Below are 56218 nucleotides of genomic sequence, written 5' to 3'. Positions count from 1 at the left end.
CGAAGAGACGGCAAACCGTCTCGTTGAAAAACTTATCCCCCAGATCGAAGCATTGAAGATCGGCCCCTATACCGACGACAAGGCCGATATGGGCCCGCTCGTCACCAAGGAAGCGCAGACGCGCGTCAAGGGCCTGATCGACAGCGGCGTCGAACAGGGCGCGAAGCTTCTGGTCGATGGCCGCGACTTCAAGCTGCAGGGCTATGAAGACGGCTATTTCGTCGGCGGCTGCCTGTTTGACCACGTCACTCCTGATATGGACATCTACAAGACGGAAATCTTCGGACCGGTTCTCTCCGTCGTTCGCGCCAAGAACTACGAAGACGCGCTGGAACTGCCGATGAAACATGAATACGGCAACGGTGTCGCGATCTACACCCGCGACGGCGATGCCGCCCGCGACTTCGCAAGCCGCGTGAATATCGGCATGATCGGCATCAACGTTCCGATCCCGGTTCCGCTTGCCTATCACTCCTTCGGCGGCTGGAAGGCTTCGAGCTTCGGCGACCTCAACCAGCACGGCACGGATTCGATCAAGTTCTGGACGAAGACCAAGACGATCACCTCGCGCTGGCCGTCCGGTATCAAATCGGGTGCCGAATTCGTCATGCCGACGATGAAATAAGCCGACACGACCGAAATGCTAAAAAAGCCCCGCTGTTTTCACGGCGGGGCTTTTTTGATTAAAAAGATAACTAAAAAAATCAAGTTTTCTTCTGTCAAAATAATTCCACTTAAAGCTGTTATCGCGTAAGAGTGCCGTTGCGGCGTGGGGACGCTGCCAAACCGACGAATAACGGGGAAGCTTGCAAACTCAATCTGCCCGGAGAGGGGCATGCCATGAGGGATTATTTATGAGTGACATCTCTGTCCGTGCGGATCAGCGCGGGATCGAACGCGGCTCCTTCACCGGAAACGCGAAGGAATATTTCGGAATCTGGATCGTCAATATTCTTCTGACGATCATCACCATCGGCATCTATTCCGCCTGGGCGAAGGTGCGCCGCAAGCGTTACTTCAACGGCAATACCGTGCTTGCCGGCCGCGCCTTCGGTTATCACGCCACCGGCGGACAAATCTTCAAGGGCCGCCTGATCGCCTTTGCCTTCATCGTCATCTCGCAGCTTGTTGGCCTCATCCATCCGTTTCTGGTCTTCCTGCCGTTGATCCTGCTGATGATCTTCTTTCCCTGGCTGATCACACGCAGCATCCGTTTTAATGCGCGGGTGACGAGCTATCGCAATGTGCGTTTCGATTTCGTCGGCACCGCCGGCGGGGCTTTCGTTTCCATTCTGCTTGGCGGCCTGGTCGCGCTCTTTTCCTTCGGCATTCTGGCGCCTCTGGCCAGCCGTTGGGCGAACCGCTACATTTTCAGCAATCTGCGTTATGGTGATCGCCCTTTCACTGCCGATCCGAAGATTGGCGCGCTTTACCGGGTCTGGATCATTCCCGCCATCATGGTCGTGATCGGCAGCGTCGTGGTCGGCTTCTTCGGCATTGCTGCCTTTGCCGCCAACAGCGCGATGCTCGAAGATGAGACGACTGCCATGGTGACTGCGCTTGCCTCTCTCTATATCGGTCTTTTTGGCGCATTTCTCGTCTATGGCCTTGCCGGCGTGGTTTATCGCACCGGTGTTCGCAACGTCGTCATCTCGTCCATGTTGCTTGACGGAAAGCACGACCTGCACAGCGACCTTCACCGCGGCCGTTACCTCTGGATCGTCATCTCCAACCTGATCGTCACCGTTTTCACCTTCGGCCTGATGCGGCCTTGGGCGGCGGTGCGCGAGGCGCGTTACACCGTCGAGCGCACGGCAATCCGTTTCAACGGCGATGTGGGCGAGGTACTCTCCTCCATGGAGGCGACGGGTGCGGCCGTCAGCGCCGAATATATGGATATGGAAGGTTTCGAATTTGGTTTCTGATACCGGAGAAACCGTTTCGGGCGAGTGGCATGCCGCTCGCTCAAACCTTTCGAGCGCCGCCAGGTTAAAACTTGGCGGCACTGTCCTTCTCGTGCTCGACGCCGGGGACAACCATGTCAGAACCCAGGCCGAGATAAATACGGTTGAGATCAGCCATCGGGTCGGGGCCATTCCCCGGGAGCTGCACTTTCCTGACGGCTCGCTCTTTGAAACACGCGACAATGATGGCGTGGACCGGCTGCTCGGCCGGCACATCACGAAACGTTCCGGCTTCGTGCATTGGCTGGAACAATTTCGTCCACGGCTGGTCGGCATCGCGGCCGCGGCCGTTCTTCTCGCCTACGGCACCTACAAGCTTGCTCTTCCGGCCCTCGTGGAGGTGGCGGTTGCCGTCACGCCGCCAATCGTTCCGCAGGTCATGTCGGCCAGTACGCTGCAGGCCTTCGACAAGACGGTGTTTTCTCCGAGCGCCCTGCCGCAGCCGGAACAGGACGCGATCCGTTCAGAGTTCGCAAAGATCGCCGCCCACGCTGAAGGCTCGCCCGAGGACTACAAGCTGAATTTTCGCGAAGGCGGCTATATCGGCCCCAATGCTTTTGCGCTTCCGGACGGCACCATCGTTCTGACGGATGAACTGGTGGAGCTGGCCGGTGACGACAGGCAGATGATCATCGGGGTTCTTGCGCATGAAATCGGCCATGTCGAATATCAACACAGCCTGCGGCAGCTCTATCGCGCCGCCGGTGTCGCCGGTCTCGTCATGCTGATTGCCGGCGATGTCGGTTCGGCCATGGAAGATATTCTCACCCAGGGCGGCGGCCTTCTGGCTTTGTCGCATTCGCGCGACGCCGAACGGCAGGCCGACCAGCGCTCCGTGGAATTGATGCGCAAGGCCGGGTTGGATCCCACCGCGATAGAGCGTTTCTTTGCGCTTCTTGAGGAAAAACTCGGCGACAAGGGCGGCACCAGCATCGTGTCCACCCATCCCGGAACGCCGGAAAGGCGCAAGGCTATCCTCGACTACAATGCGTCTCTGGACGAAAAGCCGGCGGGAAATTGACCCGCCGGTAGCCTAACTCTCAACCGATCGCGGGCATTGGCAGCGACATCAATTGGTTGGGCCGTCGTTGAAACCGACTTCATCCACCAGCTCGGATGCCTGTTTGCGATGGGCGGCGATATCCGTCAGCGGCAGCTTGTCCGGATTAATGGGGCCGAAGCCCTTCACCACATCGGAAGGCTCCGCGCCGGGCAGGACCGGATATTCGAAGACCTGCTTGGCATAGATTTCCTGTGCTTCGCGCGATGCGAGGAATTCCATCAGCTTCAGCGCATTGTCCTTGTTGGGCGCGTATTTCGTCAGGGCCATGCCGGAAATATTCACATGCGTGCCGCGATCGCCCGCATTGGGGAAGATCACCCGCACCGATCCCGCCCATTCCTTTTCTTCCGGCTCGCGGTCGTTGGTCAGCATCAGGCCGACATAATAGGTATTGCCAAGCGCAATATCGCACTCGCCGGAAAAGATCGATTTTGCCTGGCTGCGGTCGGTTCCGTCAGGCTTGCGCGCCAGGTTGTTCTTCAGGCCCGTCAGCCATGTACGCGTATAATCCACACCATGATGGGCGATCATCGAGGCGATCAGCGCGATATTGTAGGAATGCTGGCCGTCGCGAATGCAGATCTTGCCCTTCCATTTCGGATCGGCAAGCTCCTCATAGGTGATGTCCTTCTGGGTCACCCGTTCCCTGGAAGCATAAACAACCCGGCCACGCGTCGTCAGGCCGAACCATTCGCCCTGCGGATCGCGCAGATTGGGCGGAATATCCTTCTCGATGACGGGATCGTTCAGCACCGGCTGCGTGACGCCGCCTTCCTTCGCCTCGACGAGACGGGCAATATCAACTGTCAGCAGAATATCGGCCGGCGAATTGACCCCCTCGGCCTGAATGCGCTCCACCAGTCCCTTATCGAGGAAAAGAACGTTGGCCTCTATGCCCGTTTCTTTCGTGAAGGCATCGAGCAACGGCTGGATCAGCTCCGGCTGTCGATAGGAATAGACGTTTACCTCACCATCCGCAAAAGCGGCGGGCGCGGTCAGAAACATCGTCAACCCGGAAAAAACGGCAGCGGAAAAACATGATTTCAAGCTTGCCATTACGAATGCCTCCATTACATTCAGATTCTTGACTTGTTTGTTCATGAATCATCGGGCCGGTCAACAAGGCCGTTCGAGAAATATCGGATGGATGCCAGTTTTTTCAGTTTCTGGAATTGTTCTAAACTGAAAAAGAGACTATATAACTCCACATTGAGAGTTAGGAGACCAGCATGCGTTTGACCAAACAGACCAACTATGCCGTTCGCATGTTGATGTATTGCGCCGCGAATGAAGGCAAGCTGAGCCGCATTCCGGAGATTGCGCGGGCTTACGGCGTCTCTGAGCTGTTCCTTTTCAAAATTCTGCAGCCGCTCAACAAGGCCGGGCTGGTGGAAACTGTGCGCGGCCGCAATGGCGGCGTGCGTCTTGGCAAGCCTGCAGAAAAGATCAGCCTGTTTGACGTGGTGAAGGTGACGGAAGACAGCTTCGCGATGGCGGAATGCTTCGAGGATGGCGCTGTCGAATGTCCGCTTGTGGACAGCTGCGGGCTGAACTCAGCACTTCGCAAGGCGCTCAATGCCTTCTTTGACGTTTTGACGGAATATTCGATCGACGATCTCGTCAAGGCACGGCCGCAGATCAACTTCCTGCTCGGGATCGATACGGAAATGCCGAAAGTTGCCGCTCCTCTGCCGGCTGCCTGATCGTCCCCTGCCTATCGGCAGTCGCCAAGCCCGTGTCCGCAGGCCACGGGCTTTTCTTTTATAAAATGCTCTTGAAATATAATATTTTTGGCCCCGCATGTTGACGTCGCAAGACGAAGCGGCGCATTTGGTCGCGAGCTTTTCTGAAGCAACCCATCAGCGTCGTAATGATCATCAAGCCTGAATTCCATACATTTGCGCTTACCGCGCTTGTCGGCAGCATGGGTGCGCTCATCGCCAGCCTCCTCAATATCCCGGCCCCCTTTCTTTCCGGCCCGGCACTCGCCGTGACGATCACGGGACTGGCCGGCGTGAGGCTCGGAATTCCCGCCTTCATCCGCAATGCCTGTTTCGTCATTGTCGGCATTTCGATGGGAACGAGCGTCACGCCTTCGGTCATCGATGCTGCAAAAACATGGCCCCTGAGCTTCGTCGTCGTGCTGGTCGCCGTCGTCATCATGCTCTATGTCGCCTACTGGATCCTGCATTACGGCTTCGGATACGACCGCACCACGGCGATGCTCGGCGCTTCGCCCGGGCACCTCAGCTACATCATCAGTCTTGGCGCGGAGACGAAAAGCGACCTTGCGACGGTCAGTATCGTGCAAAGCGTGCGGGTGCTGGCGCTCACCCTTTCCGTGCCGCTGATCGTCGAATATTTCGACCTCGTCAGCACGGAGCCGCTCATCGTCAACCCGCCGATGGGCCTTTTCACACTGGCGCTGACCATTGGCGCATCACTTGCCATGGGATGGCTCTTCCTGCGATGGAAATTTCCGGCAGCCCTGCTGCTCGGCGGTGTTGCCGTGTCCATCGGCACCCACATTACCGGCCTCACCGAGGGCGGTGTTCCGACCTGGCTCAGCCTGCCGGTCTATGTGCTGATCGGCTGTCTCATCGGAACGCGTTTTTCGAATGTATCCCTGATGGACGTTCGGAAAGGCTTTCTGGCGGGTTTCGTCGTCACCATCGCCGTGATGGTGATCGCCGGAAGCATTGCCTGGATGATTTCCGGCATTACCGGCGTTCCGCTCAATGCCGTGATGATCGCCTATTCGCCGGGCGGCCTTGAAACCATGGCCGCCATGGCGGTGATGATGCATGCCGATACCGCCTATGTCGGCTCACATCATGTTCTCCGGCTTCTGTTCCTATCCGTCCTCATGCCGCTCGTCATGGGCAAGGATGCACGCAAACAGGACGACAAAACCTGAGCGGGGCAAGCGCGCCTGCCATTCCCGCAAAAAAAGCTGGTGGCGTTGCAACCATTTGTTCTTCTGGCCGTTTCTGTTTCTCCGCAATTGCGACGGCAATTTTCGCGTGTTCGACAGGCTGACCCACCGGAGGAATTTTCATGAAACGCGTGATGATGTTGACAGGCGTCGGATTGGCGCTTGCACTTTATGGCTCCATCGCTCAGGCGCAGGTGGTCGTGTCGTCAAAGATCGATACGGAGGGCGGCGTTCTCGGCAACATCATCCTTGCCGTGCTGAACAAAAACAATATCCAGACGACGGATCGCATCCAGCTAGGCGCCACCCCGGTGGTGAGAAAAGCGATCACTGCGGGCGAGATCGACATCTATCCGGAATATACCGGCAATGCCGCCTTCTTTTTCTCCAAGGCGGACGACCCGCTCTGGAAGGATGCCGCAAAGGGTTATGAGGAAGCGAAAACGCTCGATTATGACGCCAACAAGATCGTCTGGCTGACGCCATCACCCGCGAATAACACCTGGGCGATTGCGCTTCGCAAGGATGTCGCCGACAAAAACAATCTGAAAACGCTTTCGGATTTCGGAAAGTACATCGCCGATGGCGGTGCGGTGGTTCTTGCCGCCTCCTCGGAATTCGTCAATTCCGCCGCTGCCCTGCCGGCATTTCAGACAACCTACGGCTTCACCATGAAGCCGGATCAGCTGATCACGCTATCCGGCGGCGATACCGCGGCCACCATCGCCGCTGCCGCCAATCAGACAAACAATGCCAATGCGGCCATGGTCTATGGCACCGATGGCGGCATCGCCCCATCCGGTCTGGTCGTTCTTGAAGACGACAAGCATGTGCAGCCCGTCTACCAGCCTGCACCGATCATCCGCGAAGAGGTGCTGAAAAAGTATCCCAATATCGAGGAATTGCTGAAACCCGTATTCGAAAAGCTGGATCTGGCGACCCTGCAGGACCTGAACGCCCGCGTGCAGGTGGGTGGCGAACAGGCCAAGGCGGTTGCGACCGACTTCCTGACGAAGAACGGTTTCCTCAAATAATAGTCTTTGGGAAGCGGGATGGTGCAACCCTATGCACGGTTTTTCCATCCCGCACGAACCTATGATCCGCGGGAGCGCAATTTGACGAAATGGCCTGATAAGGTGGGCGTGCTGATTTCGTGCCTGCTTCTCTACGCGCTTTTTGCATCTCCCTTCATGACATTCCGCGCCAACCGGATCATTCAGGGCGAAACGCGCACGATCTTCGAAGCCCTTCCGGTTCCTGCTGCTACCCTCCTCGCCGCCACCATTCTTGTCGCCGCCTTCATCGCCTTTTTTCGTTTTCCGGCACGCCTGAAACTCGCAGTTGCGCTGGTTGGCCTGGCAGTGCTGGCGATCTTCGTCGGGCAGGCGGCCTCGGCGCTGACGCCTGAAGGCAACAGTTTTGCCCGCGTTTCCCCCGCCAGCGGTTTCTGGCTGATGTTTGCAGGGCTTGCGCTGCTCACTACTGATTGCATTGCACGTCTCCAGCCGAAACCGACTATACGGATTCTGCTGTTGCTGGCGGCAATCGCGACGCTTGCGGCGGTTCTGACAAGCGGCTTCTGGGACGATCTCTCCATCATCAAGGAATATACCGGCCGGGCCGATATCTTCTGGACCGAGGCGCTACGGCATGTGGAGCTTGCCATTGGCTCGCTGGTTGCGGCAACCGTGGTCGGTATCCCGCTCGGCATTCTCTGTTATAAGGTCGAGCGGTTGCGCGCCGGTGTGCTGAACGTTCTCAACATCGTCCAGACCATTCCCTCCATTGCCCTTTTCGGTCTTCTGATTGCACCACTCGGATGGATCGCGGCCAATGTGCCCGGCGCGGCGAAGATCGGCATCGCCGGCATCGGCATGGCACCCGCCTTCGTGGCGCTGTTTCTCTATTCGCTGTTGCCGGTCGTTTCCAACACGGTTGTCGGTCTTTCCGGCGTCTCGCAGGCCGTGCGGGAGGCCGCGCGCGGGCTTGGCATGACACCTCTGCAAAGACTGCTGCGGGTGGAATTTCCGCTGGCCATGCCGGTCATTCTCACCGGTATCCGCATCGTTTTGGTGCAGAATATCGGGCTTGCGACCATCGCGGCATTGATCGGCGGCGGCGGATTTGGCGTTTTCGTGTTTCAGGGCATCGGACAGACGGCGATGGACCTCGTGCTGCTTGGCACCGTGCCGACCGTTCTCATCGGCTTTGCCGCTGCGATCGCGCTCGACGCCATCATCGACAGCAATCTCTTCAGCGCAGGCGGAAGGCAAAAGGCATGATCGAGATCGACACCATCACGAAACGATATGGCGATGCGGCCGTGGTCGATCGGGTATCGCTGACCGTGGCGCCACACACCGTTACCGTCATCGTCGGCACTTCCGGGTCGGGAAAAACCACGCTGCTGCGCATGATAAACCGGCTGGTGGAGCCGACATCCGGCACGATCCGTATCGACGGAGAGGATGTGAGCACTATTCCGGGCTACAAGCTGCGCCGTCAGATCGGCTACGCCATTCAGGGCCATGGGCTGTTTCCGCATCGCACCGTGGCGGAGAATATCGCGACCGTTCCGCAGCTGATCGGTTGGGACCGAAAGCGCATCGATGCGAAAATCGAGGCGCTGATGCATCTCTTCCAGCTCGACCCGGCGCTTTATGCCGACCGCTTTCCGCATGAGCTTTCGGGTGGGCAGCAGCAGCGCGTCGGCGTGGCACGCGCGCTTGCGGCAGAGCCGAACATTCTTCTGATGGACGAACCTTTCGGTGCGCTGGACCCGGTGATCCGCGCCAAGGCGCAGAACGATCTTCTCGATATCCAGAAAAAGCTCGGCGTCACCATCGTTCTCGTCACCCATGATATGGATGAGGCCTTCCATCTGGCGAACCGCATCGCCGTGATGGACAAGGGCCGTATCGTTCAGGATTGCCCGCCGGCCGAACTGGTGCTGAAACCGGCAACGGATTTCGTGCGCACCATGATCGGCGAAAACGAACGCGCGCTGAAACTGCTGTCCGTCCTGTCCGTTGCAGAGGTCGTGGAACCGGGAAGCGCTGAAGGCGAACCGCTGAACGAGCATACCAGCCAGCGCGATGCCCTGTCGGCCATGTTGTGGGCGGGCTGCGATGCCCTGCCGGTGCTGAAAGACGACGGCCAGCCGGCGGGCCGGGTGCGGCGCGATGTTCTCCTCCAGCGTGCTGCCGGAACCCCATGAAGAATGCCGCTTCGTTTTTCGCTCCCGGCCTTCTGATACTGGCGCTGATCGTCCTCCTCGCGGCGCCGCAGGTCTTCGCACCGGTTTTCCGCCCTCTCGTGCAGGCCAATGCGCCGGCGATCTACACCCAGGCCGACCTGTTTTCACTCACACTGTCGCATCTCGCCATTGTCGGGATTGCCACGGGGCTTGCCACGCTGGTGGCCGGAGCGCTCGCGGTTCTCGTCACCCGCCCCTTCGGAGCGGATTTTCTGCCGCTGTCACGCAGCATCGTCAACATAGGCCAGACCTTTCCGCCGGTCGCGGTTCTGGCGCTCGCGGTGCCGATGATCGGTTTCGGCGAGAAACCCACGCTCATCGCGCTGTTCCTCTATGCGCTGCTGCCGGTTTTCGAAAACACGCTGACGGGACTGACGACCCTGCCGGCGGCCGTGATGGATGCCGCCAGAGGCAGCGGCATGACCGGCTGGCAGCGGCTTGTCAAAGTGGAACTGCCGCTTGCCCTCCCGGCAATCCTTGCGGGCATCCGGCTTTCGGCAGTCATCAGCCTTTCAACCGCGACCATAGGCTCGACGGTCGCGGCCCGCACGCTCGGAGAAGTCATTATTGCGGGCCTGCAATCCAACAATCTCGCCTTTATCCTTCAGGGCGGGTTGATTGTTGCCGCACTCGCGATCCTGATTCACGCTGCCTTTTCTGCGCTGGAAAGGGCAGCAGCCCGCAAAACCGGGCACTGACACGAGGAGCCACTGCATTTTTATGTTCCCGACATCCGCCTCGCATGTTAGGGGCTGACCGTCGAAACAGAAACATTCGAGGTTCGGGTGACACAGGCAATCGTCGTGATGGGAGTGAGCGGCTCTGGCAAGTCCACGGTCGCAGAGGAACTGGCGGAAAAACTGGGCGTTGCCTTTATTGAGGGCGACAAGCTTCACCCTAAATCCAATGTCGACAAAATGTCGGAAGGCATTCCACTGACCGACGAGGACCGCTGGCCGTGGCTCGATCTCATCGGCGCGGAATTGCACAAGGGCCGTGAAAATAACGGTGTCGTCGTTTCCTGCTCGGCGCTCAAGAAAATCTATCGCGACCGGCTTCGCAAAGCCGCCGGTGGCTCGCTCGCTTTCGTCTATCTGGACGGCAGCCTGGAGCTTCTCAGCCGGCGCATGGGCGAACGCAAGGGCCACTTCATGCCGCTCTCGCTGCTCCAGACGCAGCTTGCCACGCTGGAAGTGCCGACCGGCGAACCGGGTGTCGTGACCGTCAGCATCGACGCCACACCTGAGGATATTGCGAACAACGCGCTTGCCGGTTTGAAAGCGGTGACGTTTTAAAATCCGAGCCTGTCGCGCATGCCGTACCACCACGCGCCAAGCACGGTCAGCGGCACACGGAACGTCTTGCCGCCCGGGAACGGATAGTTCGGCAGGGAACTCCAGACATCGAAACGCTCGGCGTGGCCCGCAACGGCCTCGCCCAGTATCTTGCCCAGCAAATGCGTGGTGGTGACGCCGTGGCCGCTGTCGCCGTGCGAAAAATAGACATTGTCCGATAGCTTGCCCATATGCGGGATGCGCGTCAGTGTCAGCGCGAAATTGCCGCTCCAGGCGAAGTCGATCTTCGTCTTTTCCAGTTGCGGGAAGGTCTTCAGCATGTTCGGGCGGATAACGCCGGTCAGATCCGCCGGATCGCTGCCGCCATAACCGATACCGCCGCCATAAAGCAGGCGATTGTCGGAGGTGCGGCGATAATAGTCGAGAATGTAATTCGCATCCTCCACGCAATAATTTGCGGGCAGAAGTTCCTCGATCAGGTCGGCATCAAGCGGCTCCGTCGCCATGACCTGACTTGAGACCGGCATCATGCGGTCACCGATTTCCGGCAGCAACTTGCCGAGATAGGCGTTGCCGCAGACGAGAACATATTTCGCCTTCACGCTGCCCGTCGCCGTGCGCACAACCGGATTTGCGCCCCGTTCCACCGAGATAACGCGCGAATTCTCGAATATGCGCGCACCGAGACTTTCGGCAGCCGCCGCTTCCCCCTGCACCAGATTGAGCGGATGGATGTGGCCGCCGAAACGGTCGATCATGCCGCCGGCATAACGATCGGTCTGCACGTATTTTCCGACATCGGCCTTGGCGACCATTTCAAGCCCGCCATGGCCGTATTTTTCCCAATGAGCCTTATGGGCCTCCATCTCGCGGATCTGTTTTGGCGTAAAGGCTGCGAAGAAGCCGCCATCGACAAGATCACAATCGATGGCGTATTTCGCGATGCGGCTGCGGATGATCGTGCCGCCTTCCAGCGACATTTCACCGAGCCTCACCGCCTTGTCATGCCCGTAGCGACCGGCAATGGTTTCGAGATCGCGGCTATAACCATTGACGATCTGGCCGCCATTGCGGCCCGAGGCGCCAAAACCGACCCGCACGCCTTCCAGCACGATGACCGAATAGCCACGTTCGGAAAGTTCGAGAGCGGCGGAAATGCCGGTAAAGCCGCCGCCGATGACGCAGACATCCGCTTCCAGTGCGCCCTCAAGCGAGGGCCGCACGGATTTGACATTGGCGGAGGCCGCGTACCAGGAGGAGGTGTGGCCGGGATTGGGTATGTTCGTCACCTCAGCCATCTCACACCGTCCTGATATAGGCGTCATATTCGACGTCGGTTACACGCAGGGAAAATTCGGAAAGCTCCTGCTGTTTGCAGGCGGAAAACAGCGTACGGTAGCGCTGGCCAAGCGTCGCATAAGCGAAGCTGGAGCGTGTGAAACGCTGCAGGGCGTAGTCCCAGTTGGTGGGCAAAGGTTCGTGGTTGATGGCATGGCTGTCGCCGGAAATCGCACCGCCGGGCTGGCGTTTTTCCTTCATGCCGGCAAGTGCCGCACTCAGGATCATCGCGACGACGAGATAGGGATTGGTATCGGCGCCGGCCACGCGGTGTTCGATACGCGTTGCGGCCTTGCTGGCGACGATGACGCGCACCGCCGCCGAGCGGTTGTCGATGCCCCAGGAGGCGTAGGTGGGCGCATGTTCGCTCGGCGTCAGGCGACGATATGAATTGGCATGGGGAGCGAAGATCGCCATGCTTTCCCCCATGTTTTCCAACAGGCCACCAACCGAATGCATCAGCGCGTCCGACGGGCCGTTTTCTCCGGCGTAGATATTCCTGCCGTCCTTATCGAGGACGGAAAAATGGACATGCATGCCATTACCGGCCTGCAACCCGTAAGGCTTGGCCATGAAGGTGGCATCGAGATCATGACGCCGCGCCACACCCTTGACGATGCGCTTCAGGAAGACGGCAAAATCCGCAGCCTGCAACGCGTCCGGTACATGATTGAGGTTGATCTCATATTGTCCTGGGCCGTTTTCCCGCAGCGTCGTATCGGCAAGCACGCCCTGTGCCCGGCAGGCCGTGGCGATATCGTGGAAGACGTCCTCGAAATCCTGCAATTCGGAAATCGACAGAACCTGTGTCTGGCCCGTATGCCACCGGCCTTCGCGACTATGGGGCGGACGAACGGGATCGAGCGCGGAGCGGACCGGATCGATCAGGTAAAATTCGAGTTCCGTCGCCACGACCGGCGTGAGACCGGCTTTTTTGTATGTTTCCAGAACACGCGCCAGGACATTGCGCGGGTCGCCGTAAAATCCTGTTCCATCCGGGTTCTTCATTGCAAGCAGGACCTGCGCGGTCGGCCGGCCAAGCCATGTCACCCGCGACAGCGTGCCCGGAACAGGAAAGCAGAACCCATCCGGATCACCCGTGCCTTCGGCGAGGCCTGCGGCGTGCACATCGCGACCCCAGATATCCAGCGCATAAACGGAGCGTGGGATCGCCATTCCCTTTTCAAGAACGTCGATGGCCCTTTCGCGCGGAATCCATTTGCCGCGCGGCACGCCGTTCGCATCTATGACAAAAGCTTCGAGAATTTCGATATCGGGGTTATCGGCGAAAAATTTCTTTGCGTTTTCAATATCATCCATCATGCACCAGCAGGCCGTTTCTCTTCTGTTTCGCGCGCGGAAGCGCTTCGCTAACGAAAATCGTCCTGCTGCTGATAGATGAGAAACCTCGCCGTCATGATGACGCTTGCCCCTTTTCCCCTTGGATAAGCCCATGTTACGTGGCCCGCCGCAGGAAGGCCAGCGGATTCGGCTATCAGGGATTGAACCTTTCCGGGCGATAGGCGTCGATGGCGATAACAGGCGTTTCCCCCAGCATGGTTTCCGCCAGCACGCGGCCGGTGATGGGCCCGAGTGTGAGGCCGTGATGGGCATGCCCGAAGGCGAGCCACAATGTCCTGTGCCTTGGCGCCTTGCCGATGATCGGCATCATATCCGGCGTGCAGGGGCGCGCACCCATCCACGGTTCTGCATCCAGCCTGCCGCCAAGAGGAAAGACCGTGCGCGCCACCCGTTCCGCCCGCTCGATCTGCACCGGAGATTTCGGCGCATCGCGTTCGGCAAATTCCGCGCCCGTCGTCAGGCGGATACCCTTTCGCATCGGCGCCAGAAAATAACCGCGCTCCGCATCGATCAGCCAGTTGTTAAGCTTCGTGCCCTCCTGCGGCGCATAATGCATGTGATAGCCACGCTTCACACCGAGCGGAAAGCGGTAACCCAGGCGTTCCGTCACCGTATCCGCCCAGGGGCCAAGTGCGACGACGGCATGTTCGGCCTCGACCGCGCCGGTTTCGGTGCGCACCGTCCACCCGCTCACCGTCTGGCTGAGGGTGGAGGCATCGCCCCGCACAAAGGTTCCGCCGAGACTTTCGAACAGTTTGACATAGGCCAGTGTCAGCGCGTGCGGATCACGCACCGACCAGGGATCGTCCCATTTCAGACCACCGACGAAATCGCGGCTTAGATGCGGTTCGGCAGTCGCGAGTTCTTCGGCCCCGAGTTTCGTGTGGGAAATACCGTGGTCACGCGCCAGACGCTCGGCGAAGGCATAGTCTGCATCCCGCCTTGCAGCGGTTCTATAGGCCTCCATCCAGCCGTTCTTGACGATGAGATCGCCGGCCTTCGCCTCGTCGATCAAAATGCTGTGTTCGGAGACCGAATGCTCGATCAGCGGCGCATAGGCGCGGGCAATCGCTGCGTGCCGCGTGGCTGCGGAATTGTACCAGTAACGGCCGAGAAAGGGCGCGATCTTCGGCAAAGCGGAGAGGTGATAACGGGCATCAATGCTGTTGTTCAGGGAATAGCGCAACAGCAGAGCAAGGTCCTGCGGGAAGGCGTAGGGAACGACGCCTTCTCTCTGGATAAGCCCGGCATTGCCGAAGGAGGTTTCCTCACCCGGTCCGCGCCGGTCCACCAGCACCACCGACTTGCCCCTGCGAGCCAGTTGCAGGGCAACCGAGACCCCGATGATACCCGCCCCCAAAACGATCACATCCGCTGCCATTGCAATCAATCCGTTTCCGCGTCACGTCCTGCGCAACATGGGTCGGCATTTTTTGCAAAGCAACAGAAAAATCATTGCCTTAATAGAAATAGCGACGCGCCTACTGGCTCACCGCTTTGGTTTCGACAGCCTCGATATTAAAGGCCGCCGCCAGCAACGCCCTGGTATATTCCTGCTGCGGATCAGCGAATATATTCGCCGCCGGGCCGCTCTCCACCACCTTGCCATGGCGCATGACGATCAGATCGTTGGCAAGCGCCTTCACCACCTTCAGGTCGTGGCTGATGAAGAGATAGGCGAGTTCATGCTTGGCCTGAAGATCGCGCAGCAGATCGACCACCTGCGCCTGCACGCTCATGTCGAGCGCGGATGTCGGCTCGTCCAGCATGACGAAACGGGGCTTCAGCACCATGGCGCGGGCGATGGCGATGCGCTGGCGCTGGCCGCCGGAGAATTCGTGCGGATACCGCCAGCGCGTCGCGGGGTCGAGACCGACCTCTTCCAGCGCGGTGGCGACACGCGTATCGCGCTCATCGGCAGACAGAGACCGCTCATGCACCTTCAAGCCCTCGGCGACGATTTCGCCTACTGACATACGCGGGCTGAGCGACCCATAAGGATCCTGAAACACCACCTGCAGCCGGTTTCTGAGCGGCTTCATCATTTCATAGGAATAGTGGTCAATCGACTGGCCGATGAAGCTGATGCGCCCCTCAGAGGCGATCAACCGGGAGAGAGCGAGGCCAAGCGTTGTCTTGCCCGAGCCGGATTCGCCCACGACACCAACCGTCTGCCCGGCACGCAGGGTAATATCGATGCCATCGACCGCCTTCACATGGTCAACCACCCGGCGCATCAGCCCCGCTTTAATGGGGAACCAGACCTTGATATCGTCGCCCTGCATGACCACCGGTTTGGTCGCATCGGAATGCGGCGGCTCGCCTTTCGGCTCCGCCGCCAGAAGATGACGCGTATAGGCGTGCTGCGGATCATTGAAAACCTGCTCCACTGTGCCGGTCTCGACAATCTTGCCCTTTGTCATGACGCAGACGCGGTCGGCAAATTTGCGGACAATGCCGAGATCGTGGGTGATGAACAGCATGGACATGCCGTGCTTCGTCTTGAGGTCGCTCAGAAGTTCGAGGATCTGGGCCTGAACCGTCACGTCGAGCGCCGTCGTCGGCTCGTCGGCGATCAGCAGTTTCGGCCGGTTGGCAAGCGCCATGGCAATCATCACGCGCTGCCGCTGGCCGCCGGACAATTCATGCGGATAGGCCTTCAGGCGCTTTTCCGGTTCGCGGATACCCACCTGCAGCAGCAGTTCCAGCGTGCGCGCCCGCGCCTGCGCCCCGGTAATTGCCTGATGCAGTTCCAGAATCTCGCCGATCTGCCGCTCGATGGTGTGGAGCGGATTGAGCGAGGTCATCGGCTCCTGAAAAATCATCGTGACGTCGTTACCGCGGACCGCACGCAGGGCGCGTTCCGGCAAAGTCAGCATATCCTTGCCGTCGAACAGGATTTTTCCCGACGGATGGCTTGCCGCCGGATAGGGCAGCAATTTGAGAATGGAATTCGCCGTCACGGACTTGCCGGAACCGGACTCGCCAACGAGGGCGACGACCTCACCCGGCATCAGATCGAAAGAGACGTGATCAACGGCGATACTGGTCGTGCCCCCCTGATGAAAGGCGACGGAGAGATCACGGACGGAGAGAAGCGGTTGGGTCTTTGTTTCCGTCATGGCGATCACCGGAACGTCTTGCGTGGATCGAAGGCGTCGCGCACCGCTTCACCGACGAAAATCAACAATGAGAGCATGATGGACATGGTGAAAAACGCAGTGAGGCCAAGCCAGGGGGCCTGAAGGTTGTTCTTGCCCTGCGCGATCATCTCGCCCAGCGACGGCGATCCCGGCGGCATGCCGAAGCCGAGGAAATCGAGCGAGGTGAGCGTCGTGATCGAACCGGAGAGGATGAAAGGCAGGAAGGTCAGTGTCGCCACCATGGCGTTTGGCAGAAGATGCCGGAACATGATCGTCCAGTTGCCGACGCCAAGCGCGCGGGCGGCGCGGACATATTCGAAGTTTCTGGCGCGCAGGAATTCCGCTCGCACGATGCCGACGAAGCCGACCCATGAAAAGAGCAGCATGATGCCGAGCAGCACGAAGAATCCCGGCGGCAGGATGGCCGCGATGATGAGCAGGATATAAAGCACCGGCATGGACGACCAGATTTCGATGAAACGCTGCAACAAAAGGTCAGTCCAGCCGCCGAAATAACCCTGAATCGCGCCAGCGGTGACGCCGACAAGGGCCGACGCGATGGTCAGCGTCAGGCCGAACAGCACGGAAATACGGAAACCGTAGATCATCCGCGCCGTGACATCGCGGGCCTGATTGTCCGTTCCGAGCCAGTTGAGGTTGCCGAGGGTGCAGCCGGGATCGGCATTGCCTTGCGGATAGGCCGAGCAGCGGTCTTTTTCATCCATCAGCCAGAACGGCGCGGTGGGTGCCGAATGGGGAATATTGGAATTGACCGTCTGATAGGAATAACGGATCGGCGGCCAGATCATCCAGCCATTGGCATTGATCTCGTCCTGAATGAAGGAGGATTTGTAATCGGTCTGGGCAAGGAAGCCGCCGAATTTTTCCTCCGGATAATCCACCATGACCGGCACCAGCAGCTCACCTTTGTAGGAGGCAAGGACGGGTTTGTCATTGGCGATGAATTCCGCGATCAGGCTCAGGAAAAACAGGATCAGGAACAGCCAGAAGGACCAATAACCGCGCCGGTTCGCCTTGAAATTCTGCCAGCGGCGTTTGGTGGTCGGCGAAAACCACGGGCGCTTCGGCTTTTCTATCGTTTCGGCTGCGGCGGTATGGGCAAGCGTCATCACACGTCCCTCCGCTCGAAATCGATACGCGGATCGATCCACGTATAGATAAGGTCGGAAATGAGGCCGACGACGAGGCCCATCAACGAGAAGATGAAGAGCGTGCCGAACACGATCGGGTAGTCACGGTTGACGACCGAGAGATAACCGAGGCGGCCAAGGCCATCGAGCGAGAAGATATTCTCGATCAGCAGCGATCCGGTGAAGAAGGCCGAGATGAAGGCGCCCGGAAAACCGGCGATTACGATCAGCATCGCGTTGCGGAAGACATGACCATAAAGAACCTTGCGCTCGGTGAGGCCCTTGGCGCGGGCAGTGATGACATATTGCTTCTTGATCTCGTCGATGAAGGAATTCTTGGTCAGAAGCGTCGTTGTCGCGAAGGCCGAAAGCGACAGCGCGATGAGCGGCAGAGTCAGGTGCCAGAAGTAGTCGATGATCTTCTGCCACCAGTTCAGCTGATCAAAATTATCCGACACCAGACCGCGCAGCGGAAACCAGTCGAAGAAGGATCCGCCGGCAAAGAGGACGATGAGCAGGATACCAAACAGAAAGCTCGGCACGGCATAACCGATGATGATGATGCCGGAGGTCCAGACGTCGAAGGTCGAGCCGTCGGACACGGCCTTCTTGATGCCGAGCGGAATGGAGATGATGTAGGAAATGATCAGGATCCAGAAACCGAGCGACGCGGACACCGGCAGCTTGTCGATGATGAGATCGATGACAGAGGAATTGCGGAAGAAGCTGTCGCCGAAATCAAAGCGGATATAATTCCACATCATTTCGAGAAAACGGGTGAGCGGCGGCTTGTCGAAGCCGAACTGTTTTTCGAGCTTGGCGATCAGTTCCGGATCGAGACCCTGCGCGCCGCGATATTTCGAACCGCTGTCATCGAAACCGCCGGACTGGCCCATGAGATCGCCACCGCCCGAGAGCCGGTCGGAGGCGCTGTCGCCCTGCCCGGTCAATTGCGCGACGACCTGTTCCACCGGCCCGCCCGGCGCGAACTGGATGACGAGAAACGAAATGCCCATAATGCCGACGATGGTCGGGATCATCAGCGCCAGACGTCTAAGGATATAGGCGCCCATCAGCCTCTGCTCCCGGCCGATACGTCAGTGGTCTTCGTTTCTGTCAAACCCGGTCCTTTCCTGAAAGCGCCTGCCTGCGCTTTAAGCGATTCGTCTCGCCCTATGTGAATCAAGCCTTCGGTGCGAAAGCAAGGCCAGCGTCAGTTCGCGGCCTGGCTGGACCACCATGCTTCCGGAAAACCGACACCATATTGGGGCAGGTTTTCCGGACGGATGAGCGTATTCCAGTAAGCGATGAACATCTCACCACGGTAGAATTGCGGTATGACGTAACTGTTTGCCAGAAGCACGCGGTCGAGAGCGCGTGCGGCGGCCACCTGTTCATCCCGGTTGGGCGCAAATATGACCTTCCTGACCAACGCATCGACGGCGGGGTTCTTGATACCGGCAATATTGTTGGATCCTTGCCGGTCGGCGGCGGCCGAGCCCCAGAAATCCGCCTGTTCGTTTCCGGGGTTCGCGGAAGTCGCCCAGAGCTTGACGATCACGTCATAATCGAAGCTGCGGGTGCGGTTGGTATATTGCGAGGCGTCGACCGTGCGAATGGTGGCGTTGATGCCGATCTTCTTGAGGTTCTGGACATAGGGAAGGATGGTTCTTTCCATGCCGGCGGAATCGATCAGAAACTCCATATCGAGCGGCTGTCCGGTTTTCGCATTGACCATGCGGTTGCCGCGCAGCTCGTAACCGGCTTCCTTCATCAGCCTGACCGCTTCGCGAAGATTGTCGCGCTGTTTGGCGGGGTCGCCTGCCACGGGGTTGCGATATTCTGTCGTGAAGACCTCCGGCGGAACCTGATCCTTCAGTTCCTGAAGAATCTCCAGCTCTCGCCCGGTCGGCAGGCCGGAAGAGGCCAGCTCGCTGCCCATGAAGAAGCTGTTGATGCGCTGGAACTGGCCGTAAGCCAGCGTTCGGTTCAGCTCCTCGAAATCGAAAGCGTAGTTGAGTGCCTTGCGCAGGTTCGGGTTCTGGAACTTTTCGCGACGCATGTTCGGCACGAAGGCCTGCATGATGCCGACGGAACGATATATATTCGGCAGTTCTTCCTTCTTGACGCGGCCTTCCTTGACGGCTGGGAAATCATAACCCGTTACCCAGCGGCTGGAGGAGGCTTCCTGCCGGAAATCGACGGTACCGGACTTGAAGGCCTGGAATTCGACATCCTGATCGGCGAAGAAGGTGTAGGCGATGGTTTTGAAATTGTTCAGCCCGACATTCACGTTGACGTCCTTGCCCCAGTAGTCGTCGCGGCGTTCATAAGTAATTGTCGAGCCGGGAGAGACTGAGGCAATCTTGTAGGGGCCGGAACCCATCACCGGCTCCAGCGTGCCACGCGATATGTCGCGCGGCTTGCCATCCGGGCCGGCTGACTCCCACCAGTGTTTGGGAACGATCAGCAATTGCCCGACAATCTGCGGCAATTCGCGATTGTTCTTTTCATCGAAAGTGAAGGTAATGTCCCTTTCGCCGCTCACCTCCGCCTTGGTGACATGGGTGTAATAGGTCGCTAGCTGCGGGCTCAAATCCTTGGCCTTTTCGAAGCTGAAGACGACATCCTCCGGCGTCACCGGCTTGCCATCCGCCCATTTCGCCTCCGCGCGCAACCGGAAGGTGGCTTTCGAAATATCGTCGGGATAGCTCACGCCCTCGGCCAGAAGACCGTAGGAGGCCGACAGCTCCTCTTCCGTCGATTTCATCAATGTATCGAAAATAAGAGAAAGGCCGGTCGCCGCCTCGCCCTTGGCGAGCAGCGGATTGAGCGTATCGAAGGTGCCCGCCGTCGACAGGCGAAGGGTGCCGCCTTTCGGTGCCTTGGTGTTCACATAGTCGAAATGATCGAAGCCATCGGGATGTTTCAGTTCCCCGACCGTCGAAATCCCCTTTCGCCATACATCGGACGATTGTGCGGAGGCCGCCGCCGGTATCAGCAGGGCGGATGCCGCAAGAGCGATGAGAAAGCGGGATTTCAGTGGTGCCAATATCATTGGGGGAATGTCCCTGTTTTCGTGTTTGTTGGAGAGAGCATAAAACAAAGATTGGCAAAAAACAGATGCGCCGCCTCACAAGCTCTTTATCGGCGTCTTTATCCTCATGCTTTGGCGCCAGCGGCCGAAACATGGTTTCAACAAAATCCCGTTCCAGTTTATCTTGAGGGAAAGAGAATCATCTGATCGGACGGGCACGACTATATGACGGCGGGATCATCCAGAGTTTTCAAGGCGGCCATGCTGGCGATTTCGGTTGTTTCCGCGTTGCAGCTGCAGGCGCAAACCGCATCGGCTGAAGACAGGCCCGCGAAAGAAGTGTTTGGCCACATGGCTCTGCCTTCCGCCGCGACCTCGCAGCCGATCGGCTCCTATGCAAAGGGATGCCAGTCCGGTGCGATCGCCATGCCGACGGATGGTCCGGGCTGGCAGGCCATGCGCCTTTCCCGCAACCGGCGCTGGGGCCAGCCGCAGCTGATTTCCTTCCTCGAGCAATTTTCGCAGGACGCCCAGAAAATCGGCTGGCCGGGGCTGCTGCTGGGCGATATTTCCCAGCCGCGCGGCGGGCCGATGCTGACCGGCCATGCCTCGCACCAGATCGGTCTCGATGTCGATATCTGGTGGAGGCCGATGCCCACGCCCCGGCTGAGCGTGGAGCAGCGTGAAACGGTGCCTTTCGTATCCATGCTGGACAAGAGCAAGTTTCTGACGGTGGACGACCGCAAATGGTCACCGCTCAATGCCCGGCTGGTGATGATGGCCGCAAGCTATCCGCAGGTGGAGCGGATTTTCGTCAACCCGGCGATCAAGCAGAAACTCTGCCAGACCTGGACGGGCGACCGCACCTTCATGGGCAAGATCAGGCCGATTTACGGTCACGACGAGCATTTCCACGTCAGGCTCGAATGCCCGCCCGGCGCGCCCAACTGCAAACCGCAGGCGGCCGTGGGCAAGGGTGATGGCTGCGACAAGTCGCTGGCCTGGTGGTTCAGCAAGGAGCCTTGGGCGCCGCCGAAAAAGGATCCCAACGCCAAGCCGGTAAAACCCCGCCCCGTCATGGTTTCCGACCTGCCATCGGCCTGCGCTGCCGTGGCTGCCGCCCCTTCCGCCAATCCGGAGGGTTTTGCCGCCCAGGCCTATTCCCCGGCCCAGGCCGTGCGGCAACAGAGCGTCGAACAGGTCATCCAGAATGCTCCGGCTATTCAGCCGCCTTCAGATATTCCGCTTCCGACCCAGCGTCCGACATTGAACTGATACAGAAATGCGGCATTCAACAGCTTCCCTTTTCAAATGGCGGCAAGCTGTTATAGAAGGCTTCAAATCGATTTAATTCTTTACCGGGAACAGGCTGGGGACATGGCAGGGCAACGCTGTATCGCACTCATCGCTCACGACGAGAAAAAAGACGATATGGCGGATTTCGCACGTCACCATCAAAAGGCGCTGGCCGGATTCAGGATCGTCGCCACCGGCACGACCGGCGGGCGGGTTCAGGAAGCCTGTCCGGGGCTCGATGTCATTCGCCTCAAAAGCGGCCCACTCGGCGGCGACCAGCAGATCGGCGCGATGATTGCGACCGGTGAGGTGGATATGCTGATCTTCTTCACCGACCCGCTGACGGCGATGCCGCATGATGTGGATGTGAAGGCGCTGACCCGGCTTGCCACGGTTTACGATATTCCCATGGCGCTCAACCGCGCCACCGCAGAAAACCTCATCGACTTCAACCTCGCCGAATGACGCGCCAACATGGAACAGGTAATGCCGAAGACGTCCGATACCGAATATCTGTCCTTTCCGATCCTGCTTGGCGACATCGGCGGCACCAATGCCCGCTTTTCCATTCTGATCGATTCCTTTGCGGAACCCGTACACCTCACCACCGTGAAAACAGCGGAATATCCGACAATTGACGACGCCATTCAGCAGGCGGTTCTGGACAAGACCTCGCTGCAGCCGGTCTCGACCATCCTTGCGATTGCCGGCCCCATAGAAGGCGACGAAATTCCGCTGACCAATTGCCATTGGGTCGTGAAGCCGAAGGATATGCTGGCCAAACTCGGCCTGAAGGATGTCATCGTCATCAACGACTTCGAAGCGCAGGCTCTGGCGATTGCAGCGCTTGGCGATGACAACCGCGAGCCCATCGGCGCCGGCAAAAAAGACGTGCTGGCGTCGCGTGTGGTTCTTGGGCCGGGCACGGGCCTTGGCGTCGCCGGGCTGGTTTACGCCCGCCACATGTGGTTCCCCGTGCCCGGTGAAGGCGGCCATGTCGATATCGGCCCCAGAAGCGCGCGTGACTATGCGGTTTTTCCGCATATTGAAACCATTGAGGGCCGTGTCGCCGGCGAGCAGATCCTGTGCGGGCGTGGACTGGTCAATCTTTATCGCGCCGTCTGCAAAGCCGATGGCATAGACCCCGTCTTTTCCGATCCGGCCGACATCACCTCTCACGGGCTTTCCGGCCAGAATGCGCAGGCGAAAGAAACGCTTTCGCTTTTCAGCACCTATCTCGGCCGCCTGGCTGGCGATCTCGCCTTGATCTTCATGGCCAAAGGCGGCGTCTATCTGGCCGGCGGCATTTCGCAGAAAATCATTCCGGCGCTGAAAAGCCCCGAATTCCGGGCCGCCTTCGAGGACAAGGCGCCGCACAGCGCGCTGATGCGGACCATCCCCACCTTCGTCGTCACCCATCCGCAGGCTGCCCTTTCCGGGCTGGCGACCTATGCGAGAACGCCTTCCGATTTCGGCCTTTCGCTCGATGGACGGCGCTGGAGGGCGTGATCGCGTTTCCAGCGGTCGACCATTTGATGTGACGCTTGCGAAGCGGCCGGGCGGTCTTTAACGTCACCGCGGCAACATCAATCGACCGATACCGGCGGATCTCGATCCGCCCGACATGAAAAGTGAGTGAAAGCATGGGCAGCAGCGGCATGAAACTGGTGGTGGTCGGCGCGGCGGGCCGCATGGGACAGGCACTGATCCGCCTTATTCACCAGACGCCCGGCGTCCAGCTGCATGCCGCCGTCGCGCGCGAAGGCTCTGCCTTTGTCGGCCGCGATGCGGGCGAAATCGCCGGTCTCGGCCCGATCGGTGTCGAAATCACCAGCGATCCCCTTCAGGCATTTCTGCATGCGGAAGGGGTGATCGATTTCACCTCGCCGGCAACCAGCGTTACCTTTGCCGGCCTCGCCGCGCAGGCCCGTATCGTGCATATCATCGGCACCACGGGCTGCTCAGCGGAAGACGAGGAAAAATTCAAGGCGGCGTCGCGCCATGCGCGCATCGTCAAATCGGGCAATATGAGCCTCGGCGTCAACCTGCTCAGCGTTTTAACGCAGCAGGCCGCGCAGGCGCTGGATGCGCAGAACTGGGATATCGAAATCCTTGAAATGCACCACAAACACAAGGTGGATGCGCCCTCGGGCACCGCCCTTCTGCTCGGCGAGGCGGCGGCGGCGGGCCGCAAGGTCGATCTCACCGCCTCCTCGGTGCGCGTACGCGACGGGCATACGGGCGCGCGTGAGGCGGGCACCATCGGTTTTGCCACGCTGCGCGGCGGTTCGGTGATCGGCGAACATTCTGTCATTTTCGCTGGCGAAGGAGAGCGCGTCGAGCTCTCCCACTATGCCGGTGACCGCTCCATCTTCGCACGCGGGGCAATCGTCGCGGCGCTTTGGGCCTTCGACAAGAAGCCGGGCTTTTATTCCATGCTGGACGTGCTGGGGCTTTCGCAGCCGGAATAAGCCCGCACCTTAATTTTCAACCGTGAATTCGACCGTATCAGCCGAGAAGCGGCTGATGGCATATTGTACCGGCACGCCATCCATATCGGCATTCAGCGCCTGGGTGACGAGCAAGATTGCGCCCGGCGACAGTTCCAGATCGGCCAGATCCTGCGTGTCCGCATGGCTGGCGGAAATGACGGTGGAAATACGCACGTAATCCGCCACGCCCAGCATATTGAAGGCAGCGGTAATCGAGCCGCTCTTCTGGTAGGCCTCGCCTATTCTGGCGAAACGATCGGCCGGAAACCATGTGGTCGAACGGGACACCGGCCGATTATCGGCCTTGCGCAGCGTTTCGAGACGTATGAGCGGCGCACCGGCCGGTAGTTGCAGCCGTGTGGCCAGATCGGCATTTGCCGGCTCGGTCGTGTGGGACAGAAGCAGCGCTTCCATTTCCTTGACCTGATCGGCGATCCCCGCCGTGAACCGCGTGCGCCGTGAGATCGGAAAACTCAGGCGCTCCTTGCGGGCGATCATCGTGCCGCGCCCCTGCACCGGCTCGAGGATGCCTTCGCTGGCGAGTGCGGCAATGGCGCTTCGGACGGTATGGCGGTTGACGCCGAATTTTTCGGCCAGCGTCATTTCCGGCGGTAACATGCCGGTTTCATCGTGATCACCCGCCGCGATCTCGCCTCTGATCCTGTCGGCGATCTGCCGCCAGAGCGCCACGCCGTTCTTTCTTTTCATCGCTGCCGAAGGGCCCATGTCACACGCTTGTCATTCACTAACGTTAAATGTACCTTATATTGTATAGTTGTCTATATCAATAGACATTAGAGGTCAAGCGATGATTCACGAAACTGCAGACTTGCATGCAGACAGAAAGCGGGTGGCGGCGCTTCTTGCCCGCGCCACCGTGCAGGAACTCGAAACCGTCTGGAACCGGCAGGATGAAAGCCCCCGGACGGAAAATGTGCGTGGGCCGGAAACCGGCCTTGTCATGGTCAAAGGCCGTATCGGCGGCGGCGGCGCGCCCTTCAATCTGGGTGAGACGACCGTTACCCGGGCAACCGTCAAGCTTGCCTCGGGCACCGTGGGTCACGCACATGTTCTCGGCACCGGCCGCAAGAAGGCCTGGTACGCCGCCGTTTTCGATGCGCTCTGGCAGGAAAGCCCGACCCGCGGCTTTGTCGAGACCGAGCTTCTTTCACCGGTCGAGAAACGACTGACCGAGGAGAAGGACAGGAAAACAAAAGAAACCGCCGCAACACGGGTCGATTTCTTCACCATGGTTCGAGGAGAAGATTGATGAGCGTCAAGGCCGAAGCATTGACGGGCGGTTTTTCCGACGCCGTCTTCGATTCCCAACGGATTTTCAAGAAACTCATGGATGGCATGGCCCGGCCGGGCACGCCGCAGACAATCGAAACCGCGGTCGCCCCGCCATCGCCTCTCGCCCCCGCCACCGGCGCGGTCCTGCTGGCGCTCTGCGATCACGATACGCCGGTCTGGCTGAGCGGCGCGCTACGAAAAACCACCGTCCCCGGTTGGGTTGCATTTCATACCGGCGCGGTCGCGACGGATGAAAAAAATGCGGCGCATTTCGCCGTCATCGAAGCGGGCAGCGCCATAGCTTCCTTCGGTCTCTTCGCCCAGGGAAGCCAGGAATATCCGGACCGCTCCACCACGCTCATCATCGAGTTGCCTGATCTGGATGGCGGGCGGGAATTGCTGCTCTCCGGCCCCGGTATCCGCCACGTCAACATCATCAGTCCCACCGGCCTGCCGGACATATTCCCGAGGCTGTGGGTGGAGAACAATGCCATTTTTCCGCGCGGCGTCGACGTCATCCTGACATCCGCCGACAGATTTGTCTGCCTGCCGCGCACGACGCGCATCCAACCCGTGGAGGCATAAGATGTATGTTGCTGTCAAAGGCGGGGAAACCGCCATTGCCAACGCCCACCGGCTTCTTGCCGACAAGCGGCGCGGAGACCGTGACCTGCCCGCCATGACGGTGTCGCAGATCGTTTCGCAGCTTTCGCTCGCCGTCGACCGGGTGATGGCGGAAGCGTCTCTTTACGATCAGTCGCTTGCAGCCCTTGCGGTCAAGCAGGCCCGCGGCGACATGATCGAGGCCATCTTCCTGCTGCGCGCCTACCGCACGACGCTGCCGCGTTTCGGTTATTCGGTTCCGGTCGATACCGCTGAGATGACGGTGCACCGGCGCGTTTCCGCGACCTACAAGGATTTGCCCGGCGGGCAATTGCTGGGGCCGACCTTCGATTACACCCACCGCCTGCTTGACCCCTCTCTTCTCGAGGACGATGCCGTTGAAACCGCTGCCCGGCGTGAAGGGGAGCCGGAATATGTCATGCGCGTCTCCGACATTCTGGCGCAAGAGGGACTGATCGAGACCGACGGCGATATGCCTGATGATCATATTGCCGGCGATCTGACGCGGGAGCCGATGGAGTTTCCGATGCCGCGTGACCTGCGCCTGCAATCGCTGGCGCGTGGTGATGAGGGCTTCCTTCTGGCGCTCGCTTATTCAACACAGCGCGGTTATGGCCGCACGCACCCCTTTGTCGGTGAAATACGCATCGGTGAAGTGGAGATTGAACTGGACGTGCCGGAACTCGGCTTTGCCGTCTCGCTTGGCGACATACAGGTCACCGAATGCCAGATGATCAACCAGTTCAAGGGTTCGGCGAAAGCGCCGCCGCAATTCACCCGTGGCTACGGTCTGGTGTTCGGCCAGAGCGAGCGCAAGGCCATGGCCATGTCGCTGGTCGACCGGGCGCTGCGGGCAGGCGAATTCGGCGAGGACGTCGTGGCCCCCGCGCAGGACGAGGAATTCGTCATTTCACACGCTGACAACGTACAGGCGACGGGTTTCGTCGAACATCTGAAACTGCCGCACTACGTGGATTTCCAGGCCGAACTCGGTCTGGTGAGGAAAATGCGCGCCGATTTCGACGCGATCAATTCCAATGGCGCGGAATGGATGGGTGATGCGGCCGAATAGCTCAGCGGCTGCCGTGCTCGCCAAACCAGAAGGCGCAAAAGACGGTCGATGCTGCAAAGACAGCAAAGAACACGGCTGCAAGAATTCCAATCTCCATGAGCTTGTACTCCTTTTTTCGCAAGGTTAACGCGCAATGCTTAAAGAAGTTTCATTCGACGACGGGCTGGCTGCCTACAACTTCGCCTATCTGGACGAACAGACCAAGCGCATGATCCGCCGGGCGATCCTGAAGGCCATCGCCATTCCCGGTTATCAGGTACCCTTCGCTTCCCGCGAAATGCCCATGCCCTATGGCTGGGGTACCGGCGGCGTTCAGGTGACAGCCTCCATCCTCGGTCCAGAGGATGTGCTGAAGGTCATCGACCAGGGCGCCGACGACACGACCAATGCGGTTTCCATCCGCGCCTTCTTCCAGAAGGTGGCGAATGTTGCCGTTACCACCCGCACCAAGGATGCAACCATCATCCAGACGCGGCACCGCATTCCGGAAGAAGAACTGCATTCGGGTCAGGTTCTCGTCTATCAGGTTCCCATTCCCGAGCCGTTACGCTTTCTCGAACCGCGCGAGACCGAAACGCGTGTCATGCACGCGCTGGAGGAATATGGCCTGATGCACGTCAAGCTTTACGAGGACATCGCCCGCAACGGCCGCATCTCCACCACCTATGCCTATCCGGTGAAGGTTGCCGGGCGTTATGTGATGGATCCATCGCCTACCCCGAAATTCGACAATCCGAAAATGCATCTCTCGGACGCCCTCCAGCTTTTCGGCGCCGGGCGTGAGAAGCGCATCTATGCCGTGCCGCCCTATACGGACGTCGTCAGCCTCGATTTCGAAGATCATCCCTTCGAAATCCAGCGCTTTGACAAGCCCTGCGCGCTGTGCGGCGCGGAGAATGTCTATCTGGACGAGGTGGTGCTTGATGATAAGGGCGGGCGGATGTTCGTCTGCTCCGATACCGACCATTGCGAGGACCGCCGCGCCCATGGCCATAAAGGCCACCTGCTGGCGGATGTGAAGGAGGCCGCAGAATGAGCGACGCACCGCTTCTGAAAGTCAGGGACGTTTCCAAATATTACGGCGAGCGGGCCGGTTGCCGCAACGTCTCCTTCGAGCTTTATCCAGGCGAGGTTCTGGCCATTGTCGGCGAATCCGGTTCCGGCAAGACCACGCTCCTCAACTGCATTTCCACCCGGCTGATGCCGACGGCGGGCAGCGTGGAATATCGCATGCGCGACGGCTCGGTGCGTGACCTCTATCATATGGGCGAGGCCGAACGGCGTTTCCTGATGCGGACCGACTGGGGCTTTGTGCACCAGAACCCGGCGGACGGGCTGCGCATGGCGGTTTCGGCCGGCGCCAATGTCGGCGAGCGGCTGATGGCCGTGGGCAACCGGCATTACGGCAACATAAGGCAATCGGCCAGCGAATGGCTGGAGCGGGTGGAAATCGGCACCGACCGCATCGACGATCAGCCGCGCGCCTTCTCCGGCGGCATGCGCCAGCGCCTGCAGATCGCCCGCAACCTCGTCACCTCACCACGCCTCGTCTTCATGGATGAACCGACCGGCGGCCTCGATGTTTCCGTGCAGGCGCGGCTGCTCGATCTGGTCCGCGGTCTCGTCAACGACCTCGGTCTTGCCGTCGTCGTCGTCACCCATGATCTGGCCGTCGCGCGGCTGCTTTCCCACCGTATGATGGTGATGAAGGGCGGCGACGTCATCGAGCACGGGCTGACCGACCGGGTGCTGGACGATCCGCGCGAGCCCTATACGCAATTGCTTGTTTCCTCTATTCTGCAGGTTTGACGCCATGCCGACGCCTCTTATCGTTTCGGAAGTCTTCAAAAGCTTCACCATGCATCTTCGCGACGGTATCGAATTGCCCGTCGTCCGCGATGTCAGTTTCTCCGTTTGCAGCGGCGAATGTGTCGTACTCGGCGGCCCGTCCGGCATCGGCAAAAGCTCGATCCTGAAAATGCTCTATGGCAATTATGCCATCGACAGCGGGCAGATTCTCATCCGCCACGAGGACCAGGTCGTCGACATCGGCAATGCTTCGCCGCGCACGATCCTCGAGATCCGCCACCGCACCATCGGTTATGTCAGCCAGTTCCTGCGCACCGTGCCGCGTGTCGCTGCCATCGATGTCGTTGCCGAACCGCTTCTGGCGCGCAAGGTTGCCGCCGATGAAGCCCGCGAACATGCAGCCATGCTGCTTTCGAAACTCAACCTGCCGCGGGAACTTTGGTCACTCCCGCCGGCGACGTTTTCGGGCGGCGAGCAGCAGCGCGTGAATATTGCGCGCGGCTTCATCACCGATCATGCAATCCTTCTTCTGGACGAGCCGACAGCCTCGCTCGACGCCACAAATCGGCGCGTGGTCGTTGACATGATCGTCGAGAAAAAGACGAAGGGCACGGCCCTGCTTGGCATTTTTCATGACGAGGAAGTACGGGAAGCCGTGGCCGACCGCATTCTTGATGTCTCGCAATTTTCTCCCCGGAAGGCAGCGGCATGAGCGTCAAGGTCGGTCTCGAACCCGTCATCCACGAAAGTGCCCGCGTCACCAGCTCATCGATCGGCCGCTATACCGAAATTTCGGAGCGTTGCCGCATCGAGGAAGTGGAGATGGGCGATTATTCCTATGTCATGCAGGATGGTGCGATCTGGTGCGCAAGCATCGGCAAATTTGTCAACATCGCCGCTTCCGTGCGCATCAACGCCACCAATCATCCGATGTCGCGGGCGACGCTGCATCATTTCACCTATCGCGCCCGCAGCTACTGGGACGATGCCGAGGATGAAAAGGACTTCTTCGCGGCCCGCCGCGCCAAAAGGGTGGTGATCGGCCACGATGTCTGGATCGGCCATGGCGCGACCATCCTGCCCGGCGTCACTGTCGGGAACGGCGCGGTGATCGGGGCCGGTGCGGTCGTTTCCAAAGATGTGGCGCCCTATACCATCGTTGGCGGCGTTCCCGCCCGGCTGATCCGGGAGCGTTTCCCGGCGGAGCTCGGAAACCGCATGGACGCTCTGAAATGGTGGGACTGGGACCACGCAACGCTGCGCGGCGCGCTCGATGATTTCCGGACACTGGCGGCAGAGGATTTCGTCGCAAAATACGCCGGCTAAACTCCATCCAGAACCGAAGCAATCGCAGATTCCGGAAGCATATTCCTGGATCTGCGCGGTGGCGTTTTGAGGAACGAGGCTGCCGGGAAGAGTTTCAATCCTCTGAAAACTCTCCGGGAAGGTTTGTCGGCGAACACACGGATGTCTCATCTGCGAATTCTGTAATATTTTATTCATCAAACTGACATCCACACTTCACGGACCCCTGTTAGGTCGAACCCCGTAACAAGAAGATTGGACGGGGAAATGAGCTTTCACCTGAAGCAAGTCACGCGCCGTTTCGGCAACCACACTGCGGTCGATGCCGTGAATGTCGAGATACCGCAGGGCCAGATGGTTGGCGTGATCGGCCGTTCGGGTGCGGGAAAATCGACGCTGCTGCGCATGATCAACCGCCTCGTCGACCCCTCCTCGGGTTCCATTCATTTCAACGGCGCGGAAGTCTCGGCGCTGAAGGGTGCGGCGCTCCGCAACTGGCAGCGCGACTGCGCCATGATCTTCCAGCAGTTCAATCTGGTGCCGCGCCTCGACGTGCTTACCAATGTCATGCTCGGCCGCCTCAACCATCGTTCGACGCTGCTCAGCCTTTTCAACATCTTCACGGATGAAGAACGCCTGATGGCGATTGCCGCGCTGGAAAGGCTTGGCATCGAACATGTGGCCATGCAGGCGGCGGGCACGCTTTCCGGCGGCCAGCAGCAGCGCGTCGCCATCGCCCGTGCACTGATGCAGTCTCCGAAGATGGTTCTGGCCGATGAGCCGATCGCTTCCCTCGACCCGCTAAATGCCAAGATTGTGATGGACGCGCTGCGCGACATCAACGAGCGCGAAGGCATCACCGTCATCACCAACCTGCATACGCTGGATACGGCGCGCAATTATTGCGAACGCATCATCGGCATGTCGCAGGGCCGCGTCGTTTTCGACGGAACGCCGGCAGAGCTGACGGCAGCAGCCGTCACGGAGATTTACGGCACGGATTCACACGGCGCCGGCATCGACGAGACCATGACCTCGACCAGCATCAATATTCCCGGCGCGCAGCTTGCCGCGCGACCGGTGCAGCAATCTGCCGGTCCCGAACCGCTCGCTCTCGCCGGGCTCTGAGGAACCGCTCAGCATCGTTTGCGCCCGCGTCAAGGGCCGATACTTCACAACAAACTCCGGCTCGCCGGGAAACAGGAGAAAGTCCATGTTGAAGAAAATCCTTCTTTCGGCAGTCGCCCTTGGCGTTCTGGCCGGTTCCGCCATGGCTCAGGACGTCAAGGTCCTGCGTATCGGTCTCGACGGTTCCGAAAACGAAGCTGACCAGATCCGCAACACGAAGTGCGTTGCCGATGGCCTCAAGGCTGCGACCGGCGTTTCCGAAGTTCAGGTTTTCCCATCGCCGGACTATAACGGCGTGATCCAGGGCCTGCTCGGCGGCACCATCGACATCGCCTCCATGGGCGCCTCCTCCTACGCCAAGATCGCTCTTGCCGATCCGAAGGCCGTCGATCCGATCCTGACCACGGCCGGCGCCGACGGTTCGACCGGTTATTACACGATCATGGTTGCCCGCAAGGACAGCGGCATCAAGACGCTGGCCGACGCCAAGGGCAAGAAGATCGGCTTCGCCGATCCTGACTCCACCTCCGGCTTCCTCATCCCGAACGTGGCGATCCCCAAGGAAACCGGCGTTCCGGTCAAGGAATATTTCGCCGAAACCGGTTTCGGTGGCGGTCATGAAAACCTGGTTCTCGCCGTTCTCGACAAGAAGTTTGATGTCGGCACCACCTTCGGTTCGGGCGTCGGCAAGTGGGAAGAAGGCTATACGGCCGGTAACCTCTATCAGATGGTCAAGAAGGGCAACCTGGACATGGACGATATCGTCGAAGTCTGGAAGTCCCCGCTGATCCCGAACGGCCCGCTTCTCGTTGCCAACAAGATCGGCGACAGCATGAAGCAGAAGGTCGAGACCTTCTTCATGGAACTGCCGAAGAAGGACCTCGCCTGCTTCCAGGGTTACACCCAGGGCAAGAACACTGCCTACATCAAGGTCGATCCGTCCTTCTACCAGACGATCATCGACGCCCGTAAGTCCGTTATCGGCGGCTGATCCTGACATCATGTTCCGGAAGCGGCGGTGCCTGGCGGCATCGCCGCTTTTGCCAATAAGGGAAAAGCGGCATGGCGACCACACTGCAACCTGGTACCCTCACACGCGAGGGATTGAGCGCATCGTCCAAAACGGTCATGCGTCACTATCAACAGCAGCTTGCGACGCGACGGATTTATACCGTCATTTCGCTCGTGGTCTTTCTGATCATTCTCGGAGCATCGCTGAATTTCGCCAATGAGGCGAATTCCGGCAAGTTCTTCGAGCGGCTGCCGTATTTTTTCGACTTCCTGAAAACTTTCGTGCCGGACAGTCCGCTTGAAATCTTCCGGGCGATGTTCGACCTGCCGTCGCCCTATGATAACGGCTCGATGAAATACAACTATGTCGCGGATCGCGTTTACGTCACCGACAGTTTCTACATACCGCATTTCATCTATCAGTTGATAATTACCCTCAATATCGCGCTGGTCTCGACGATCATTGGCACAGGCTTCGCTTTCGTGCTGTGCTTCTTCGCCTCCACCAATCTTGTCGGTTCGGGGATCGTGCGCTGGATCGTGCGCCGGGTGATGGAAGTGCTGCGCGCCTTTCCGGAGATCGTCGTCGCCGGGTTGCTGACCGCCATTCTCTCGATCGGGCCAATCGCCGCGATTATCGCAATTTCCGTCCACACGATCGGCGCTTTGGGCAAGCTGTTCTTCGAAGTGGTGGAGAATGCCGACATGAAGCCGGATGAGGGCCTGCGCGCATCCGGAGCCAACTGGCTGGAGCGGGTACGCTTCGCCATCGTGCCGCAGGTTCTGCCCAATTTCGTTTCCTACGCATTGCTGCGCGCCGAAATCAACGTGCGCGCCTCCACCATCATCGGCGCTGTCGGCGGCGGCGGCATTGGCGAGGTCTTCAGGCTTTCGATCGGTAACGATCATGCTTCCAAGACCTATGCCATCATCATCCTACTGCTGATCACCATCATCGCCGTCGACCAGTTTTCCGGCTGGCTGCGCCGCAGGCTGATTGGTCATCAATCCTTTGAATTCGGACGGGGAGCGGCCTGATGTCGTCCAGCTTCATTCTCAACACCGCTGACCGCGAGAGGCTGACAGCCGCACATCCCGCAGTGTTCAATCGCGGTTTCATGCAGCGATACGGTCTGCTCGCCGGCATTGTCGCCGTCGTTGTTTATCTCATCGCCTGTTTTTTCTTTTTCAATGTCGGGCCGACCTTCGCACAGGGTCGTTGGGATCGCGCCTCCAGCTATATTCAGGACTGGTATTCCTGGCGGGCACAGCCGCGTCTGCGTTTCGAAGATGGCAAGGTGGATGCACAATGGTCGAGCCGCGGGCAATATCCCGCCGATGTAAAGATCGACTGGCTGCAGCCACTGCCGGATGGCGGCTATAGCGTGATCTATGCGGGCACGGAAAATCGCCTCGATGTCACCCCGACCCGGGTGGACGTCTATGTCGACGGCAAGAACTATCCTGTCATCATCAATGGTGAGGCGGCCCGTGCACCTGAGGATCTGCCGCAAGAAATCCAGCAGGACGGCAACAAGGTTCTGGTGCATTACGGTTTTGCCGGTCAGGCGGAAATCCGCACCAGCCAGGTCTATGTGCAGCGCCGTTTTCTCGGATGGGCGAATTTCCTGTTCGATACCAAGTCGGAATTCTGGGGCAAGGGTTACGGCGAACTTGCTGCCCTGGCATTGTGGGGAGAAAGGCTCGATCCGGAGCGCTCCAATATCGGCCATATGGCCGACGATTTCCTTGACAATAGCGTCTGGCAGCACGCCGATATCTTCTCCAAGCTGATGCAGACACTGGTCATGGCCTTTGTGGGCACGCTATTCGGTACGCTCGTTGCCCTGCCGCTCGCCTTCATCGCTGCGCGCAATATCACCGCCAACAAGGCAGCGAATTGGGGCATGAAGCGCCTGTTCGACTTCCTGCGTTCGATCGACATGCTGATCTGGGCGCTGTTCTTCACCCGCAGCTTCGGCCCGGGACCGATCCCCGGCATCGCCGCGATCTTTTTCACCGACACGGGTGCGCTCGGCAAGGTCTATGCCGAGGCGCTGGAAAATGTGGATGACAAGCAGCGCGAGGGCGTCAAGTCGGTCGGTGCATCGCCGATTGCCGTCAATCGTTTCGGCGTGCTTCCACAGGTCCTGCCAGTCTTCATTTCCCAATCGCTCTATTTCTGGGAAAGCAATACCCGCTCAGCCACGATCATCGGCGCAGTCGGCGCCGGCGGTATCGGCCTGAAACTCCTGGAAGCGATGGGCACCAATGCCGACTGGGACAAGGTCGCCTATATGGTCCTGCTCATCCTGTTCGTTGTTTTCCTGTTCGACCACATTTCGAACTCCCTGCGCTCGCGCCTGATCGGGAAGACACAGCACTAGTCGCATCACCGAAGCGGGATTTTACGCGAAAGCCACACGGCTTTCGCCCTCCCGCTTTCGCTCGGCACAGAAGCAAATTTTCTTGCCGTGCAAACGCCTTCACATGGTGGCGCATCTTCAAGGTATTCTGGAGCCTGACTGCTTTTCGAATGCAGTTTTTTCCAGCTGCATCATCATTCTGTCACGGAAAGCGATTACCTCGCACTCCTGACCTTGCGGGAAGCGGGCGAGTCACGCCAAATAGCTTTTCATCCTTGGTTTTCCATGACACTGAAGAGTGCTTACCGTGCGCTACGCCATCTATTTTTCTCCGGCTAAAGATCATCCGCTAACCGAAGCAGCATCGCGCTGGCTTGGGCGGGATGCGTTTTCCGGCACTCTGCATGACGACCACGACAGCTACGCGGAAATGACGGAAGAGCCCCGCCGTTACGGTTTCCACGCCACGCTGAAGGCTCCTTTTGAGCTTGCTGAAAAATACAGCGAGGCAGACCTCATCACCGCTCTGGAAGACTTTGCCACCAGCCAGTCTGCTTTCGATGTTCCGCGCATTGTCGTCGGTGCACTCGGACCGTTTTTCGCGCTGGTCCCTGATCGCATCCATCAGCCCTTGCAGGATTTTGCCGCAGAGATCGTTGACCACTTCGACCGGTTTCGCGCGCCCCTGTCCGAGACCGACATTGCCCGGCGGCGGCCACAGATGCTGACGGAAAGCCAGCGGCAGAACCTGTCGCTCTGGGGTTATCCGCATGTCATGGATGACTTCCGTTTTCACATGACTTTGACCGGCCGTATCGATGAGGGCGATCAGCCCGCCATGCATGAGATTCTCACGGCGAAATTCGCCGAATTTACAGATCAGCCCCTCCACATTTCCGGCCTCGCTTTGTTCATTGAAGAAACGCGTGGCGCGCCCTTTACCGTTCATCGCTGGCACCCGCTTGGCCAGCAGCCAAAGAAAGATGCGACCCCATGACCGAGCACGCCCTTTCCAACGCCCGTATCGTTCTGGAAGACGATATTATTCTGGGTTCCGTTCTGATCCGTGACGGCAAAATTGCCGATATCAGCGAAGGCGCCTCCAAAACCGGAGAGGATCTCGAAGGCGACTTCCTCATCCCCGGTCTGGTGGAGCTGCACACCGACCATCTGGAACAGCATTATTCGCCGCGCCCCGGCGTGCTTTGGGACAAGATCGCGGCCATTCAGGCTCATGATGCACAGGTGGCGTCGTCCGGCATCACCACGGTGTTCGACTGCCTGCGGCTTGGCTCCGACGAGGATGGCGGCTTCAAGAAGGGCGAAATGCGGGAAATGGCCGACGCCATCGAAGCTGCGGCCGATCAGAACCGCTTGCGGGCAGACCACATGCTGCACCTGCGCTGTGAAGTCGCCTCCGCCGATGTGCTGGAGCATTTCGAAGATTTCGAAACCGATCCGCGCGTGCGGCTGATTTCGATGATGGATCACTCCCCGGGACAGCGCCAGTTCCAGTCGATGGATCAATACATCTTCTATTACCAGAAAAAGCGCGGACTGAGCGACGAGGCCTTCGCCGAATTTGTCAGACGGCGGCAGGAAGCATCGGCGGAATTTTCCGCCAAGCACCGCGACTATCTCGCCGCCCGTTGCGCGGCGCGCGGCATAACCGTTGCAAGCCACGACGACGCAACCGAAGCCCATGTGGGCGAAGCGATTGGGCACGGCGTGAAACTGGCGGAATTCCCCACCAGCGTCGAGGCGGCAAAAGCCTCACACAGTGCCGGCATGAGCGTGCTTATGGGTGCGCCGAACATCGTCCGTGGCAAGTCCCATTCCGGCAACATCGCTGCGCGCGATCTCGCCGAGCTCGGCGTGCTGGATGTTCTTTCTTCCGACTATGTGCCGTTCAGCCTGCTTTACGCGCCGTTCCTGCTCGCCGACCAGGTGGAAGCCATCACCCTGCCGGAAGCGCTCCGCATGGTCACCGCTACACCGGCACGAACGGTGGGCCTGCATGACCGCGGCCGCATAGCATCGGGATTGCGGGCTGATCTCGTCAGGGTTCACCGCGAAGATGGTGTTCCCGTTGCCCGTTCCGTCTGGCGTCAGGGCAAACGTGTCGCATGACCGGTGAGGAACAGGATAATCGGCGGGACGGCGCAACGCCCGGAACCATGATCGTGATTGTCGGCCCGAGCGGGGCCGGCAAGGACACGCTGATGGAGTATGCGGCGGCACAATTGTGCGGACGGCCGGGCTTCCACTTCACCCGCCGGGTCATTACCCGTAGCGGCGATGCGGGCGGCGAAAACCACGATGCCGTGTCCATGACCGAGTTCAACCGCTTACAGGATGAGGGCGCCTTTGCGGTCTCCTGGCAGGCGCATGGGCTGAAATACGGCATTCCAGCCGCCGTCCATCACCATCTTAATGCGGGAGAGGTGGTGATCGCCAACGGCTCGCGCTCGGCGTTACCCCATTTTGGCGCCGCCTTTTCACGCCTCAAGGTGGTGAACATCGTTGCACGGCCGGAGGTGCTGGCGCGGCGACTGGAGCAGCGCGGGCGGGAAAGCCGGGAGGAAATCCTCCTGCGGCTGGAACGCAGCTCGCTTGCTGTCGCCGGGGATTTCGACGTAACGACGGTGGACAATAGTGGTGCCATCGAAGATGCGGGGAAAACCATCATGCAGGTGCTCGAGCAGAACGCCCGCCCTGCCCGCCTCTAAAATCCCCCGGCCTAACCGCTCGACAAGAGGCCTTACAAAGCTTACCATCAGGCGACAATTTCCAAACATGGTACGCCAAGGCGAGGGATGCCCGACAAGAGGGTCAGCGACGAGATAACTGTGGTGGCCGGTCTTGCCGCTGGCGTCGGCAATTATGCGCGGTCGCGGGGCATTGATATCACCCCCATCTGCAAGGCTCTCGATATAAATCCCGCCACGTTCGACAGCCTGACGGAGCGTATAAGCCTCGACAGATTGTGCCGCCTGCTGGAGACCTGCGCATTGATCTCCGGTGACGATGCCTTCGGTCTGCAATGCGCTTCCACCTTTCCAGCCGGCGCATCCGGCGCATTCGGATATGGCCTGATCAGCGCGCCGACGGTGCGGGCCTTTCTGCGGTTTCTTCAGGATCACGTTTATTACGCGACCAATAATAGCAACTTCACCATGGTGGCGGATGCCGCGCAGGTTACCCTCTCATGGTCCTTTGCGCCGGTGATTGCCAAGCGCGATCAATATGTGGATTTATCCCTTGCTATTCTGATCCAGCGCCTTCGCGATATTCTAGGGGAGCGGATCAACCAGATAGAGATCGGTCTGGAACGGCAGAAACCGAATAATATTCAGCTATTTAAAGAAAAAATGACCAGACGCGTCAGCTTTTCCCAGCCTATCCATACCATGCGCCTTCCAACATCGCTTCTCGATGTGGTCAATCCGAATGCGGATGAGCGGCTGTTCGAACTGATGAATTTGCAGTGCCGGATGCTGCGGCCGGAAACATCGGCAGATGCGACACATTTCATCGATCAGGTGAAACGATACATGCAGGTGCGGCTCTCTGATGCGGAACTGTCGCTCGGCGAAATCGCACCCTATTTCAACCTGTCGGAGCGTAGTTTTCAGCGGCGGCTTGCCGAGCTTGGAACCAATCTCAACGAGATAAAGGACGCCATTCGCAAAAATGCCGGCTTCAAGCTTCTCGTGGAAAGCGACCTTCCGGTCTCCGACATCAGCTACAGGCTCGGTTATTCAACGCCGGGGGCGTTTTCGCGCTCCGTTTCCCGCTGGTTCGGGGCAACGCCGACGGATATTCGCAGAAAACACGCGCATCATTCCACCAGATAAGACCCGTTTTCTGCATCAATGTTTCGTAATCATCAAATAAATTTGTAAAATATATCGATGTTTATCGGCTTCTGTATCGAAACATAACAATAAAGACGCAGAACTTGGCGCGAGATGTTATTCTCTTGATATGGGATATCGCCTAATAGAGCGCCGCGTGTCCCTTCGGGTATAACGAAAACATTCCAAAGCTTTGAATTTTTTATTGTTCTCTAAAGGAACCGATTCCGGTCCCTTGGAGAAATAATGGAGCAGTTTTCCATTGCCAAGGGATGATGCCGGAACCGGCTGGTGCGCAAGTGACCATTTATTGCAGAATTCCTGATGCCTGACGAAACTCCTGGCCGAGATTGGCGTTGCTGTTCAAGAGCAGACGCAGCGGTTTGCCGGCCGGTTCAAGGGATTGGAACTATAACAGACCCTGATCGTGCTGCGGGAAGGTCGATCTCTTTTGAGGCTGAAAGAACATGTCTTCGAAAACGCCGCATGAACATCGCCAAACACGTGAAATCGTCCTTTCGGACCGTGAACGACAGTATCTGGGGCTGGTGGCAAGGGGCAAACATCCCTCACACGTCGCCTTGATGACCGGTGCGGACGAAGCAGACGTAAAGGATACGCTGGAGCGGGTGCGCCAGAGGCTGGGTGCTGCCAATCTGCTGAATGCGGTCAGCATCGCGCTGCTGCGCGGCCTGATCGAACAGGATGCCTAATCGCCGCCGGACCAGGGCCGGCCGGCGCCCGTGACCCGCTACGACAGCTTACGCGAAATCGTCCCCTTCCCGTAAGCCAAAACCGGATGAGCGGCTTTCTGCGTCAGAATCCTTCCTTTCAATGGAAGGATGGCGGACCAGAGGTGGTTCGGAAATGATTTCCGATCCACATCGACGCAGTGCAAAGCAGCTATAAACGGTTTGCCCGGCGGATCACTCGGTCCGCCGGGTTTTTATTTTTCGGCTCGTCAAAGCGACTGGATTTCAGCGAGAATATCGCTTTCGACGACGATCCCGCTTTCCAGAGCCTGCCTGCGAACGCCCTGGCTGCGCCGGCCGGGCAGACGCACATTCTCCTGCTTTTCTATTTCGCCAGCGATGAGCGCCAGTCGCTCGGTAAAAGCGGCACCGCCCGACGATACCGGATCTATGGCGATGATCGTGTGGCCGAGCGACGGCGGAGCACCCTTGTCATCCAGAAGGGAAGACGCCTCGAATGCGAAGTTTCCGCCGGTAATCGCTGCTGCCATGATCTCCACCATCAGCGCCAAAGCAGCGCCCTTCGCTTCGCCTGCGGGCACCATGGTTCCCTCTATAGCCTCTTCGGGATCGGTCGTCGGCCGGCCGTTTCGGTCCAGAGCCCAGTCACCGGGGATGGTTTCACCCTTCTGGCGGGCCGCCATGATCTTTCCGCGTGCGACCTTGGACAGGGCCAGATCGATCACCAGCGGATCGGCGCCGCCGACGGGGGTGGCGAAGGCGATTGGATTGGTTCCATAAAGCGGTTTGCTGCCGCCCCAGGGCGCCATGGATGCCGGCGCATTGGCAAACATGAGCGCGACAAAGCCCATTTCGGCGAGCCGCTCGACCGTCAGCGCCATGACACCCGCATGATGGGAACGGTGGATCGCGGCAAGCGCGATGCCCTGCTGCCGGATCATGTCTGGCAATTCCGCAAGGGCGCAATCGATCGCCGGATAGGCATAGCCGTGATTGGCGTCGACTGAGAGGACGCCCGGCTTTACCCGCACCGCCACGGGACGCGCCTTGCCATCGACCTTTCCAACCCGCGCCTGGCGAACATAAACAGGGATACGACGAAAACCGTGACCGCCTTGACCGGCCGCCTCGGAGGCAACGAGCGCCTTTGCCACCGAGCGGGCGTTTTGCGGCAGAACGCCATTGCACTCAAAGATAGAGGATACGAGATCCTCCGCCTCTGCGATTGAGAATTTCATGATTTTCGTGATTCCTGTTGGCTTGCATGCGATGGGACGGATTGGTCCTACTCTGCGGCATAGGACCGCTGCAAATCAACATGGAAAATAAATCGGGCATCCCATCCTTTCCGGAGCTGGGATGCCTGAGATAATCGTTCAGTTCCAGCCTACTTGAAAAGAATCGGCAAGGTAAAACTCGTATTTGCGCCTGGAGGGGGCGGCGAGACGGACGCCTTTTGTATGACGGCCAGAAGCTTCTGGTCCATCGCCGAGTCGCCGGTGGATGAAACAATCCTCGCACCGCCGACGGATCCGCCGCTATCAATCTTGAACGAAACCGTAATGGTCATTCCCGATTTTCCAGCCGAGCGAACCAGTCGCCGTTGCATCGCCGAGCGCACTTTCGCACCCCAGTCGGCATTTGACATGGACGAGGACGAGAAGAAACCGGCATTGCTGCGTGATGCCGCCGTCCGATCGGACTGCTGGGCTTCCGCCTTTGCGGTTTCGCGCAATTCCGATGCCTGCTGCGGTTTGGGGCGCTGGCGCTCGACCTTCTTTTTCTCTTCCGGCTCTTTCTTTTCCACCTTCTTTTCGACGGGTGGCGGCGGAGGCCTTACGACTGGCAAGGGAACCTCGACATTTTCGAGTTCCGCCATCATCTGCTCCTGAACGGGATCGATGGGTTCCACGGGTTCGGGAATTTCCTGCGGTTCGACGATCTCCTCGACCGGCGGCTCAGGCGGCTGCACCGGCTCCGGCGGTGGTGGCGGCGTTTCAGCAACGGGCTCCGGTGGCGGCGGCTCTTCCGGGGCGGCTTCCTCCACCGGTTCGCTGCTGTCGCTCTTTACCTCTTCGGCGTCTTCGACATCCTGCGCCGGCGTCGTTTCTTCCGTCTTGACGGCTTCCGGTATCGCCGCCATTTCGATCATGATCGCGGCAGGCGGCGGCCCGCCGGCTTCCTGCTCCTCGGGCTCCTGCATCAGATAATAGGCAAAACCGGCATGAACGCCCAGCATGAGCAGCGCCGCGGCGGACCACAGCGTCACTTCCCCGAGACGGGAATGCCGGGCCTGCGGGTAGCCGTTTTCAGTCATGGCGCGGTTCCCTGCGCTGCCGGCGCCACGGGTTGGCCAGCAGCGGCGGGCTGCGACGCCGCAGCCGCGTTTTCCAGTCCCACCAGGGCGATCTTCAGATAACCGGCATCTCTCAGCAGGTTCATGATTTCCATGAAGTGGCCGTAGTCGACGGCCTTGTCGGCACGCAGGAAAATACGCGTGTCCTTCTTGCCGCCGGTCTGCCTGTCGATGGCGGCCGCCAAGGCTTCGCGGGCAACCGCGTCATTACCGAGATTGAGTGAGAGATCGTCCTTGACCGTCAGATAGAGCGGCTCCTCCGGACGCTCCGCCGGCTTGGCCGTGGAGGCGGGCAGATCGACATTCACATCCACGGTCGCCAGCGGCGCGGCGACCATGAAGATGATCAGCAGAACCAGCATCACGTCGATGAAGGGCGTGACATTGATCTCGTGGTTTTCGGAGAGATCGTCTCCGCTATTTTCGCGAATACCGCCAGCCATGACCGATCACCGTCCAACCAGCGATACTGCTGGCTTGCTGGCGCTGCCCGGCGGAATACGGCGGAAATCGAGGTCGCGGCTGACGAGGCGTTCCACGCCGGCTGCTGCATCCGCCAGCAGATGGCGGTAACCGGTGATCGAGCGGGCGAAGACGTTATAGATCACCACGGCCGGAATGGCGGCGACGAGACCGATGGCGGTGGCGAGCAGCGCCTCGGCAATGCCCGGCGCAACAACGGCAAGGTTGGTCGTCTGCGATTCCGAAATGCTGATGAAAGAGTTCATGATGCCCCAGACGGTGCCGAACAGGCCGACGAAGGGAGCGGTGGAACCGATGGTCGCGAGAACGCCCGTTCCGCGTGACATGCGGCGACCGGCATGGGTTTCAATACGCGACAGCGCCGAAGAGACACGCTCCTTGATACCGCCGCCATCCGTATGTTCGACCACCGCATCGGAAAGCTGCATTTCGTGGGTCGCCATGCGCAGCATCAGCGCTGCCGGTCCGCCCTTCTTTTCGACAGCCTCGGTCGCCTCATTCAGGGTCTTTGCCCGGCGGATGACCTTAAGCGTCGAACCGGCGCGTACGCGGGCACCGGCAAGTTCGATCGACTTCGCAACCCATACTGTCCAGGTGACGAGCGATGCGAAGGCAAGACCGATCATGACACCCTTCACGACCCAGTCCGCCGCCATGAACATGCCCCAGGGGGACAGGTTGTGCGGAATGTCCGCACGATGTTCAGCACTCGCAGGCTCGGCACTTACGGGTTCAACCGGCGTCGAGACTTCGTTCGGCGCGGCTGTTGCGTTCGTTGGTGCGGGCTGTTCAGTCTGTGTCGGCTGTGGTGCGAGACCTTCAGCCGCCGGCGCGGAGTTACCTGCGGCAGGCGCAGGCTGCAGCGGCGCAGGCGCGGCAGCGGCTGGCTGCTCCGGTGTAGCAGCGGAAGGCGGTGCCGGCTGGATTGCCGGAGCGCTCGGCGTTTCCGCCGGCTGCTGCGCAGGCTGAACCGTTTCCGTTCCCGGGGCGGACTGTGTCTGGGTGTCAGATGCCGACTGAGCAAAAACCGCTCCGGCACTCAAGCCGGCCAGCAAGGTGACCGTCATGGCAAGTGAGATGTGCCGTGTTTTGTTTGCCTTAGTGAAGGACGCGGAAGAAGTTGAGGTCTCAGCTGACATAATTTTTATCCCGGATTTCCGTCGATGAACTCATCCGCAGATTGACCGGTTCCTGAAAACCGGGGTCATGAACGGATACCGTCGTGAAAGCTTGACGTTCCGATAATAAACCTGAGTTCTTTTGACAACTATTATATTGTCAAAAGACCACCCGTAAACTCTTCTTTACAAAAAATTGACCGTCGGAGCGCCCTCAGGCGTTTTGAGAGGGCGAAAATTGCGCCACGAGGGCGTGGCGGTCACCGGGATAGGTCACCCGGACGCTGGTGACGTATTCCGCCCCATGCCAGGTGCGGCGATGGATGACCAGACATGCCGCACCGGAGGTTATGCCGAGCGCTGCCGCATTTTTACGGTCGGCGGAAACGGCGCTGATGCGATGTTCGGCAGCGCTCCATGGAACCATCTTCAGCAGCCAGGTTCCCGGGCCGATCTGCGAAAAATCGGCAGATTCCGCTTCCGGAACGGCGGTGACATTGATGATGCGTTCCTCAAGGCAAAAGGGAATACCGCCGGCGAAATGCGTGCAGGTAAGTTCCAGAACCCGGGCGTCCGCGGCAAGCGCCATGGATGCGCCGTCTTCTTCCCCCGCAGGGCGCAGCCGTCGTTTGTCGAGACGGTAACCATAGACCAGACCCAGCGTCTGCACCTCCCGCTCGATATCGTGAATTTCCAGAACGGCCGATTGCGCATGAGGCTGGCGAACGAAGGTGCCGAGACGGCGGCGTCTTTCGATCAGTCCGCGCTGCACCAATTCGCCGAGCGCCTTGTTCACCGTCATGCGAGAACAGGCATATTGGCGGGTCATCTCGTGTTCGAAGGGAATGCGGTATCCCGGCGGCCACTCGCCCGACATGATATGACGCTCGACATCATTGCGGATGCGCTCGTGCAGCGATTTTTCCTGAAGATCGGTGCCTGTGCTCCTCATCCCGATGCTTCCATCCTCCCCTTTGCCGGATCAACTATCCATGGGCAGCGGCGGCAATCGCCTCGCTGCGAATTTCCTCCGTCAACTTCGCACGCAGCTCGGAAAATTCCGGGCTGGCCTTGACGGTGTAGTGACGCGGATGCGGCAGGTCGACCGGTGTGATCGACTTGATGCGACCCGGCCTTGCGGACATAGTTACCACACGCGACGCCATGAACACCGCCTCCTCAATGTCATGGGTCACAAAAATGACCGTCTTCTGCTCCCGCTCCCAGATGCCGAGCAGCAATTCCTGCATCAGCCCGCGCGTCTGGTTGTCGAGAGCGCCGAAAGGTTCATCGAGCAGCAGGATTTTCGGGCCGTTCGCCAGGGCACGGGCGATGGCCGTTCTTTGCTGCATGCCGCCGGACAATTGTTTCGGCCAATGGTTCTCGAAGCCGCGCAGGCCGACCTTGTCGATATAGCTGTCGACGATCTCCCATTTTTCCTTCTCGGCGACCCCACGTTCGCGCAGGCCGAAGGCAACGTTTTCGCGGATCGTCAGCCAGGGAAACAGTGTATAGGACTGAAACACCATGCCGCGATCCGCCCCCGGCCCCGTTACCGCTTTGCCGGACAGCAGCACTTCGCCCGTCGTCGGGCGGTCGAGACCGGCGATGATGCGCAGCAGGGTCGATTTTCCACATCCCGACGGGCCGAGGATTGTGACGAAATCATTGCGGGGGATTTCCAGATCAGTCGGCTGCAAGGCCAGCGTCGGCTGCCCGCCCTGCACGCCCGGAAAGGTGCGGCTGACGCCCTTGATAACGAGTTCGCTCATCAGGCAAGCCTCCAGGCGAAAAGCTTCCGGTTCAGCGACTTGAACGCGAAGTCCGAAATAAGACCGATAATGCCGATGACGATGATGCCGAAGATGATCTGCCCGGTCGCCATCAGCGCCTGGCTGTTGATGATCATATAACCGATGCCCGATGAGGCGCCGATCAGTTCAGCGACAATGACATAGGTCCAGGCCCAGCCGAGAACGAGACGGAGTATTTCGGCAATATCGGGCGCATTGGCGGGAATGAGAACACGGCGCACCACACCCCGGTCTTTCGCGCCAAGCGTATAGGCGGCCTCCACCAGATCACGCCGCGTGCCGGCGACAGCCACGGCTACCATCAGGATGATCTGGAACACCGCGCCGATGAAGATCACCAGCAGCTTCTGCATCTCGCCGATGCCGGCCCAAAGAATGAGGAGCGGTACGAAAGCGGAAGCCGGCAGATAGCGTGCGAAGGAGACGAAAGGCTCGAGCAACGCCTCGATAGGCTTGTACGCCCCCATGGCGATGCCGACCGGCACGGCAATGAGCGATGCCAGCACGAAACCGCCCACCACGCGCCAGATCGTCATGCCGATATCGCTGGCGAACCCCTGATCGGTGAGCAGATAGATGCCGTCCTTCAGCATGGTAATGGGGTCGGCCAGAAAGGTTGGCGACACGAAACCGCCCAGCGTGGCAAAGCCCCAGGCGGAGAAAAACAGCACGAAGAACAGGATGCCGAGGATAATCCGCGTACCGTTCCTTATGGGTTGAAGAGGTTGCATCTGTCTCCTGTCCGGAAAACCGGCGCGGCATTTTCGCCGCGCCATCGCAGCGCCCTGCGCCTTTCGTGACGCACAATCGACGCTCTCGCTTAACTTTGGCGGCAACATTCCCTACCGAAATGTGGCCGCCTTTTTCTGCTATTTGATGAAGGATGTATCCGCGAGGGTCGAAAGATCGGGTTTCGACTTTATCACGCCGATTTCCAGCAGCAGATCGGCCGATTTTTCGGAGAAGGTCTTGAATTCGCCCTCGAAGAACTTCTGGTTGGCGGCCTTGTCCTGCCATTCGAGGAACTTCGCCGAGGCTGCGAATGCCTCTCCTGCCTGCTTCACATCCGCGCCCATCGTCGCATAGGACTTCTCAGGCTCGGCCTTGATGAGGTCGAGCGCCTGGAAATAGCTGTCCGCCAGGGCTTTCGCCGCCTGCGGATTGGCCTTCAGGAAATCGGGTGTGCAGCCGAACGTATCCATAACGGCGGGATATTCGAGCGTCGTGGCGAGGATTTTTCCCTTGTCGGGGGCGGCGCGCACGGTGGACAGATAGGGCTCATAGGTCATGGCCGCATCGTTCTGGCCAGCCACAAATGCCTGCGCGGCCGGTCCCGGCTCAAGGTTGACGACCTTGACGTCCTTCAGGGTGAGGCCGTTTTCCTTGAGTACCCAGGCAAGGAAGAAATAGGGGGACGTGCCGGGCGCGGAAGCGGCAACCGTCTTGCCCTTCAGGTCCGCGACTTTCGAAACGTCACTGCGCACCGCAATACCATCGGCGCCATGCGATTTATCCATCTGGAAAATCTGGGTGGATTTCACGCCATTGGCATTCCACGCGATCCATGTCTCGACCGTGGTCGCGGCACACTGAATGTCGCCGGAAGCGAGAGCCAGATGCCGGCTGGCCTGTGGAATTTTCTTGATATCGACCTTCAGGCCGTTCTTTTCAAAAATGCCCGCCTGCTTGGCAAGTGTCAGCGGCGCAAAGCCGGTCCACCCGGACATGCCGATGGTCACCGACGTTTCCGCATAGGCGGAAGCGGATGAAACAAGCGCTGCGATTGTGGCGAGAACCCACGTTTTTTTCATGATCTGAACCCCATTTTGATTTATTTTTGTGCGACATTTTTTATCGCTTTATTTGAGGCATGGTAGGCAGGGATTTTATACTTGTCTAGACAAAATGGCGCGGCTGGTAACGCATCAGGAAAGATTGCAAACGGGCATCTCGGCATTCTAGACATAGGTAGCACGGTACGGCGTATCGGCCGTCGCTTTTCATATCGAGCCTTCCATGACCAGACAAAGACGCCGCAGCATCATCAGGGCAAGACGCACCGGAACCGGCATCGCGCTGGTGGCCGCCATTTCCTTCATCGCCGGCATGACGGATGCCGTGGGTCTTTATATTTCCGGAGATTTCGTCTCGTTCATGACCGGCAACACCACGCGCGCCGCCGTCTCGATGGAGGCCGGTACCTACTCCCATGCCGTGAAACTGCTTTTCGCAATCGTTGCCTTCGTGGCGGGCAATGCCGGGGGCATTGTGGTCGCCCATAAGTTCGACCGGCGCATCTTTGCCGTTCTCATGGGCGTGGGGGCGCTGATGGCAATTGCAGCGCTGTTGCGCAATGAGGCCGCCCTCGCGCAATTTTATCTCGTCGTTTTCGCCATGGGCATGGTCAATGCCGCGGTCGAGCATATTGAGGGGCTACCGATCGGCCTTACCTATGTGACCGGTGCTCTTTCCCGCTTCGGCCGCGGCATCGGCCGTTTCCTCCTGGGCGAGCGGAGCCTCGACTGGGGTATTCAGATCGTACCGTGGCTTGGCATGATATGCGGGGCGATCTGCGGCGCCGTGCTGGGTGCCACACTCCAGTCGGATGCCCTGTGGGTGGTGGCGGCAACGGTTTTTGCCGTCGCGACTGCCACCCTCGTCATTCCGCGCTCTCTTCGTCACCGCTATAATCAGAGGGTCAAAATCAGGCGCATCGCGCCATGACTGCCCCTGCCGCCACCGGCTTCGCCGTTACTTGCGCGAAATGGTGACGAACTTCGTGCCGCGCACCCGCACCGTCATCAGGCAAGGTTCCTTGTCCGTGCGCTCGCAATAACGCGGGTGCATCTTCAGCACGAAGACCATGTTGCCGAAACGCTTGATGAAGTCGTAGCCGTAGATCCGGGCTGTGGCGATCATCAGATAGCCGCCCTCTTTTACCTGAACGTAAAAATTATAGGGGCATCCCTCGTCGTCGCAGCTGCGACCTTTTTCACCGTCGCAATCCAGAACACCGTGATTGACGACCGCATCCATCAGGCCGTCATTATTGATATCCAGCCGCGTGACGAAATCGTCGCCGAAGGCCGCCACCTTGCACTCCTTGCGGAAATGGTCCTTCTCATAAATCTCGGGATCGTTCACCAGCTGCTGCTGTGCCGACAGCGCCGCCGGAAACATCAAAAGGACCAGCGCCTGAAGAGCGGCAACGAGAGCGATTCGCACGGCATTTTCCTTTGCATCCGTTTCGGTTATGGATGTTGCGATCATCCGGGCGGCCAGCCTAGAGTTTAGTGCTTGCGCGACACTGACGTGTTCGCAGCCCGTGTTTCCGGGGGGAACCTTTTCATGACACTGCTGGGTTTTCTCGATTATGCCGGCGTCGCCGTCTTTGCCGCAACCGGCGCATTGGCCGCTTCGCGCAAGCAGCTCGACCTGATCGGCTTCCTGTTTTTCGCAGCCGCGACAGGGATCGGCGGCGGAACGGTGCGCGATCTCGTGCTGGGCAGGGCGCCGGTGTTCTGGGTGGTGAACCCGACCTATATTCTCGTCTGTGTCTCAGTCGCGGTTCTGCTCTTCTTCACCGCACATCTTTTCGAATCCCGTTACCGGGTGCTGATCTGGCTCGACGCCATCGGCCTCTCCGCCTATTGCGTCATGGGAGCGGCCAAGGGGCTGGCGGCAAGCGGCTCGGCAACGGTGGCCATCGTCACCGGTGTTCTGACGGCGACGTTCGGCGGGGTCCTGCGTGATATTCTCGCCGGGGAACCATCCGTGCTGCTGCGCCCGGAAGTCTATATCACCTGTGCCCTTTTGGGCTCTTCCATCTTCACCGGCGCTTATTTCCTCGGCGCGCCGCTTTATGTCGCGTCAGGCATCGGCGTGCTGACGGCGTTCGGCGTCCGCTCCGGCGCACTGATTTTCGGATGGACCTTTCCGCCCTACAAGGCCAAACCCGGCAGACGGCCGGAAGATATATTGAAATGAGGCGTAAGAGGCCTGAAACAAAAATGGCGCCTGGAAGGCGCCATTTCTAATGAATTTTTCCGGCCGAGGCTTCAGCTACGCTTGCGGCGAAGGCGGATAACCACGTCCACATGGGCAATTTCCATGCCTTCGGGTGCTTCAGGCAGATTGCCGATCTGGAGATTGTTGACGGGGATATCGAGAACCTCGTTCTCGCCCTCAACAAAGAAATGGTGGTGGTCGGACACGTTCGTATCGAAATAGGTGCGCGCACCCTCGACAGCCAAAACGCGGATCAGGCCGGCTTCGGTGAACTGATGCAGCGTATTATAGACTGTGGCAAGAGAAACCGGCACGCCGGCGGTGACCGCCTCGTCATGCAGTTCCTCGACCGTCAGGTGCCGGTCGCCCTTTGCGAAAAGAAGATCGCCCAACGCCACGCGCTGGCGCGTGGGCCGCAGCCCCGAGCGCCGCAGCCTCGTTCCGATATCCAATGTGGCGTCAAATGCCATGCAATCCCATTCCAAGCACAGGGGTGAAACTTGCCAATTGCATTAGCATATATCTTTTGCAGCGAATGCTTTCAATAGTTTCAGCGCCGTCGTGTGTCGCAAATGGCCGCAAACCGGCCATTCCTGCAATTTTCCTCTGGTTCCTGCCGGATGGTTCCTGTATGCGGACGGCATATTGAGTTAATGACTTCTGCAAAGAAGGTTCGAAGACAAAGATATGGGGGCTGAGCGGCCTCTGCCCTTGCAGCGCTTCATTTTGAACCTAACTTGCTCTAGTGAAGTCAATCAACACCAGTAATTGGGGAAGTGAAAGCGGTATGGCAACGAGGCAATCAAGTTACAATTATGAGGAGATCCTTTCCTGCGGTCGCGGCGAATTGTTCGGCCCGGGAAATGCCCAGCTTCCATTGCCCCCCATGCTCATGGTTCACCGCATCACCGAAATTTCCGAAACCGGCGGCGCGTTCGACAAGGGTTTCATTCGTGCCGAATATGATGTGAGCCCCGACGACTGGTATTTCCCCTGCCACTTCCAGGGCAACCCGATCATGCCGGGCTGCCTGGGCCTTGACGGCATGTGGCAGCTGACCGGCTTCTTCCTCGGCTGGCTGGGTGAAGAGGGCCGCGGCATGGCGCTGTCGACCGGCGAGGTAAAATTCAAGGGCATGGTCCGCCCGAACACGAAGCTCCTCCAGTATGGCATCGACTTCAAGCGCGTGATGCGCGGTCGTCTTGTGCTTGGAACCGCAGACGGATGGCTGAAGGCGGATGGAGAAACCATTTATCAGGCGACTGACCTTCGTGTAGGGCTATCGAAAGAAAAGACCGCCTGAAGCAGACGGAATAAGTCCTGGCAAAAGCCGGGCGGCTTCGGTCGTCCAGCCGAAATCTTAAGAAAAGGTCCCTTTCATGAGACGAGTTGTTGTCACCGGCCTCGGTATTGTTTCTTCCATCGGCGGTGATGCCGCTGAAGTCACCGCATCGCTGCGCAATGCCAAATCCGGCATTTCATTTTCGCCGGATTTTGCCGAACACGGTTTCAAATGCCAGGTCTGGGGCAAGCCGTCTCTCGACCCGACGGAACTGGTCGACCGCCGCGCCATGCGCTTCCTGTCGCAGGGCGGTGCCTGGAACCATGTCGCGATGAAGCAGGCGATCGCCGATTCCGGTCTGGAAGAGAGCGATATCAGCGGCAATGAGCGCACCGGCATCATCATGGGCTCCGGTGGTCCTTCCACCCGCACCATCGTCGAAGCCGCCGATATCACGCTCAAGAACAACAGCCCGAAGCGCATTGGCCCCTTCGCCGTGCCGAAGGCCATGTCCTCGACCGCCTCGGCGACGCTTGCCACCTGGTTCAAGATCCACGGCGTCAACTATTCCATCTCGTCCGCCTGCTCGACTTCGGCGCATTGCATCGGCAACGCTGCCGAAATGATCCAGTGGGGCAAGCAGGACGTGATGTTCGCAGGCGGCCATGAGGATCTGGACTGGTCGATGTCCAACCTCTTCGACGCCATGGGCGCCATGTCGTCCAAATATAACGAAACGCCCGGTGTCGCCTCGCGCGCCTATGACGTCAATCGTGACGGTTTCGTTATCGCCGGCGGCGCTGGCGTGCTGGTTCTTGAAGAACTGGAACATGCCAAGGCACGTGGTGCGAAGATTTACGCCGAGATCGTCGGTTACGGCGCGACCTCGGACGGTTACGACATGGTGGCTCCTTCCGGCGAGGGCGCAATCCGCTGCATGCGTCAGGCACTTTCCACCGTCAAGGGCGACATCGACTACATCAATACCCACGGCACCTCGACGCCGGTTGGCGACAGCAAGGAAATCGGCGCGATCCGGGAAGTCTTTGGCGACAAAATCCCGCATATCCAGTCGACCAAGTCGCTCACCGGCCATTCGCTGGGTGCTGCCGGCGTTCAGGAATCGATCTACGGCCTGTTGATGATGCAGGAACGCTTCATCGGCGAAAGCGCGCATATTTCCGAGCTTGATCCGGAATTTGCGGGCGTTCCGATCGTTCGCAGCCGCATCGATAACGCCAAGATCGACACCATCCTTTCCAATTCCTTCGGCTTCGGCGGCACCAACGCCACGCTCGTCTTCCAGCGTCATAACGGATAATTGCCCATGAACGGCATCATGCAGGGTAAACGCGGCCTCATCATGGGCGTCGCAAACAATCACTCCATCGCCTGGGGCATCTCCAAGGCGCTTGCGGCACAGGGCGCTGAACTGGCCTTCACCTATCAGGGAGAGGCGCTTGGCAAGCGCGTGAAGCCGCTGGCCGCCGAACTCGGCTCCGACTTCATCGTGCCTTGCGATGTCGAGGATATCGCCTCGGTCGACGCGCTGTTTGCGACGATCCGGGAAAAGTGGGGCTCGCTCGATTTCGTCGTGCACGCCATCGGCTTTTCCGACAAGAACGAGCTGAAAGGTCTTTACGCGGATACGACCCGCGAAAATTTCAGCCGTACCATGGTCATCTCCTGTTTCTCGTTCACGGAAATCGCCAAACGCGCCGCAGAACTGATGACGAATGGCGGATCCATGCTGACGCTGACCTATAACGGTTCGCAGCGCGTTATCCCGAACTACAACGTCATGGGCGTAGCCAAGGCGGCACTTGAGGCGTCCGTTCGCTATCTCGCCGCCGATTACGGCCCGCGTGACATTCGCGTCAACGCCATCTCGGCCGGCCCGGTCCGCACGCTGGCAGGTGCCGGCATTTCGGATGCGCGTGCGATCTACGCCTGGAACCAGAAAAACGCGCCGCTGCGGCGGACGGCAGATATCGACGATATCGGCGGATCGGCGCTTTACCTGCTGTCAGGCATGTCGCGCGGGGTTACCGGCGAGTGCCATTATGTGGATTGCGGCTACAACATCACCTCGACGCCCACTCTTGAGGTTCTGTCGAAAGCGGACGCTGAATAAGCTGCCATTTTTCTATGTTCAATAAAGGCCCGGCAATATGCCGGGCCTTTTGCATTTATAGACTGTGCCACTTTTGTGAATCACTAAAGTATAAAATATCGAGGTAACTGAATGTAAATACCGGCTGGTTATGGTCCGCAACAAATTCAACGGTTGCGCCTGGCGCATATTCTAGAGATCGAAACAACCACATGCGACTGGCCAGACTGAAGCCATTGCTGGAAAAATTCGGCGTCTCGCGCGACGGGACAGCGGCCATCGAATTCGCGATCCTCGCGATTCCCTATTTCCTCGTTGTCTTTGCAATTATCGAGACCTTTATCGCCATGATGGCGGAACAGGTTGTCGTTAATGCCACGGAGAACATGGCGCGGCGTCTGCGCACCGGGCAAATCAGCAGTTCAATTTCGAAAGAGGATTTTCGCAAGAGCTTCTGCAATGAAGTTTCAGTGATGATCACCTGCTCGGCGGATGAGATCAAACAGGAACAGAAGCTCTATATCGATCTTCGCTCCTTTACCGCCTTCAAGGATATTCCAACCACGATACCCCTGAAGCCCTACGGCCAATATTACGATCTGGATACCTCGCAATTTGGCTTCAAGCCGGGCGGTCCGGAAACGATCAACATGCTGCGCGTCTATTATCGCTGGCGCGTTGTCGCCGACATCATCCGGCCCTATCTCACCAAAATACGCCCGGCTGACGGATCGATGCCCTCGCATTTCCTCATTGTCGCGACCGATGCTTTCATGAACGAGAAATACACCACAAGCGGGGGCTCATAATGGCAGGGTTGGCGTCTGCCGTCACGAACGGCAAACTGCGTTTCATCGCGCTCATTGCACGCTTCGCAAAAGATCGCCGCGGCGTGGGCGCCGTGGAATTTGCTATCCTTTTCCCGATATTGCTCGCGCTGTATGTGACGTCCTTCGAACTCACGCTCGGCTACAATACGCTCAAGCGGTCAAGCAGCGCCGCCGCCACGATCAACGATCTGATCTCGAAAACGGGCTCCGTCGACAAGACCTATCTCAAGAACATGCAGAATGTCGCGGCGGCTGTCTTTGCGCCTTACAGCACCAAAGGTCTGCAGCTGAAAATCAGCGGTATCACGATCGACAAGCAGAAACAGGCGAAAATCGCCTGGTCCTGGAATGAGAAAGATCAGAGGCCTTATGCCGTTGGATCGACGGTAACGGTTCCAACCCGCCTGCTGATAGAGAACAGCTTCCTCATCCACGTCGAGCTTTCCATCCCGCATGAATTGCTGATGTTCATGACCGACATCTCCTCATCCGGTGTAAAGTCGATCACGATCGGGCGCGATTACTTCTTCAAGCAGCGCGACGCGGAGACCACCTGCTCCAATTGCTGAGGCATCTGGAGCGGGGAGGTGATTCCCCCATCATCGCCTGCCTTTAATAGACATCACGCAGATAGCGCTTTTCGCGCTTCAGCCGGTTTACATAGTCACTTGCTGCTTCCGCCGAGATACCGGCCTCGTCAATAACGATCCGGTGCAAGGCGTCGTCGACATCCTTCGCCATACGGGTTGCGTCACCGCAAACGTAGAAATAGCCACCCTCTTCAAGCCATTGATAGAGCGCCTTGCCGTTCTGTTGCATGCGGGTCTGGACGTAGATCTTTTCCGCCTGATCGCGTGAAAAAGCGAGATCGAGACGGGTCAGCACGCCATCGCGGCTCATGTCGCCAAGTTCATCTTCATAGATGAAATCCGACTGCCGGTGCTGATCGCCAAAGAACAGCCAGTTTTTGCCCTTTGCGCCCCTCGCCTGCCGTTCCTGCAAAAAAGCCCGGAAAGGCGCGATACCCGTGCCTGGTCCCACCATGATCATAGGCGCGTCATTATCCTGCGGCACACGAAACGCCTTGTTCGGCGAGACGAAAATTCCGCTATTCTGGCCCGCCTCCACCCGGTCGGCGAGATAAGTGGAGCACACGCCGCCGCGCTCCCGGCCCTCAGCGCGATAACGCACGCTGGCGATGGTCAGATGCACGCTGTTTTCCGCGACGAGGGGGCTGGAGGAGATGGAATAGGCGCGATGCTGTAGCGGCTTCAGGAAAGTCACGAATTCGGCAACATCAAATAGCGGCTTTCCGCCGAGATTGACGAGGTCGAGAATATCCTTGCTCCAGAGAAAGGCGGCCAGTTGCTCCCTGTCTCCGTTTGCGAGAATGTGGCTGAGTTCGTCATGTCCTGCGCGCTTGCCAATTTCGGCAACCAGCTCACGCGAGGGTGTCGAAATCTCGAACATATTCAGAAGGGCATCACCAATCGGCCGGTCGAGGCCAGCCACTTCGCCATCTGCTGTTACGTCGAACCGATCGATCAGCGCTTCGACCAGTTTCGGGTCATTAAGAGGCACGACGCCCAGAGCGTCACCCGCCTCATAGTCCAGACCGCTTTCGCCGAGATCGAATTCATAGTGACGAATTTCCTTTGACGAGGCGGGGCCAGAAAGAAGGCGATTAATGTTCACCCGGGCCGAATAGGGGTTCTTGCGGTTCCAGCCCTGTTTTGCTCTTGCCGCCGGCTCGATGACAGGAAGGGTTGTTGAGGCCGGATTGCCGCCATCGACAGCAACCGCAAGCGGCAGGGCCTCGCCGATCCATGCGGCGGCGGCGTCCTCGAAGTCGATATCGCAGTCTATACGCGTCTTCATGCGCTTGCCGCCGAGTTGTTCGAACCGCGTGTCGATAAGCTTGCCCGCCTGGCAGAAGCCGTCATAACCGGTATCGCCGAGCGCGAGGACGGCAAAATTCACCTCGTCCAGACGCGGCGCACTGTCAGCGGCGAGCGCTTCCCAGAAAAGCTGGGCATTGTCGGGCATTTCACCTTCGCCATAGGTCGAGGTGACAACGATGACCCGCTTCATGGCGCCGAGATTGTCCATCGAGACATCATCGAGTGCCGTCACCACCGGCTGCATGCCCTGCGTGCGGGCGGCGGCGGCAATATCCATCGCCAGCGCCTCGGCATTGCCGGTCTGGGTGCCGAAAAGAATATTCAGCACGCTGGTGGCCGCCCTGGGAGCAGCAGCGGCAACCGATGTCTCCAGACCGATGGCGGCGCGGGAATGGAGCCCCGCCAGAAAACCGGAAAGCCATGCGCGCTGATCACCGTTGAAGGGCGCGTCCTGCGGAATATAAGGTATCTTCATCATGCTGCCCTGTGGCTGGATGCGGTGGCAAGGTCGGGAATGGCGCGGGCTGCGAAAAGCTCCTCAAAGCCCGGCAGTCGGCCGATCTTCTCGATGTTTTTCCGGTTCTGCTGAATGATCCAGCCGTAGGTGCCGGGGCTGTCCACCGACCAGATGTTCCGGCGCGCCAGCGCCTGCTTGTAGTCGTCAAGCCGCTTGGCGGCGATCATCACCGCAAGCTGTTCATCGCTATGGTCCGAAAGCGCCTCGCGCGCATATTTCAGCAGCCGTTGCATCAGCGCATAATCTTCCGTGAGGATGAGATTGCGCACGGCTTTTTCGATGGCGG

General features: G+C 59.1%; 58 protein-coding genes (2 of these 58 cut by a window edge). 37 read left to right on the top strand and 21 right to left on the bottom strand.

All coding sequences use genetic code 11. The annotated features are described in order from the left end of the window. The 3 genes from AGR13A_RS00715 to AGR13A_RS00705 form a co-directional block, all read left to right on the top strand. Positions 1-625, top strand: the final stretch of a protein-coding gene (locus AGR13A_RS00715) for a CoA-acylating methylmalonate-semialdehyde dehydrogenase (protein ID WP_035219487.1). The gene continues 872 nt to the left of window position 1, outside the view; only the last 625 of its 1497 coding nucleotides appear in the window; its start codon lies beyond the left edge, outside the window; its stop codon occupies positions 623-625. 229 nt (positions 626-854) lie between these two features. After that, positions 855-1925, top strand: coding sequence for a YjgN family protein (locus AGR13A_RS00710; RefSeq protein ID WP_035219489.1), 1071 nt, complete (start codon positions 855-857; stop codon positions 1923-1925). Then, a complete protein-coding gene (locus AGR13A_RS00705) occupies positions 1915-2985 on the top strand; it encodes a M48 family metallopeptidase (protein WP_139785997.1) in 1071 nt (356 codons plus the stop codon). The genes AGR13A_RS00710 and AGR13A_RS00705 overlap by 11 nt, the downstream gene beginning before the upstream one ends. A gap of 48 nt (positions 2986-3033) precedes the next feature. Here the strand turns inward: AGR13A_RS00705 and AGR13A_RS00700 are convergent, their stop codons facing one another. Continuing rightward, positions 3034-4083, bottom strand: a complete 1050-nt coding sequence (locus AGR13A_RS00700; protein ID WP_167377364.1) for a Fe(3+) ABC transporter substrate-binding protein — start codon at positions 4081-4083, stop codon at positions 3034-3036. A gap of 173 nt (positions 4084-4256) precedes the next feature. On the opposite strand from AGR13A_RS00700, the gene rirA reads away from it, so the two are divergent. From rirA to AGR13A_RS00665, 7 genes are all read left to right on the top strand, one after another. Beyond that, complete coding sequence (rirA, locus tag AGR13A_RS00695) at positions 4257-4730, top strand: iron-responsive transcriptional regulator RirA (RefSeq protein WP_035219495.1); 474 nt, start codon at positions 4257-4259, stop codon at positions 4728-4730. 167 nt (positions 4731-4897) lie between these two features. Next, entirely contained in the window at positions 4898-5944 is a 1047-nt protein-coding gene (locus AGR13A_RS00690; protein WP_080833099.1) for an AbrB family transcriptional regulator, read from the top strand. 140 nt (positions 5945-6084) lie between these two features. Then, positions 6085-6996: a glycine betaine ABC transporter substrate-binding protein OsmF gene (gene osmF / locus AGR13A_RS00685; protein ID WP_080833096.1), complete on the top strand. Its 912-nt coding sequence runs from the start codon at positions 6085-6087 to the stop codon at positions 6994-6996. Between the two features lie 81 nt (positions 6997-7077). Continuing rightward, positions 7078-8244 (top strand): ABC transporter permease, encoded by a 1167-nt coding sequence (locus AGR13A_RS00680; protein ID WP_167377363.1) that lies wholly within the window; start codon positions 7078-7080, stop codon positions 8242-8244. Then, positions 8241-9179, top strand: a complete 939-nt coding sequence (locus AGR13A_RS00675; protein WP_080833093.1) for an ABC transporter ATP-binding protein — start codon at positions 8241-8243, stop codon at positions 9177-9179. The genes AGR13A_RS00680 and AGR13A_RS00675 overlap by 4 nt, the downstream gene beginning before the upstream one ends. Then, positions 9176-9916 (top strand): ABC transporter permease, encoded by a 741-nt coding sequence (locus AGR13A_RS00670; RefSeq protein ID WP_080833090.1) that lies wholly within the window; start codon positions 9176-9178, stop codon positions 9914-9916. The genes AGR13A_RS00675 and AGR13A_RS00670 overlap by 4 nt, the downstream gene beginning before the upstream one ends. Positions 9917-10024: 108 nt before the next feature. Further along, positions 10025-10513, top strand: coding sequence for a gluconokinase (locus AGR13A_RS00665; protein WP_167377504.1), 489 nt, complete (start codon positions 10025-10027; stop codon positions 10511-10513). Here AGR13A_RS00665 and AGR13A_RS00660 read toward each other — a convergent pair. The 7 genes from AGR13A_RS00660 to AGR13A_RS00630 form a co-directional block, all read right to left on the bottom strand. Continuing rightward, positions 10510-11811, bottom strand: a complete 1302-nt coding sequence (locus tag AGR13A_RS00660) for an NAD(P)/FAD-dependent oxidoreductase (protein ID WP_167377362.1) — start codon at positions 11809-11811, stop codon at positions 10510-10512. The genes AGR13A_RS00665 and AGR13A_RS00660 overlap by 4 nt on opposite strands. A 1-nt stretch (position 11812) precedes the next feature. Beyond that, the gene (locus AGR13A_RS00655; RefSeq protein WP_035219508.1) at positions 11813-13174 is read right to left on the bottom strand and encodes a glutamine synthetase family protein; all 1362 of its coding nucleotides are present in this window, start codon (positions 13172-13174) and stop codon (positions 11813-11815) included. A 172-nt stretch (positions 13175-13346) separates the two neighbouring features. Then, the gene (locus AGR13A_RS00650) at positions 13347-14594 is read right to left on the bottom strand and encodes an NAD(P)/FAD-dependent oxidoreductase (RefSeq protein ID WP_080833083.1); all 1248 of its coding nucleotides are present in this window, start codon (positions 14592-14594) and stop codon (positions 13347-13349) included. A gap of 100 nt (positions 14595-14694) precedes the next feature. After that, a complete protein-coding gene (locus tag AGR13A_RS00645; protein ID WP_080836398.1) occupies positions 14695-16335 on the bottom strand; it encodes an ABC transporter ATP-binding protein in 1641 nt (546 codons plus the stop codon). Between the two features lie 5 nt (positions 16336-16340). Continuing rightward, positions 16341-17486: an ABC transporter permease gene (locus AGR13A_RS00640; protein WP_080833080.1), complete on the bottom strand. Its 1146-nt coding sequence runs from the start codon at positions 17484-17486 to the stop codon at positions 16341-16343. Further along, complete coding sequence (locus AGR13A_RS00635) at positions 17486-18580, bottom strand: microcin C ABC transporter permease YejB (RefSeq protein WP_080833077.1); 1095 nt, start codon at positions 18578-18580, stop codon at positions 17486-17488. The genes AGR13A_RS00640 and AGR13A_RS00635 overlap by 1 nt, the downstream gene beginning before the upstream one ends. Positions 18581-18720: 140 nt before the next feature. Then, a complete protein-coding gene (locus tag AGR13A_RS00630) occupies positions 18721-20565 on the bottom strand; it encodes an extracellular solute-binding protein (RefSeq protein ID WP_080833074.1) in 1845 nt (614 codons plus the stop codon). 204 nt (positions 20566-20769) lie between these two features. Between AGR13A_RS00630 and mepA the strand changes: the two genes are divergently transcribed. From mepA to dapB, 4 genes are all read left to right on the top strand, one after another. Continuing rightward, positions 20770-21819 (top strand): penicillin-insensitive murein endopeptidase, encoded by a 1050-nt coding sequence (gene mepA, locus AGR13A_RS00625; RefSeq protein ID WP_080833071.1) that lies wholly within the window; start codon positions 20770-20772, stop codon positions 21817-21819. Between the two features lie 102 nt (positions 21820-21921). Then, a complete protein-coding gene (locus AGR13A_RS00620; RefSeq protein WP_035219519.1) occupies positions 21922-22305 on the top strand; it encodes a methylglyoxal synthase in 384 nt (127 codons plus the stop codon). A 21-nt stretch (positions 22306-22326) separates the two neighbouring features. Continuing rightward, a complete protein-coding gene (locus AGR13A_RS00615) occupies positions 22327-23349 on the top strand; it encodes a glucokinase (protein ID WP_080833068.1) in 1023 nt (340 codons plus the stop codon). Positions 23350-23483: 134 nt separating this feature from the next. Then, a complete protein-coding gene (gene dapB, locus AGR13A_RS00610) occupies positions 23484-24311 on the top strand; it encodes a 4-hydroxy-tetrahydrodipicolinate reductase (RefSeq protein WP_080833064.1) in 828 nt (275 codons plus the stop codon). 9 nt (positions 24312-24320) lie between these two features. Here the strand turns inward: dapB and phnF are convergent, their stop codons facing one another. After that, positions 24321-25058 (bottom strand): phosphonate metabolism transcriptional regulator PhnF, encoded by a 738-nt coding sequence (gene phnF / locus AGR13A_RS00605; RefSeq protein WP_080833062.1) that lies wholly within the window; start codon positions 25056-25058, stop codon positions 24321-24323. An 82-nt stretch (positions 25059-25140) separates the two neighbouring features. On the opposite strand from phnF, the gene phnG reads away from it, so the two are divergent. The 16 genes from phnG to AGR13A_RS00525 all read left to right on the top strand — a co-directional run bounded on the left by phnG (position 25141) and on the right by AGR13A_RS00525 (position 39510). Beyond that, complete coding sequence (gene phnG, locus AGR13A_RS00600; RefSeq protein WP_035219528.1) at positions 25141-25602, top strand: phosphonate C-P lyase system protein PhnG; 462 nt, start codon at positions 25141-25143, stop codon at positions 25600-25602. Next, the gene (gene phnH / locus AGR13A_RS00595; protein ID WP_167377360.1) at positions 25602-26210 is read left to right on the top strand and encodes a phosphonate C-P lyase system protein PhnH; all 609 of its coding nucleotides are present in this window, start codon (positions 25602-25604) and stop codon (positions 26208-26210) included. The genes phnG and phnH overlap by 1 nt, the downstream gene beginning before the upstream one ends. Position 26211: 1 nt before the next feature. Further along, complete coding sequence (locus tag AGR13A_RS00590) at positions 26212-27321, top strand: carbon-phosphorus lyase complex subunit PhnI (protein WP_080833057.1); 1110 nt, start codon at positions 26212-26214, stop codon at positions 27319-27321. A 133-nt stretch (positions 27322-27454) separates the two neighbouring features. Next, a complete protein-coding gene (locus tag AGR13A_RS00585) occupies positions 27455-28357 on the top strand; it encodes an alpha-D-ribose 1-methylphosphonate 5-phosphate C-P-lyase PhnJ (protein ID WP_035219534.1) in 903 nt (300 codons plus the stop codon). Then, positions 28354-29130, top strand: a complete 777-nt coding sequence (gene phnK, locus AGR13A_RS00580) for a phosphonate C-P lyase system protein PhnK (RefSeq protein ID WP_035219536.1) — start codon at positions 28354-28356, stop codon at positions 29128-29130. Before AGR13A_RS00585 ends, phnK begins: the two co-directional genes overlap by 4 nt. Before the next feature lie 4 nt (positions 29131-29134). Beyond that, the gene (gene phnL / locus AGR13A_RS00575; protein ID WP_080833056.1) at positions 29135-29842 is read left to right on the top strand and encodes a phosphonate C-P lyase system protein PhnL; all 708 of its coding nucleotides are present in this window, start codon (positions 29135-29137) and stop codon (positions 29840-29842) included. After that, complete coding sequence (locus tag AGR13A_RS00570) at positions 29839-30456, top strand: transferase hexapeptide repeat family protein (protein ID WP_080833053.1); 618 nt, start codon at positions 29839-29841, stop codon at positions 30454-30456. The genes phnL and AGR13A_RS00570 overlap by 4 nt, the downstream gene beginning before the upstream one ends. Before the next feature lie 246 nt (positions 30457-30702). Continuing rightward, positions 30703-31563 carry a phosphonate ABC transporter ATP-binding protein gene (gene phnC, locus AGR13A_RS00565; RefSeq protein ID WP_035219542.1) on the top strand — a complete coding sequence of 287 codons (861 nt, stop codon included), beginning with the start codon at positions 30703-30705 and terminating at the stop codon, positions 31561-31563. A gap of 85 nt (positions 31564-31648) precedes the next feature. Beyond that, the gene (gene phnD / locus AGR13A_RS00560) at positions 31649-32554 is read left to right on the top strand and encodes a phosphonate ABC transporter substrate-binding protein (protein WP_035219553.1); all 906 of its coding nucleotides are present in this window, start codon (positions 31649-31651) and stop codon (positions 32552-32554) included. A 71-nt stretch (positions 32555-32625) separates the two neighbouring features. Further along, on the top strand, positions 32626-33612 hold the full coding sequence (gene phnE / locus AGR13A_RS00555; RefSeq protein WP_035219555.1) for a phosphonate ABC transporter, permease protein PhnE: 987 nt from the start codon (positions 32626-32628) through the stop codon (positions 33610-33612). After that, a complete protein-coding gene (gene phnE / locus AGR13A_RS00550) occupies positions 33612-34961 on the top strand; it encodes a phosphonate ABC transporter, permease protein PhnE (RefSeq protein WP_080833049.1) in 1350 nt (449 codons plus the stop codon). The genes phnE (AGR13A_RS00555) and phnE (AGR13A_RS00550) overlap by 1 nt, the downstream gene beginning before the upstream one ends. Positions 34962-35238: 277 nt before the next feature. Further along, positions 35239-35937 carry a DUF1045 domain-containing protein gene (locus AGR13A_RS00545; RefSeq protein ID WP_208612384.1) on the top strand — a complete coding sequence of 233 codons (699 nt, stop codon included), beginning with the start codon at positions 35239-35241 and terminating at the stop codon, positions 35935-35937. Then, positions 35934-37070 carry an alpha-D-ribose 1-methylphosphonate 5-triphosphate diphosphatase gene (locus AGR13A_RS00540; RefSeq protein WP_080833042.1) on the top strand — a complete coding sequence of 379 codons (1137 nt, stop codon included), beginning with the start codon at positions 35934-35936 and terminating at the stop codon, positions 37068-37070. The genes AGR13A_RS00545 and AGR13A_RS00540 overlap by 4 nt, the downstream gene beginning before the upstream one ends. Continuing rightward, positions 37067-37669 (top strand): phosphonate metabolism protein/1,5-bisphosphokinase (PRPP-forming) PhnN, encoded by a 603-nt coding sequence (gene phnN / locus AGR13A_RS00535; protein ID WP_035219564.1) that lies wholly within the window; start codon positions 37067-37069, stop codon positions 37667-37669. Before AGR13A_RS00540 ends, phnN begins: the two co-directional genes overlap by 4 nt. Positions 37670-37756: 87 nt before the next feature. Beyond that, complete coding sequence (locus AGR13A_RS00530; protein ID WP_035219565.1) at positions 37757-38797, top strand: AraC family transcriptional regulator; 1041 nt, start codon at positions 37757-37759, stop codon at positions 38795-38797. Positions 38798-39264: 467 nt separating this feature from the next. Further along, complete coding sequence (locus AGR13A_RS00525; protein WP_035219567.1) at positions 39265-39510, top strand: LuxR C-terminal-related transcriptional regulator; 246 nt, start codon at positions 39265-39267, stop codon at positions 39508-39510. Between the two features lie 248 nt (positions 39511-39758). Here AGR13A_RS00525 and AGR13A_RS00520 read toward each other — a convergent pair whose 3' ends face one another. The 8 genes from AGR13A_RS00520 to AGR13A_RS00485 all read right to left on the bottom strand — a co-directional run bounded on the left by AGR13A_RS00520 (position 39759) and on the right by AGR13A_RS00485 (position 47092). Continuing rightward, a complete protein-coding gene (locus AGR13A_RS00520; RefSeq protein WP_080833040.1) occupies positions 39759-40748 on the bottom strand; it encodes an Ldh family oxidoreductase in 990 nt (329 codons plus the stop codon). 149 nt (positions 40749-40897) lie between these two features. Then, positions 40898-41827, bottom strand: a complete 930-nt coding sequence (locus tag AGR13A_RS00515; RefSeq protein ID WP_035219570.1) for an energy transducer TonB family protein — start codon at positions 41825-41827, stop codon at positions 40898-40900. Beyond that, positions 41824-42309, bottom strand: coding sequence for a TonB system transport protein ExbD (gene exbD, locus AGR13A_RS00510; protein WP_035219571.1), 486 nt, complete (start codon positions 42307-42309; stop codon positions 41824-41826). The genes AGR13A_RS00515 and exbD overlap by 4 nt, the downstream gene beginning before the upstream one ends. 6 nt (positions 42310-42315) lie before the next feature. Continuing rightward, complete coding sequence (gene exbB / locus AGR13A_RS00505) at positions 42316-43488, bottom strand: tonB-system energizer ExbB (protein WP_035219572.1); 1173 nt, start codon at positions 43486-43488, stop codon at positions 42316-42318. A 193-nt stretch (positions 43489-43681) separates the two neighbouring features. Beyond that, positions 43682-44419, bottom strand: a complete 738-nt coding sequence (hutC, locus tag AGR13A_RS00500; protein ID WP_035219575.1) for a histidine utilization repressor — start codon at positions 44417-44419, stop codon at positions 43682-43684. Positions 44420-44453: 34 nt separating this feature from the next. After that, a complete protein-coding gene (locus tag AGR13A_RS00495; RefSeq protein WP_003524386.1) occupies positions 44454-45239 on the bottom strand; it encodes an ABC transporter ATP-binding protein in 786 nt (261 codons plus the stop codon). Then, on the bottom strand, positions 45239-46012 hold the full coding sequence (locus AGR13A_RS00490) for an ABC transporter permease (RefSeq protein WP_035219577.1): 774 nt from the start codon (positions 46010-46012) through the stop codon (positions 45239-45241). Before AGR13A_RS00490 ends, AGR13A_RS00495 begins: the two co-directional genes overlap by 1 nt. A gap of 138 nt (positions 46013-46150) precedes the next feature. Continuing rightward, positions 46151-47092, bottom strand: coding sequence for an ABC transporter substrate-binding protein (locus tag AGR13A_RS00485; RefSeq protein WP_080833037.1), 942 nt, complete (start codon positions 47090-47092; stop codon positions 46151-46153). A 205-nt stretch (positions 47093-47297) separates the two neighbouring features. On the opposite strand from AGR13A_RS00485, the gene AGR13A_RS00480 reads away from it, so the two are divergent. Beyond that, positions 47298-48005 carry a YoaK family protein gene (locus AGR13A_RS00480; protein WP_080833035.1) on the top strand — a complete coding sequence of 236 codons (708 nt, stop codon included), beginning with the start codon at positions 47298-47300 and terminating at the stop codon, positions 48003-48005. Positions 48006-48032: 27 nt separating this feature from the next. Here the strand turns inward: AGR13A_RS00480 and AGR13A_RS00475 are convergent, their stop codons facing one another. Beyond that, positions 48033-48551 (bottom strand): hypothetical protein, encoded by a 519-nt coding sequence (locus AGR13A_RS00475; protein WP_051795964.1) that lies wholly within the window; start codon positions 48549-48551, stop codon positions 48033-48035. A 78-nt stretch (positions 48552-48629) separates the two neighbouring features. Here AGR13A_RS00475 and AGR13A_RS00470 point away from each other — a divergent pair, with 78 nt between their 5' ends. Further along, entirely contained in the window at positions 48630-49268 is a 639-nt protein-coding gene (locus AGR13A_RS00470; protein ID WP_035219581.1) for a trimeric intracellular cation channel family protein, read from the top strand. A gap of 71 nt (positions 49269-49339) precedes the next feature. Here the strand turns inward: AGR13A_RS00470 and irrA are convergent, their stop codons facing one another. Beyond that, positions 49340-49759 (bottom strand): iron response transcriptional regulator IrrA, encoded by a 420-nt coding sequence (irrA, locus tag AGR13A_RS00465; RefSeq protein WP_035219582.1) that lies wholly within the window; start codon positions 49757-49759, stop codon positions 49340-49342. Between the two features lie 317 nt (positions 49760-50076). Here irrA and fabA point away from each other — a divergent pair, with 317 nt between their 5' ends. From fabA to AGR13A_RS00435, 5 genes are all read left to right on the top strand, one after another. Further along, positions 50077-50592 carry a 3-hydroxyacyl-[acyl-carrier-protein] dehydratase FabA gene (fabA, locus tag AGR13A_RS00455; protein WP_035219583.1) on the top strand — a complete coding sequence of 172 codons (516 nt, stop codon included), beginning with the start codon at positions 50077-50079 and terminating at the stop codon, positions 50590-50592. Between the two features lie 76 nt (positions 50593-50668). After that, the gene (gene fabB / locus AGR13A_RS00450) at positions 50669-51892 is read left to right on the top strand and encodes a beta-ketoacyl-ACP synthase I (RefSeq protein ID WP_035219585.1); all 1224 of its coding nucleotides are present in this window, start codon (positions 50669-50671) and stop codon (positions 51890-51892) included. A 6-nt stretch (positions 51893-51898) separates the two neighbouring features. Continuing rightward, on the top strand, positions 51899-52705 hold the full coding sequence (fabI, locus tag AGR13A_RS00445) for an enoyl-ACP reductase FabI (RefSeq protein ID WP_035219587.1): 807 nt from the start codon (positions 51899-51901) through the stop codon (positions 52703-52705). A 191-nt stretch (positions 52706-52896) separates the two neighbouring features. After that, positions 52897-53493 (top strand): TadE/TadG family type IV pilus assembly protein, encoded by a 597-nt coding sequence (locus AGR13A_RS00440; RefSeq protein WP_080833029.1) that lies wholly within the window; start codon positions 52897-52899, stop codon positions 53491-53493. Beyond that, positions 53490-54083 carry a TadE/TadG family type IV pilus assembly protein gene (locus tag AGR13A_RS00435; RefSeq protein ID WP_139785996.1) on the top strand — a complete coding sequence of 198 codons (594 nt, stop codon included), beginning with the start codon at positions 53490-53492 and terminating at the stop codon, positions 54081-54083. The genes AGR13A_RS00440 and AGR13A_RS00435 overlap by 4 nt, the downstream gene beginning before the upstream one ends. A gap of 43 nt (positions 54084-54126) precedes the next feature. Here AGR13A_RS00435 and AGR13A_RS00430 read toward each other — a convergent pair whose 3' ends face one another. Together AGR13A_RS00430 and AGR13A_RS00425 are read right to left on the bottom strand one after the other, a co-directional pair. Beyond that, positions 54127-55893: a sulfite reductase subunit alpha gene (locus AGR13A_RS00430; RefSeq protein WP_080833026.1), complete on the bottom strand. Its 1767-nt coding sequence runs from the start codon at positions 55891-55893 to the stop codon at positions 54127-54129. Continuing rightward, positions 55890-56218, bottom strand: the 3' end of a protein-coding gene (locus AGR13A_RS00425; RefSeq protein ID WP_080833025.1) for a glutamate synthase-related protein. Its footprint extends 5173 nt past the window's final position; only the last 329 of its 5502 coding nucleotides appear in the window; its start codon lies beyond the right edge, outside the window — the gene reads right to left on this strand; the stop codon is at positions 55890-55892. The genes AGR13A_RS00430 and AGR13A_RS00425 overlap by 4 nt, the downstream gene beginning before the upstream one ends.

The organism is Agrobacterium genomosp. 13 str. CFBP 6927, from assembly GCA_900012615.1.
Lineage (GTDB): Bacteria > Pseudomonadota > Alphaproteobacteria > Rhizobiales > Rhizobiaceae > Agrobacterium.
Note: the sequence above shows the minus strand (reverse complement) of the source record. Positions and strands in the feature narration are given on the sequence as shown.

Coding starts and splice junctions, on each gene's coding strand:
- AGR13A_RS00710 (WP_035219489.1), top strand. CDS start 855: ATGAGTGACATCTCTGTCCGTGCGGATCAGCGCGGGATCGAACGCGGC.
- AGR13A_RS00700 (WP_167377364.1), bottom strand. CDS start 4,083: ATGGCAAGCTTGAAATCATGTTTTTCCGCTGCCGTTTTTTCCGGGTTG.
- rirA (WP_035219495.1), top strand. CDS start 4,257: ATGCGTTTGACCAAACAGACCAACTATGCCGTTCGCATGTTGATGTAT.
- AGR13A_RS00690 (WP_080833099.1), top strand. CDS start 4,898: ATGATCATCAAGCCTGAATTCCATACATTTGCGCTTACCGCGCTTGTC.
- osmF (WP_080833096.1), top strand. CDS start 6,085: ATGAAACGCGTGATGATGTTGACAGGCGTCGGATTGGCGCTTGCACTT.
- AGR13A_RS00675 (WP_080833093.1), top strand. CDS start 8,241: ATGATCGAGATCGACACCATCACGAAACGATATGGCGATGCGGCCGTG.
- AGR13A_RS00670 (WP_080833090.1), top strand. CDS start 9,176: ATGAAGAATGCCGCTTCGTTTTTCGCTCCCGGCCTTCTGATACTGGCG.
- AGR13A_RS00665 (WP_167377504.1), top strand. CDS start 10,025: ATGGGAGTGAGCGGCTCTGGCAAGTCCACGGTCGCAGAGGAACTGGCG.
- AGR13A_RS00660 (WP_167377362.1), bottom strand. CDS start 11,811: ATGGCTGAGGTGACGAACATACCCAATCCCGGCCACACCTCCTCCTGG.
- AGR13A_RS00655 (WP_035219508.1), bottom strand. CDS start 13,174: ATGATGGATGATATTGAAAACGCAAAGAAATTTTTCGCCGATAACCCC.
- AGR13A_RS00650 (WP_080833083.1), bottom strand. CDS start 14,594: ATGGCAGCGGATGTGATCGTTTTGGGGGCGGGTATCATCGGGGTCTCG.
- AGR13A_RS00645 (WP_080836398.1), bottom strand. CDS start 16,335: ATGACGGAAACAAAGACCCAACCGCTTCTCTCCGTCCGTGATCTCTCC.
- AGR13A_RS00640 (WP_080833080.1), bottom strand. CDS start 17,486: ATGACGCTTGCCCATACCGCCGCAGCCGAAACGATAGAAAAGCCGAAG.
- AGR13A_RS00635 (WP_080833077.1), bottom strand. CDS start 18,580: ATGGGCGCCTATATCCTTAGACGTCTGGCGCTGATGATCCCGACCATC.
- AGR13A_RS00630 (WP_080833074.1), bottom strand. CDS start 20,565: ATGATATTGGCACCACTGAAATCCCGCTTTCTCATCGCTCTTGCGGCA.
- mepA (WP_080833071.1), top strand. CDS start 20,770: ATGACGGCGGGATCATCCAGAGTTTTCAAGGCGGCCATGCTGGCGATT.
- AGR13A_RS00620 (WP_035219519.1), top strand. CDS start 21,922: ATGGCAGGGCAACGCTGTATCGCACTCATCGCTCACGACGAGAAAAAA.
- AGR13A_RS00615 (WP_080833068.1), top strand. CDS start 22,327: ATGCCGAAGACGTCCGATACCGAATATCTGTCCTTTCCGATCCTGCTT.
- dapB (WP_080833064.1), top strand. CDS start 23,484: ATGGGCAGCAGCGGCATGAAACTGGTGGTGGTCGGCGCGGCGGGCCGC.
- phnF (WP_080833062.1), bottom strand. CDS start 25,058: ATGGGCCCTTCGGCAGCGATGAAAAGAAAGAACGGCGTGGCGCTCTGG.
- phnG (WP_035219528.1), top strand. CDS start 25,141: ATGATTCACGAAACTGCAGACTTGCATGCAGACAGAAAGCGGGTGGCG.
- phnH (WP_167377360.1), top strand. CDS start 25,602: ATGAGCGTCAAGGCCGAAGCATTGACGGGCGGTTTTTCCGACGCCGTC.
- AGR13A_RS00590 (WP_080833057.1), top strand. CDS start 26,212: ATGTATGTTGCTGTCAAAGGCGGGGAAACCGCCATTGCCAACGCCCAC.
- AGR13A_RS00585 (WP_035219534.1), top strand. CDS start 27,455: ATGCTTAAAGAAGTTTCATTCGACGACGGGCTGGCTGCCTACAACTTC.
- phnK (WP_035219536.1), top strand. CDS start 28,354: ATGAGCGACGCACCGCTTCTGAAAGTCAGGGACGTTTCCAAATATTAC.
- phnL (WP_080833056.1), top strand. CDS start 29,135: ATGCCGACGCCTCTTATCGTTTCGGAAGTCTTCAAAAGCTTCACCATG.
- AGR13A_RS00570 (WP_080833053.1), top strand. CDS start 29,839: ATGAGCGTCAAGGTCGGTCTCGAACCCGTCATCCACGAAAGTGCCCGC.
- phnC (WP_035219542.1), top strand. CDS start 30,703: ATGAGCTTTCACCTGAAGCAAGTCACGCGCCGTTTCGGCAACCACACT.
- phnD (WP_035219553.1), top strand. CDS start 31,649: ATGTTGAAGAAAATCCTTCTTTCGGCAGTCGCCCTTGGCGTTCTGGCC.
- phnE (WP_035219555.1), top strand. CDS start 32,626: ATGGCGACCACACTGCAACCTGGTACCCTCACACGCGAGGGATTGAGC.
- phnE (WP_080833049.1), top strand. CDS start 33,612: ATGTCGTCCAGCTTCATTCTCAACACCGCTGACCGCGAGAGGCTGACA.
- AGR13A_RS00540 (WP_080833042.1), top strand. CDS start 35,934: ATGACCGAGCACGCCCTTTCCAACGCCCGTATCGTTCTGGAAGACGAT.
- phnN (WP_035219564.1), top strand. CDS start 37,067: ATGACCGGTGAGGAACAGGATAATCGGCGGGACGGCGCAACGCCCGGA.
- AGR13A_RS00530 (WP_035219565.1), top strand. CDS start 37,757: ATGCCCGACAAGAGGGTCAGCGACGAGATAACTGTGGTGGCCGGTCTT.
- AGR13A_RS00525 (WP_035219567.1), top strand. CDS start 39,265: ATGTCTTCGAAAACGCCGCATGAACATCGCCAAACACGTGAAATCGTC.
- AGR13A_RS00520 (WP_080833040.1), bottom strand. CDS start 40,748: ATGAAATTCTCAATCGCAGAGGCGGAGGATCTCGTATCCTCTATCTTT.
- AGR13A_RS00515 (WP_035219570.1), bottom strand. CDS start 41,827: ATGACTGAAAACGGCTACCCGCAGGCCCGGCATTCCCGTCTCGGGGAA.
- exbD (WP_035219571.1), bottom strand. CDS start 42,309: ATGGCTGGCGGTATTCGCGAAAATAGCGGAGACGATCTCTCCGAAAAC.
- exbB (WP_035219572.1), bottom strand. CDS start 43,488: ATGTCAGCTGAGACCTCAACTTCTTCCGCGTCCTTCACTAAGGCAAAC.
- hutC (WP_035219575.1), bottom strand. CDS start 44,419: ATGAGGAGCACAGGCACCGATCTTCAGGAAAAATCGCTGCACGAGCGC.
- AGR13A_RS00495 (WP_003524386.1), bottom strand. CDS start 45,239: ATGAGCGAACTCGTTATCAAGGGCGTCAGCCGCACCTTTCCGGGCGTG.
- AGR13A_RS00490 (WP_035219577.1), bottom strand. CDS start 46,012: ATGCAACCTCTTCAACCCATAAGGAACGGTACGCGGATTATCCTCGGC.
- AGR13A_RS00485 (WP_080833037.1), bottom strand. CDS start 47,092: ATGAAAAAAACGTGGGTTCTCGCCACAATCGCAGCGCTTGTTTCATCC.
- AGR13A_RS00480 (WP_080833035.1), top strand. CDS start 47,298: ATGACCAGACAAAGACGCCGCAGCATCATCAGGGCAAGACGCACCGGA.
- AGR13A_RS00475 (WP_051795964.1), bottom strand. CDS start 48,551: ATGATCGCAACATCCATAACCGAAACGGATGCAAAGGAAAATGCCGTG.
- AGR13A_RS00470 (WP_035219581.1), top strand. CDS start 48,630: ATGACACTGCTGGGTTTTCTCGATTATGCCGGCGTCGCCGTCTTTGCC.
- irrA (WP_035219582.1), bottom strand. CDS start 49,759: ATGGCATTTGACGCCACATTGGATATCGGAACGAGGCTGCGGCGCTCG.
- fabA (WP_035219583.1), top strand. CDS start 50,077: ATGGCAACGAGGCAATCAAGTTACAATTATGAGGAGATCCTTTCCTGC.
- fabB (WP_035219585.1), top strand. CDS start 50,669: ATGAGACGAGTTGTTGTCACCGGCCTCGGTATTGTTTCTTCCATCGGC.
- fabI (WP_035219587.1), top strand. CDS start 51,899: ATGAACGGCATCATGCAGGGTAAACGCGGCCTCATCATGGGCGTCGCA.
- AGR13A_RS00440 (WP_080833029.1), top strand. CDS start 52,897: ATGCGACTGGCCAGACTGAAGCCATTGCTGGAAAAATTCGGCGTCTCG.
- AGR13A_RS00430 (WP_080833026.1), bottom strand. CDS start 55,893: ATGATGAAGATACCTTATATTCCGCAGGACGCGCCCTTCAACGGTGAT.